General features: G+C 40.1%; 47 protein-coding genes (1 of these 47 only partly in view). 32 read left to right on the forward strand and 15 right to left on the reverse strand.

The window, feature by feature from the left end; translation table 11 throughout:
- Positions 1-54 precede the first annotated feature (54 nt).
- The 3 genes from B4U84_RS09145 to B4U84_RS09155 form a co-directional block, all read right to left on the reverse strand.
- Positions 55-1,383, reverse strand: coding sequence for a flotillin family protein (locus tag B4U84_RS09145; protein WP_131117147.1), 1,329 nt, complete (start codon positions 1,381-1,383; stop codon positions 55-57).
- Between the two features lie 163 nt (positions 1,384-1,546).
- Positions 1,547-1,879, reverse strand: coding sequence for an NfeD family protein (locus B4U84_RS09150; RefSeq protein WP_044447514.1), 333 nt, complete (start codon positions 1,877-1,879; stop codon positions 1,547-1,549).
- Between the two features lie 12 nt (positions 1,880-1,891).
- Positions 1,892-3,379, reverse strand: a complete 1,488-nt coding sequence (locus B4U84_RS09155; RefSeq protein WP_242677581.1) for a TIGR04222 domain-containing membrane protein — start codon at positions 3,377-3,379, stop codon at positions 1,892-1,894.
- A 440-nt stretch (positions 3,380-3,819) separates the two neighbouring features.
- On the opposite strand from B4U84_RS09155, the gene B4U84_RS09160 reads away from it, so the two are divergent.
- From B4U84_RS09160 to B4U84_RS09180, 5 genes are all read left to right on the forward strand, one after another.
- On the forward strand, positions 3,820-4,092 hold the full coding sequence (locus tag B4U84_RS09160; protein ID WP_131117150.1) for a prevent-host-death protein: 273 nt from the start codon (positions 3,820-3,822) through the stop codon (positions 4,090-4,092).
- 1 nt (position 4,093) lies between these two features.
- Positions 4,094-4,489 (forward strand): type II toxin-antitoxin system VapC family toxin, encoded by a 396-nt coding sequence (locus B4U84_RS09165; RefSeq protein ID WP_131117153.1) that lies wholly within the window; start codon positions 4,094-4,096, stop codon positions 4,487-4,489.
- Positions 4,490-4,625: 136 nt separating this feature from the next.
- On the forward strand, positions 4,626-5,051 hold the full coding sequence (locus B4U84_RS09170) for a putative toxin-antitoxin system toxin component, PIN family (protein ID WP_131117156.1): 426 nt from the start codon (positions 4,626-4,628) through the stop codon (positions 5,049-5,051).
- A gap of 6 nt (positions 5,052-5,057) precedes the next feature.
- Positions 5,058-5,276 carry a toxin-antitoxin system HicB family antitoxin gene (locus B4U84_RS09175; protein WP_044447505.1) on the forward strand — a complete coding sequence of 73 codons (219 nt, stop codon included), beginning with the start codon at positions 5,058-5,060 and terminating at the stop codon, positions 5,274-5,276.
- Positions 5,277-5,743: 467 nt separating this feature from the next.
- Positions 5,744-6,172, forward strand: coding sequence for a hypothetical protein (locus B4U84_RS09180; protein WP_131117159.1), 429 nt, complete (start codon positions 5,744-5,746; stop codon positions 6,170-6,172).
- Positions 6,173-6,363: 191 nt separating this feature from the next.
- Here the strand turns inward: B4U84_RS09180 and B4U84_RS09185 are convergent, their stop codons facing one another.
- Complete coding sequence (locus tag B4U84_RS09185; RefSeq protein ID WP_131117163.1) at positions 6,364-7,182, reverse strand: SDR family NAD(P)-dependent oxidoreductase; 819 nt, start codon at positions 7,180-7,182, stop codon at positions 6,364-6,366.
- A 358-nt stretch (positions 7,183-7,540) separates the two neighbouring features.
- Between B4U84_RS09185 and B4U84_RS09190 the strand changes: the two genes are divergently transcribed.
- Entirely contained in the window at positions 7,541-7,732 is a 192-nt protein-coding gene (locus tag B4U84_RS09190; RefSeq protein ID WP_016859136.1) for a chlorophyll a/b-binding protein, read from the forward strand.
- Positions 7,733-7,852: 120 nt separating this feature from the next.
- The gene (crtW, locus tag B4U84_RS09195; RefSeq protein ID WP_131117166.1) at positions 7,853-8,605 is read left to right on the forward strand and encodes a beta-carotene ketolase CrtW; all 753 of its coding nucleotides are present in this window, start codon (positions 7,853-7,855) and stop codon (positions 8,603-8,605) included.
- A 365-nt stretch (positions 8,606-8,970) separates the two neighbouring features.
- On the opposite strand, the gene B4U84_RS09200 is transcribed toward crtW, so the two are convergent.
- Complete coding sequence (locus tag B4U84_RS09200; RefSeq protein WP_242677582.1) at positions 8,971-9,663, reverse strand: DUF2834 domain-containing protein; 693 nt, start codon at positions 9,661-9,663, stop codon at positions 8,971-8,973.
- Between the two features lie 614 nt (positions 9,664-10,277).
- Here B4U84_RS09200 and B4U84_RS09205 point away from each other — a divergent pair.
- Entirely contained in the window at positions 10,278-11,153 is an 876-nt protein-coding gene (locus B4U84_RS09205) for a CHAT domain-containing protein (protein ID WP_131117169.1), read from the forward strand.
- 17 nt (positions 11,154-11,170) lie between these two features.
- On the forward strand, positions 11,171-12,127 hold the full coding sequence (locus tag B4U84_RS09210; protein WP_131117172.1) for a hypothetical protein: 957 nt from the start codon (positions 11,171-11,173) through the stop codon (positions 12,125-12,127).
- Positions 12,128-12,201: 74 nt separating this feature from the next.
- On the opposite strand, the gene hrcA is transcribed toward B4U84_RS09210, so the two are convergent.
- Positions 12,202-13,293, reverse strand: a complete 1,092-nt coding sequence (gene hrcA / locus B4U84_RS09215; RefSeq protein ID WP_131117175.1) for a heat-inducible transcriptional repressor HrcA — start codon at positions 13,291-13,293, stop codon at positions 12,202-12,204.
- Between the two features lie 336 nt (positions 13,294-13,629).
- Positions 13,630-13,977: a rhodanese-like domain-containing protein gene (locus B4U84_RS09220; RefSeq protein ID WP_131117178.1), complete on the reverse strand. Its 348-nt coding sequence runs from the start codon at positions 13,975-13,977 to the stop codon at positions 13,630-13,632.
- 176 nt (positions 13,978-14,153) lie between these two features.
- On the opposite strand from B4U84_RS09220, the gene B4U84_RS09225 reads away from it, so the two are divergent.
- The 9 genes from B4U84_RS09225 (at position 14,154) to B4U84_RS09265 (ending at position 28,126) form a co-directional block, all read left to right on the forward strand.
- The gene (locus B4U84_RS09225; RefSeq protein ID WP_131117181.1) at positions 14,154-15,824 is read left to right on the forward strand and encodes a DUF3352 domain-containing protein; all 1,671 of its coding nucleotides are present in this window, start codon (positions 14,154-14,156) and stop codon (positions 15,822-15,824) included.
- Positions 15,825-15,970: 146 nt separating this feature from the next.
- A complete protein-coding gene (locus B4U84_RS09230) occupies positions 15,971-16,459 on the forward strand; it encodes a hypothetical protein (protein WP_131117184.1) in 489 nt (162 codons plus the stop codon).
- Between the two features lie 98 nt (positions 16,460-16,557).
- Positions 16,558-17,325, forward strand: a complete 768-nt coding sequence (gene cysE, locus B4U84_RS09235; protein WP_131117186.1) for a serine O-acetyltransferase — start codon at positions 16,558-16,560, stop codon at positions 17,323-17,325.
- Between the two features lie 862 nt (positions 17,326-18,187).
- Positions 18,188-19,378: a response regulator gene (locus B4U84_RS09240; protein ID WP_131117189.1), complete on the forward strand. Its 1,191-nt coding sequence runs from the start codon at positions 18,188-18,190 to the stop codon at positions 19,376-19,378.
- A 301-nt stretch (positions 19,379-19,679) separates the two neighbouring features.
- A complete protein-coding gene (locus B4U84_RS09245; RefSeq protein ID WP_044447662.1) occupies positions 19,680-20,045 on the forward strand; it encodes a response regulator transcription factor in 366 nt (121 codons plus the stop codon).
- Between the two features lie 8 nt (positions 20,046-20,053).
- Positions 20,054-20,602, forward strand: a complete 549-nt coding sequence (locus B4U84_RS09250; RefSeq protein ID WP_242677583.1) for a chemotaxis protein CheW — start codon at positions 20,054-20,056, stop codon at positions 20,600-20,602.
- Positions 20,603-20,634: 32 nt separating this feature from the next.
- Positions 20,635-24,498 (forward strand): GAF domain-containing protein, encoded by a 3,864-nt coding sequence (locus B4U84_RS09255; protein ID WP_242677584.1) that lies wholly within the window; start codon positions 20,635-20,637, stop codon positions 24,496-24,498.
- Between the two features lie 143 nt (positions 24,499-24,641).
- The gene (locus tag B4U84_RS09260; protein ID WP_131117196.1) at positions 24,642-27,656 is read left to right on the forward strand and encodes a hybrid sensor histidine kinase/response regulator; all 3,015 of its coding nucleotides are present in this window, start codon (positions 24,642-24,644) and stop codon (positions 27,654-27,656) included.
- Positions 27,653-28,126 carry a chemotaxis protein CheW gene (locus B4U84_RS09265; RefSeq protein ID WP_131117200.1) on the forward strand — a complete coding sequence of 158 codons (474 nt, stop codon included), beginning with the start codon at positions 27,653-27,655 and terminating at the stop codon, positions 28,124-28,126. Before B4U84_RS09260 ends, B4U84_RS09265 begins: the two co-directional genes overlap by 4 nt.
- An 81-nt stretch (positions 28,127-28,207) precedes the next feature.
- Here B4U84_RS09265 and B4U84_RS09270 read toward each other — a convergent pair whose 3' ends face one another.
- A complete protein-coding gene (locus tag B4U84_RS09270) occupies positions 28,208-28,798 on the reverse strand; it encodes an Npun_F5749 family FMN-dependent PPOX-type flavoprotein (protein WP_131117203.1) in 591 nt (196 codons plus the stop codon).
- A gap of 3 nt (positions 28,799-28,801) precedes the next feature.
- Entirely contained in the window at positions 28,802-29,671 is an 870-nt protein-coding gene (locus B4U84_RS09275; RefSeq protein ID WP_131117206.1) for an alpha/beta fold hydrolase, read from the reverse strand.
- Positions 29,672-30,163: 492 nt separating this feature from the next.
- Between B4U84_RS09275 and B4U84_RS09280 the strand changes: the two genes are divergently transcribed.
- The 4 genes from B4U84_RS09280 (at position 30,164) to B4U84_RS09295 (ending at position 34,353) form a co-directional block, all read left to right on the forward strand.
- Positions 30,164-30,979, forward strand: coding sequence for a DUF1206 domain-containing protein (locus tag B4U84_RS09280; RefSeq protein WP_131117209.1), 816 nt, complete (start codon positions 30,164-30,166; stop codon positions 30,977-30,979).
- A 157-nt stretch (positions 30,980-31,136) separates the two neighbouring features.
- The gene (locus B4U84_RS09285; protein ID WP_131117212.1) at positions 31,137-32,291 is read left to right on the forward strand and encodes a glycoside hydrolase family 10-like protein; all 1,155 of its coding nucleotides are present in this window, start codon (positions 31,137-31,139) and stop codon (positions 32,289-32,291) included.
- 11 nt (positions 32,292-32,302) lie between these two features.
- Positions 32,303-32,734 (forward strand): C6orf136 family protein, encoded by a 432-nt coding sequence (locus tag B4U84_RS09290; protein WP_131117215.1) that lies wholly within the window; start codon positions 32,303-32,305, stop codon positions 32,732-32,734.
- Between the two features lie 302 nt (positions 32,735-33,036).
- On the forward strand, positions 33,037-34,353 hold the full coding sequence (locus tag B4U84_RS09295; protein ID WP_131117218.1) for a BamA/TamA family outer membrane protein: 1,317 nt from the start codon (positions 33,037-33,039) through the stop codon (positions 34,351-34,353).
- Positions 34,354-34,468: 115 nt separating this feature from the next.
- On the opposite strand, the gene B4U84_RS09300 is transcribed toward B4U84_RS09295, so the two are convergent.
- From B4U84_RS09300 to B4U84_RS09310, 3 genes are all read right to left on the reverse strand, one after another.
- The gene (locus tag B4U84_RS09300; protein WP_131117221.1) at positions 34,469-35,131 is read right to left on the reverse strand and encodes an ABC transporter ATP-binding protein; all 663 of its coding nucleotides are present in this window, start codon (positions 35,129-35,131) and stop codon (positions 34,469-34,471) included.
- A 114-nt stretch (positions 35,132-35,245) separates the two neighbouring features.
- Complete coding sequence (locus B4U84_RS09305) at positions 35,246-36,517, reverse strand: ABC transporter permease (RefSeq protein WP_131117224.1); 1,272 nt, start codon at positions 36,515-36,517, stop codon at positions 35,246-35,248.
- A gap of 214 nt (positions 36,518-36,731) precedes the next feature.
- A complete protein-coding gene (locus tag B4U84_RS09310; RefSeq protein WP_131117227.1) occupies positions 36,732-38,279 on the reverse strand; it encodes an HlyD family secretion protein in 1,548 nt (515 codons plus the stop codon).
- 769 nt (positions 38,280-39,048) lie between these two features.
- On the opposite strand from B4U84_RS09310, the gene B4U84_RS09315 reads away from it, so the two are divergent.
- Positions 39,049-39,237, forward strand: coding sequence for a hypothetical protein (locus tag B4U84_RS09315; RefSeq protein ID WP_165490262.1), 189 nt, complete (start codon positions 39,049-39,051; stop codon positions 39,235-39,237).
- Between the two features lie 250 nt (positions 39,238-39,487).
- The gene (locus B4U84_RS09320) at positions 39,488-40,372 is read left to right on the forward strand and encodes a tetratricopeptide repeat protein (RefSeq protein ID WP_131117233.1); all 885 of its coding nucleotides are present in this window, start codon (positions 39,488-39,490) and stop codon (positions 40,370-40,372) included.
- A 259-nt stretch (positions 40,373-40,631) separates the two neighbouring features.
- Here B4U84_RS09320 and B4U84_RS09325 read toward each other — a convergent pair whose 3' ends face one another.
- Complete coding sequence (locus B4U84_RS09325; RefSeq protein ID WP_017313635.1) at positions 40,632-41,036, reverse strand: response regulator; 405 nt, start codon at positions 41,034-41,036, stop codon at positions 40,632-40,634.
- A 341-nt stretch (positions 41,037-41,377) separates the two neighbouring features.
- On the opposite strand from B4U84_RS09325, the gene gyrA reads away from it, so the two are divergent.
- Both gyrA and B4U84_RS09335 read left to right on the forward strand, forming a co-directional pair.
- A complete protein-coding gene (gene gyrA, locus B4U84_RS09330) occupies positions 41,378-43,897 on the forward strand; it encodes a DNA gyrase subunit A (RefSeq protein WP_131117236.1) in 2,520 nt (839 codons plus the stop codon).
- 230 nt (positions 43,898-44,127) lie between these two features.
- On the forward strand, positions 44,128-44,307 hold the full coding sequence (locus B4U84_RS09335) for a CAB/ELIP/HLIP family chlorophyll-binding protein (RefSeq protein ID WP_016859114.1): 180 nt from the start codon (positions 44,128-44,130) through the stop codon (positions 44,305-44,307).
- Between the two features lie 150 nt (positions 44,308-44,457).
- Here B4U84_RS09335 and rpoD read toward each other — a convergent pair whose 3' ends face one another.
- Together rpoD and gyrB are read right to left on the reverse strand one after the other, a co-directional pair.
- A complete protein-coding gene (rpoD, locus tag B4U84_RS09340; RefSeq protein ID WP_017313633.1) occupies positions 44,458-45,636 on the reverse strand; it encodes an RNA polymerase sigma factor RpoD in 1,179 nt (392 codons plus the stop codon).
- Positions 45,637-47,426: 1,790 nt separating this feature from the next.
- A complete protein-coding gene (gene gyrB / locus B4U84_RS09345) occupies positions 47,427-49,364 on the reverse strand; it encodes a DNA topoisomerase (ATP-hydrolyzing) subunit B (RefSeq protein ID WP_131117239.1) in 1,938 nt (645 codons plus the stop codon).
- Positions 49,365-49,626: 262 nt separating this feature from the next.
- Between gyrB and miaA the strand changes: the two genes are divergently transcribed.
- The 6 genes from miaA to B4U84_RS09375 form a co-directional block, all read left to right on the forward strand.
- Positions 49,627-50,667, forward strand: coding sequence for a tRNA (adenosine(37)-N6)-dimethylallyltransferase MiaA (gene miaA / locus B4U84_RS09350; RefSeq protein ID WP_131117242.1), 1,041 nt, complete (start codon positions 49,627-49,629; stop codon positions 50,665-50,667).
- A 145-nt stretch (positions 50,668-50,812) separates the two neighbouring features.
- Entirely contained in the window at positions 50,813-52,300 is a 1,488-nt protein-coding gene (gene glcD, locus B4U84_RS09355; protein ID WP_131117245.1) for a glycolate oxidase subunit GlcD, read from the forward strand.
- A 565-nt stretch (positions 52,301-52,865) separates the two neighbouring features.
- Positions 52,866-54,692: a sensor histidine kinase gene (locus B4U84_RS09360; protein ID WP_131118836.1), complete on the forward strand. Its 1,827-nt coding sequence runs from the start codon at positions 52,866-52,868 to the stop codon at positions 54,690-54,692.
- A 362-nt stretch (positions 54,693-55,054) separates the two neighbouring features.
- Positions 55,055-56,371, forward strand: coding sequence for a peptidoglycan-binding domain-containing protein (locus tag B4U84_RS09365; RefSeq protein WP_131117248.1), 1,317 nt, complete (start codon positions 55,055-55,057; stop codon positions 56,369-56,371).
- Positions 56,372-56,527: 156 nt separating this feature from the next.
- The gene (locus tag B4U84_RS09370; RefSeq protein WP_017313626.1) at positions 56,528-57,400 is read left to right on the forward strand and encodes an S-methyl-5'-thioadenosine phosphorylase; all 873 of its coding nucleotides are present in this window, start codon (positions 56,528-56,530) and stop codon (positions 57,398-57,400) included.
- Positions 57,401-57,532: 132 nt separating this feature from the next.
- On the forward strand, positions 57,533-57,671 hold the 5' portion of the coding sequence (locus B4U84_RS09375; protein ID WP_017313625.1) for a DUF790 family protein. It continues 1,076 nt past the right edge of the window; 139 of the gene's 1,215 nt are visible here — the first part of the coding sequence; its start codon is at positions 57,533-57,535; its stop codon lies beyond the right edge, outside the window.

The raw sequence follows: 57,671 nt of genomic DNA on the forward strand, positions 1-57,671 counted from the left end.
CCCGATCCCCGATCCCCGATCCCCGATCCCCGATCCCCGATCCCCAATCCCCGATCACTCCTGATTAAGAGTTCCCGTTACATCAATACCTAATGTCCGATTAACATTTTCTAAAAATTGCAACACAATCTCTGGGTAAACATTAACTAAGCTAGCCAAAGATTTTCCATCGCCGTTGTCAATCACATTCACTTTATCGATTTGAATTCGCTGGGGAATTTGGACTGCTTCTTGTAATACCATTTCGATTTGTTGAATTAAAAATAATTTCCCAGCTTCTGTTCCTGTTTGCTGCCAAACTTGGGAAAGAATATCGTTGACTAATGCTGCTGCTTTCGCATTTTCTTCTAATACGGCGGCTTTACCTCTAGCATGGAGTTCTTGGGCTTGAGATTGGGCTAAAGCTGGTAAAACTGTATCTGCTTGTAAACGCAGACGTTCTAATTCAGCTCGTAATGCTTGTAGTGCTTGTTCGGCTTTGGCTTTCTTTTCTTGGGCTGCTGCTTTGGTAATTTCTTCTTCAGAACGGGCTGTTTGTTCTAATTTGGCTTTAATTTTACGTAGTTCGTTTTCTTTTTCTAAAACAATAATTCTGTCTTGAGTTTTAGCAACTTGGGCGTGTTCTTCACATTGGGCTTCTACTTGTTCTGCTTGGGCGATCGCATTTGATTCGGCAATTTCTGCATCTCTGAGAATTAAGGCTATTTGTTTACGTCCCAAGGATTTGAGATAATCAACATCATCAGAAACACTTTGAATTTTTAAAGTATCGAGTTGTAATCCCAGTTTCGCTAAATCACGACTGACATCAGAAGCGATGCGTTCTGCAAAACTTAGTCTATCTTCGTTGAGTTCTTCTGGTGTTAAAGTCGCCACAACACCCCGCAAATATCCTTCTAGAGTTTCACGAGAAACACGCGCCAACTCTGAACGATCGCGATCCAAAAAACGTTCGATCGCATTACCCACCACCCCCGGATCAGTGGAAATTTTCACATTGGCGATCGCTTGAATATTTAAAGGTGTCCCCCCTTTAGCATAGGCGTTCCGTACCTCCACGCGCACAGGCATTGTTGTTACATCCATGCGTTTAACAGTTTCCACAATCGGAATCCGCATCGCACGTCCACCCACCAAAACCCTGTAACCTAATTGTTGTCCATCCTTGTTTCGCCACTTACGTCCCGAAAGAATCAAAACTTCATTAGGCTTGCAAATACACAAAAACGACTTCAAAAACCAGACAATAACAATAGCGCCAAAAATAGAAGCAGCAATCGGGAGACTAGTAAACAGTAACCCTTCTACCCCATTATCTCGATTTGTGATCACAGGACGATCCGCTGGAATTTGCCCGACTTGTACAGTTGCGATATTTTTCATAGTTAGTTGTAGCTGGTTAGTGGTTAACCAATAATCTCGGAAGTTCTAGTTTTAACCCTGAAAGTTCTAGTTTTAACCCGAAAGTTCTAGTTTCATCCCCGCTCCCCGTACTCTACGAGAAGTCGCTTACGCGTCTACGCGAAGCGTCTCCTCTGGAGAATCCCTAATCCCCAATCCCCAATCCCACCACCCAAACCCTATTACCCTTCATCCTCACAACAACAACGCGATCGCCTGGAAAAAATTCTTGATTTTCATCGGTGAGGGCGACAAAATCTACTAGGGAACCTTTGATATTAACGCGGATTTTTCCTGGGCTATTGTGATTGAGAGGAATTTCCACAGTTCCGTAAGAACCGACGATATTATCTATGCGTACAAGACTGTCTATTGCGAGACGTCGGCGTTTTAAAAAAATTAATAAAACTATGAACGCACCAGCTAAAATTCCCAAGGCGATTGCGATACCAGTAATTACTAAAATTGAATTCTTCATAAATTTTCCAACTTAACCGCCACACCCGCCACACCCGCCACATCCACCACCACATCCACCACCACAGCCACTACCATCACCACCACCACCGATCTCAACACTACTACTACTACTACTACTAGTGGTTGGCGGTACGAAGGCTTGTTTTAAATCTGCTAAAGAACCTATTAAGACTGCACTACCGAATAAAGCAAAGGCAAATGCAATGTCAGATGACTGGGAGTAGGATGAACGATAGTAATTGAGAGTGCGATCGCCAGATTGAGTCCGGTGTGGTTTAGCCAAGAGCGAGAATCCAACAATCGCGATCACAATGCACATTCCTACCAAAAAACCGACAGGTTTATCGCGGGAAATTCCCACGATAATTTTGCTGATTCCCAACATTAATAATACTAAGACGGGTGTTGCAGTTGCAATATTAATTATTTTTGCTTGGCGATCGCTAACTAATAAACCTTGTTTTTCTAAGTTTCGCCTAATTGAATTCGTTGCTGATATTACCCTTGTGCGGATAGTTTCAATCGGAGCATAATTCGTACCACTAATGCTTTCCTCAATCATTGCTTCTGTGATTGATTTTTCCAAAGGGTGACTATTGGCAGATGGAGCCTTTTCTAAATATAAATTCCGGTTTTTCGCTGATACTTTCAGAACTTTCTCTTGAACAAGTTTAGCGATCGCAGCATCTACGGCTCGATATGCACCACCATTTAAATATGCTAATTCATAAGCATCTAGAGAGCTAGATTCACCTAGATAATTCTTCCCAGATGTTCGGAAAAACCAACGCAAGCTTATAGCGCACACAAAAGTAAAAATTGCTAGCAAAAAATAAAACCAGAGAAATTCCGAGCCATTTAAATCCAGTGGATTAGTAATCGTAGCTGCGAATAAAGGCTCATTGTTTGCTATTATTAATCCCAAGGAAAATGGGATTAATAAAACTGGTGATATATTTCCTAAAGCGCGTGGTCTCAAAAAATCTAAATTTATCTTTGGAAACTGGAATAATGATTTAGGTAAAATCCAGTTTTCTTGAAGATTCACCCGCACAAACTTGCTATCACGACCAAAACGAATATGTGGTGATGACCAAATATCTGTTGGTGGAATTTGCCCAAAAAAATGCTCGTAACTTGCCAAAGTTTGAATATACAAATCTTGGTATTTATGATGTTCAACGCTACCGCCACGAGTCGGGTTGTGATGCAGTGGTCTTTGTAAAACCTTTGAACAAAATTCGTTCCAATAAGATTGTGTATAAGTTAGGTGGAGATGCCAAACTTGATCTACTTGTTCTGATGGCGTTACCGTATGTCCTGCAATTATTGATAAAAAAGCAAACTTTTTATACTCCTCAATTGCCCGTTTTGTATACTCAGCACTCCAACCATTTTCTTTCGCTAATTTCTTGCTGAACGGAAAAACAGCATCCTTTTCGTCTAAAGAAAACTCTTGAATACGTGTATATAATTCTGCTTGTTGAAGATTCATCATTTTCCTATCATCCAGTATTCACAGAACTCTCCGAATTGGCGCCTTGGTTCTATAAGTTCTTCAGTTGAGACAGGAAAAATTTATTGTTTTGTTTACATAAATTTACAATCAAGCAATAATCAAGCCCATCCGAAAAGCAGCCACTTGAGTTTGTAGCTCTATATAGCAGTTCTACTATTTGATTAGTGAAATCATCATCAGGGTTGTCAATAGTCACTTTTGAATGGCTGGTGACGCCACATGCTTTATGCCGACGGACTTAACCCCATCGTAGAAGAAAATTATAGCTTAGAGATACCAGCACGAAGCGAACGCCCACATTAACCCCATCATCAAAAATGCGTTCGCGTAGCGGCTCCTTTGGAGCATCGCTTAGTAAAATAAGTTAACTTGAGAAAAGCCTTTATATCCAATACTTCCAAAACTTGGAGGTTTTTACCATGAAATGGACACTTGAAGAAGCCGAAAAACAGCTACCTTCAATCATTAACGCGACTAGTCAAGAACCTCAGCTAATTTATACTCAACAGGAATTAGTGGCTGCAATTGTAGATCCTGAGCTTTTTCAAGAATTTTTAAACTGGCGGCAAAAAACAGCGAAAACATCTCTAGCTCAAGTCTTTAAAGAACTTCAGCAGTTATGTACTGAAGAAAATTATACTTTAGAGATACCACGACGAAGCGATCGCGACAATCCTTTTACGGAAGAATAGGATGAGTCACCTTTGTGACACAAATATAATCAGTGAATTAACTCGCCCAATGCCAAATCCAGGGGTAATAGCATGGAGCGGGACTGTGACATGTATTAACTTAAGTGTCATTACAATTGAGGAAATTTATTATGGTTTAACAGCCAAACCTAATGCTAGAATCCAAAGTTGGTTTGAAAACTTTCTCTTCACTCACTGTCAAATTCTTCCCATCACCTCAGAAATTGCCCAGTATTCGGGTGAATTGAGAGGCTTTTTGAGAACCCAAGGTAAACCGCGCTCGCAAGCTGATATATTTATTGCGGCAACAGCTAAAATACATTCTTTAACACTTGTTACTAGAAATATTAAGGATTTTGAGGGTTGTGGTATATCCACATTGAACCCATTTAGTTGAATCTTTACAAAAAGTGCGTAGAAGCTCTGCTTCTTGTCGTCAGACATCGCTCATTTGACACAGTTGCTATAAATGCGATCGCTTTTGAGTCTTTTGATAATAAATCTTATGATAGCTTATATGATATCATAATTACATGGCGATTAAAATTGTAATTGATACTAGCGTTTTTATTAGTGCGCTGATTAGCTCTAAAGGATCTAGTCGAGAACTCATTCGACGCTGCTTGCAAGGAGAATATCAGCCTTTGATGGGAAATGCTTTATTTTCTGAGTATGAGTCAGTGATTCAGCGAGAAGAAGTTATTACTAAATGCCCTTTAACTAGTAAAGAAATTTCGGCTTTACTTGCATCATTAATGAGCGTAAGTCAATGGATTTATATCTACTATTTATGGCGACCGAATTTAAAAGACGAAGCTGACAATCACTTAATTGAATTAGCAGTTGCAGGCAATGCTCAAATTCTAGCCACTCACAATGTCAAAGATTTCCAAAATGCTGAATTGTTATTTCCTAACTTATCAATATTAAAACCTAAAGAAATTATTATTAGGAGTTAAACAAAGATGGCAACTTTAACTATTCGTTTACCAGACGATAAGCATAATAGATTGAAAGAACTTGCTCAAGCCAAAGGCATAAGTGTCAACAAGCTAATTGAAGAACTTTCTACCATAGCTTTAGCAGAATTTGATGCCTATACAAGATTTAAAGCAATGGCTGCGATTGGCGACCCAGAAGAAGGCTTAAAAATACTGGCTAAACTTGATGCTCTGACAGAATAGAGATGATAGCAAGATTATATAAACAATGACCAAAGCGATCGCCCATATCAACTTCATCATCAAAAGTGCGTAGGCGTAGCCCGTCGTAGACATCGCCCAAATCAACCCCATCCTTAAAAGTGCTGCCCGTTCCCTGTTCCTTCTTTAATGGTTATAGAGATAAGAATCATGAGATTTAGTAAGCAAACCGCAGTTTGTTTTCTCAATTAGCTTAAATGTTTTCTCCTAAAGGTGTTTTCAGCAAGCAAACCGCAGTTTGCTTTCTCCTAAAGGTGTTTTCAGCAAGCAAACCGCAGTTTGCTTTCTCAATTAGCTTAAATACTTTCTCATTTCAGTATATTCCGTATTTATCCCAACTATCGCTTGTAGCAAAAGTTGTTGCAGATTTGCCAAAATTCTCTCAGGCTGATCTATACGGGTATCATTTAAAGTAAATAATGTTACTATAGTTTTTACAAGGTGCGTATATGAGTCGTAGACAAAGAAGTTCTACAGTATTACAAAAAGCAGTGCGTCGTGCCGCTGGTATGAACTCAATTGATCCAAATCTAGATGTGGGCAGTGGACTCACCCTAACAGCCTTATCAACTCTCATTGAGACAATGCGAACTAAAGAGAACGCATACAACAGCGCCCTTGCCAACCTGGATAAATTGTACACTGACATGCTTCAAACAGAGCGTGAATTAGGAGATATGACAGAGCATATGCTGATGGGAGTTGGGGTTAAATATGGTAAAAGCAGTGTAGAGTATGGTATGGCGGGAGGAGTTCCAAAAAATCAACGCCGCAAAGGACTGCGAGGCGAGTCGCCAAAATCTAGTTCACAGCAACCGTCATTTGTTGCCAGTGTAGAGGGTAACGAAAATGGAAACCAACCAATAGCGACAAGCTAGGATGCACACATGACACAAATTTTGTAAAGTGCAAATCTTGCGTAGAAGCTTTGCTTCTTGTCGCCAGACATCGCTTTGATGAGAAACTGTAATCATGCACTTGGCGATCGCACCAAAAAATTATCTTCTTAACCTGTTCTCTGTTTCCGGTTTTCACGAGTAAGTTCACCGAATCAAACCGGATTCCTATATTATTTATCTTCATTTTTAAACACTTGTCGAGAAGCCCACTGAACTAAACCAGGAAATAAACGATTAATTGTCTGTGATAAATTCGCAGAACCAACAAACACTTCAGATTTATGGTTCTTAACAGCATCCCAAATGGTATTTGCTACATCTTCAGGTTTCTCTACCACCGGATTTTGGAAAAGATTTTCAATTTGTTGGCGACGTTTTTGCATATCTTGCTCATCTTTTCCTCTAAAAATAGCCCGTTCGAGGAAACTACTTTTAATTAAATTCGGATATATCCCACAAACAAAAATTCCTTTCGGTTGTAATTCTGCATGTAGCGATTCTGTTAAACCTGTGATGGCAAACTTAGTTGTACAATATGGCACTAAATAAGGATTAGGAACTTTACCACTAATAGAACTGACATTAACAATGGTTCCTTTTCCTCTAGAGAGAAAATGAGGCAAAAGTAAATTAATCGTGTGAATATATCCCCATAAATTTGTATCGATAACCTTGTGCCAATCTTCCAAAGAAAATTGCTCTACAGGCCCTTCTACAAATATACCTGCATTATTCACCAGCACATCAATATAACCATAATGATCCAATGCATTGTCTACCAATGCTTTTACCTGAGATGGATCTGTAACATCGCAAGTAACTGTCAATGGTGCTGTTCCACCAATACTTTGTATTTCTTGAGCTGTAGATTGCAAGCGATCGCCATGACGGGCTGCAAGTACAAGATCATATCCTTTACGGGCAAATAATAAAGCTGTTGCTTTACCAATACCTTCAGAACCGCCTGTAATTAATACTGTAGGAGCCATATTTTCTCACTAAAAAACTATTCGATGTTTTTTAGTTTGATGAAAATTTTATCTAAAAACTTCTGACTTTTGTTAGATTTTAATAATAAAATAAGACTTTACCATGATAATTTTGCGTAAATCTAACTTCTTAAGCAAATTATATGTAATTAATTGTTGATTTGAATACTTATCTTAAGATAAAACATCTCTAATTGTTAATTCATTCTCTATAGAATATAGTGATGCAAATAACTCCTCTTATTCTATAAAATCTCAGTCTTTAGACTTGTTTATAATTTGACACTATAGATAGATAGCACTACATGAATGGGTAAATACTATGAAAAAGTAATTTAATGCGTAAGGAAAATTAACAATGGGACTTTATCCTAGTGACGCAACAGAAAAAGCATACAACGGTAGCGATCGCAATGCAGTGAAGTTTGGTTTTACTCCTCAATCTGAACTTTGGCAAGGACGTCTAGCAATGATCGGTTTTATCGCATATTTACTTTGGGATCTCAAAGGTTATAGCGTCCTACGTGACTTACTCCAAATCATTCAATAAAGTGTCTTGCAAAACTAGTGTGGGTTAGTAGTGAGTGCTTAAGCGCTCACTATTAACCCTTCAAAGTTAAGTTAGAAGACCACTAGTCAAAAATTTAAGTATCTTTTGGAGTAAAACATAATGTATTCAAAACATATATCTCATAAAATAATTGATAGTATCATAGGGCTTTTAATTGCTATATTAATTATAAGTCTATGGACAACTAGTTTAATTTTCTTATTTTCAATCAATATTTCCGAATTGAATATCTTAGAATTAGTGCTTGCAATTTTCTTCCAGACTTTTTTGTTTACAGGATTATTTATCACTGCCCATGACGCGATGCATGGAGTCGCCTTTCCTCAAAATATCAAAATCAATCACCTGATGGGAACAATATCCCTGTTTATTTATGGTTTTTTATCTTACAAATTACTATTGAAAAAGCATTGGATGCATCACAATCATCCTGCTAGCCAATTAGACCCCGATTTTCATGATAGCAAGCATAAGAATTTCTTTGCTTGGTATTTTTATTTTATGAAAAATTACTGGGATTGGGGACAAATTCTCACTTGGATCATTGCTTTTAACGGAATTAATTATATACTGCACATACCAAAATCTAATCTCACATTATTTTGGGCATTACCTTCATTATTTAGTTCATTACAATTATTTTATTTTGGTACATTCCTGACACATCGCGAACCTATTGAAGGTTACAGTCAGCCTCATTATGCTGAAACTACTTCATTACCAATATGGTTGTCATTTATTACTTGTTATCACTTTGGCTACCACCAAGAACATCACGAATATCCTCATCTAGCTTGGTGGCAGCTACCAGAAATTTATAAAATTAGACGAGCAATCGATATGGAATTTTAGTAATATCAATTCAAAAAAAATGGGAGCATTCCATTTTTTAAAATGACCGCTAATACCATTTCACGTTAATCACGATACACATAAATTTTGTCCCAGACGCGATATATCGCGTCTTTACACCATTTGTATTTGTATCAGGGTTTTAGTGAAATGTTATAATACCGATTTCCCTTAAAAATGAAACATATTTTTTTGTAGAGACGCGATATATCGCGTCTGGTACATTATTTATGTGTATCGCGATTAACGTGAAATGGTATAAGGTTTTAAACCGTTAAAAGACGACTCAAATAAATCAAACAGCGATTTCAATTTCAGGCGGATTTTTGGAAAATTTGGAATGCTCCCAAAAACATTGGTAATCCCTATTGGGAAACTTCTGGCAAAGATGGACGTATGCACAAATATAGCAGAGAGCCAAATAATGGAATTAAGGCGAACAGCCAAAATATTCCAGAACTTTTCCAACCACGTCGTCGCGTCATATCATCTCTTAATAAAGTAGGAAATAACACACACAGCAGACAAAAATCACAGCTCATCACATTGATAAAACGGCTAGTTTGCCACTGGTGGACAAAATCACTCCAATCTCCTTGTCCAATACCATAGCCAACTAAAATTGCCGCCCCAATAGTCAGAATAATACCCGTCCAGCGAGAATCTAAGAATTTAATCAAGATATTTTTTTCGCCAGAAAACTGTGTATTTGGTTCTCTCAAAGCCAAATAGGGTAATAAAGCAAATGCGCCAACACCGAAAGAAGCAGCAGCAAATGGCCAAGCTGGAATTTTTTGTCCTTTACCGTCAACAAACAAAACTGCACTGTAGACAAGAGGCCAAATACCCATAAGATTGAACAGTCCAATTACCAAGGGATTAATCCCTTGCCATCTACCAGTAGAAAGATTTTTAATTAACTCAAAAGTATCAGGTTGATTGGGAGGAGCAAGTAAGAAAGCATAAGCAATTAATCCTAACCAAAGCAACCCAAAGGTAATTTTCAGTAATCCAAAATTTTTTTCTTCAAATAGCGCTCGTATAGGTAATTTGATCACTTTTTTCCCTTTAAAAAATTGTTTGATTACTCCTTGTTTCACCGTTTTGATAGCAGGGATAATAAATCAAATATCCAATACCTGTAACCAACGGATTATAGGAGCGTTAAAAAATACCGCATGTTCAATACCAATTTTAAAAAAGAATGCGACAGATAGACTTATAAAACTCTTATGCACAAAGAATTTGCCAATCTAAAATCTAAAATTTTATAAGTAACCTATAGTACCTTGGCTTACGCAAGTGTGATTAGCGATCGCCATGGGTGGAAAAACTTTTTGGTTTACTGTTGAGAGAATTTTTTCGGAATTGCCATGTTTACTTTTGTAGGTTTATGCATGTTGCAATTAAGCACATAAATATCAAAGCAACTAAATAAACAAATACACATTCCCATTACAAATGACTTAAAGAAACGGTTCCATTCTATCTGCATCATGTAGAGTAAAAATATGAGCCAAGTAGTCATTGAGCTAATCGAGCAATGGCTGGAAAGCAACGAATTTCGCCAATTTTGGGAGACAAAGAGGTAACAAACCCAAATCCCATGGTTTAGCTATTGATAAAAACCAGTTGAGTGAGAAATCTGATCAATTAGAACTGGAGTAAGCTCATGAAGCAAACAATCTTAATTTTGACAGCAAATCCTAAAGGTACAACACCGCTGCGTTTGGATGAGGAAGTGCGTGAAATTGATGCTGGATTGCAGCGATCCACACATCGCGATCAGTTTGTTTTAGAGCAGAAATGGGCAGTACGACCGAGGGACATCTCTAGAGCTATGCTCGATATCAATCCGCAAATTGTTCATTTTTCTGGCCATGGGACAGGAGATGAGGGTCTAGTCTTTGAAGATGAAACTGGACAGGTAACGCTAGTCGATGCAGAAGCCTTAGCGGGACTGTTTAAACTGTTTGCAGATAAAGTTAAGTGTGTTGTTCTTAACGGCTGTTACTCTCAGGTACAAGCTCAAGCGATCGCTCAACATATTAATTATGTAATTGGTATGAAAAAGGCGATCCCAGATAAAGCTGCAATAGAATTTGCTGTGGGTTTTTACGATGCTCTCGGATCTGGGCGACCCGTGGAATTTGCCTACGAATTTGGTTGCACTGCAATTCAGTTGGCTGGTGTTCCAGAGCAACTAACCCCGATTCTACAGAAAAAGCTAAATATTGATCAGGATGAATCTGACGAACCTGACGATTCTGACAGAGATATACTTACAGAACTATTAATACGTAGCGGACGGGCAGAATATTCAGCACGAAAAGCATTTTGTATAAAAATTGGAATTGAACCCAATCAACTTGGATTTCTCAGGCAATCTACTGACACTGACTTTGCCACAGAGCTAATTGACTATTTGCATAATATAGATGACAAACAAGCTCTTTGTAAAATCTGCAAGGAACTTGAAATTGTATTTAAAAGAGGCAAATACTCGGCTGATTTAGAAAATATTAAATCAAAAATAAATTGTAAATAGTCTAAGAAGTTAAAAATATGTCAGAAGAATTAAACCAAGATGATCTAGAGACATTAGTAGACTTATTACTCATTAGCTCGAAAGTAAAAACACGAGAAGCACTATGTATAAGACTTGGAATCAGCTACTACAGACAACTTGGATTTATAAACGACCTCTCAGAAGAGAGTTTTGCTATAAATCTCATTAACCATCTATATGAAGTAGGAAATACCAAGGCTATTTGTCAGCTCTGTTGTAAGGAACTAGAACCGATTTTTAAGGGAGGACAACGTGAATCAATTTTAAAAGAAATTGTAGTAAAACTTAATTGTACTCAAGATAATAAAAACGATTTCCAAAATAGTGATCAAGCTCAACAAGATTTCAATCCACCTAAAGTTTCAAGAAAATTTGGCACAGTTATAACACAATTTGGTAAAAAGGAACGTTTTGGGGCTATTGTAATTGCCTTGATCTCGTCATTTATAGGAATATTTATCTATAAAAATCTTGGAACGACGCAGCTATCCAGTTCTGATGATCGCAATCAACAAGAGGTAACCCAACCTGTAAAACCTACCCTACCTCAAGATAAAAATCAGTTAATAGAACTAGCTTGGTCTAGCTTGATAAAAGTGGAAGAAACTAAAAATATAGATGATGCTAATAAAGGTATTGAGTATACCAACGAATGTATAGACAGATTTCAACAAGATGCAGATAATATTCAAGCAAAGCTTAAAGAACAAAATGAGCCAATACCACCCGTAGGCATAGTTTCCAAAGAAGAAAATCAGATTATTAATGGAAGAGGTGCTTTAAACGATACAGCTACCTGCTTATGGATTCAAGGTGAACTATACAGACTAACTGATCAAACCTCAAAAGCCAGAGATGCATATAACAAAGTGACAAAGTATACTTATGCTCGTACTTGGGATCTACAAGGATGGTTTTGGTCGCCTGCTAACGAAGCAAAAAAATATTTGTAATCAAGTAGATTGGCACAAATGTAAAGACCCGGAATTTGGCGTCTCTACTCGTTACGAGCGTCATTTATCCTTTGTCATGATGGATTTAGATCACTCAAAGCTTCTGATAAATACTCAGCAGCAGCAGTAACTAAAGCGATCGCTCCTTCGTAATCTAGGCGTGTTGGTCCCAAAACTCCCACACTACCTACCTGTGCTGAACCACGACGATAGGTGGAAGAAATTAAACTACAATTGCGAATTGGTTCTAAAGGATTCTCTGCACCAATCCTGACTGTTACTCGTGGTTTACCCACTTCCTCAGTCTCATTTTCCTCAAATATTAATCGCCATAGTTGCTCTTGTTCTTCCTCTAATAGTTGGATGATAGTTTGCACCTGTTGTAGTTGCGAAAATTCTGGTTGTCGCAAAACTTCCGCCATTCCACGCACCATTATTTGTGTTACCCCTGGTGTCAAGCTACGACGACTAAATTCTGCTAAGGAATTTTTTAAATATTCGCCATAGTGCTGAAATTCTCGATCTAAATCACTCCAATTCAGGTTAGCGACTTCTACCAAACTGCGTCCCCGTAATTGGCTATTTAAAAAGTTAGAAACAATTTGCAATTCCCTATCTATTAGTTCTGGATCAGGTTGTGTATCTTTATCTTTTAGTGGTAAATCTAATAATACTGAGTCTGTCTCATAACTATCTGTAACTACAATCAACATTACTCGCCCAGGTTCAATTTGCACCAATTGTAAATGTCGCAACAGTGCGCTAACATTTTGTGGCAAAGTAATCAAACTGATGCATCCACTCAAGGTCGCTAAAATTTGAGCTGCACCTTGCAAAAGATTTTCTAAACCTCTATCTTCCCAATTCAGGCGTATTTGTAGTGTTTCTTCTACTTTTCTAGCTAAAGTATCAGAAGGTGTGATCAACTGATCAACATAAATCCGATAGCCAGAGTCAGAAGGTACTCGCCCAGCAGAAGTATGGGGTTGATAAAGTAGCCCAGCTTTTTCTAACACACCCATGGCGTTACGAATCGTTGCTGAACTCACACCCAGATTGTACTCTTCTAGCAGAGCTTTGGAGCCAACAGGCTCTGCTGTAGCGATGTAGTGACGTACTGTTGCCTTAAGAATGTGCTGTTGACGATTAGTTAGCTGGACTTCCATACCTAAAGTTTACCAAAGCAAAATTTTAATTAGTTTTTGAAAAACAAAAATTATTAAATTGGGAAGCAAAAAGCATTATTATTAGTTAAGCAAAATAGTAAATTATTGAAGTATCTAAAAATACGTTACAACAGTTCTATCTTGTTAAATTCACAAAATTATATTTATTCAGTGATCAGTTATCACTTTTATTGGTGGGTGTAAGTCCCTGCAAATAGAACTTTTATGCATTTGTGGTGCTTATCTGCCCCCATCATAGGGTTGATAACAGTTTACTTACTATTCATGAACTCTTGAGTTCAGAATAGCAAAATAACCTGACATCGTCATTCTTCCTTAATACACAGGAATCGAAGGGTCAACTAACATCGAGTAAGCATCAATACCACCAGAAATATTTTTCACATTTGTAAATCCCTGATTCACTAGCCACTGACACATCTGAGCCGAACGAATGCCATGATGACAAAGTACCAGGGTTTCAGCATGTGGATCTAAGTGGGTATGGATTTCATTTCCCCATTCAGCAAATTGACTGAGAGGAAAATTAACAAAACCCTCAATGTGAGCGATCGCGACTTCTTGGGGTTCACGCACATCCACAAGCTGAATATTAGACTCACCTTTTGACAAATGTTGGGCAAGTTCTTCTACACTAATTTGGGTAATGGGTTGACTTGTCATCCGATTTGAGATTTTGGATTTGAGATTTTGGATTAACCGAAGCAAGCTGTAATGAAGTTTTTACAAACAATCCCAGATATTTCTTGGATATTATTTATGTTTGCAGAAAATCCGCATCTTGACCAGGAATAAATGCTTAGAGGATTTGAAGCAATAGAAAATTAAGTGAACAAATTATGAAGCAAAGCTTATTCTTTCGTTCCCTAGCGACTATTTCACTGCTGCTGTTGATTACAATCTCTGGTTGTAGTGGTTTATCTAGTTCAAATTCTTTGGTGGGAATCAGTGGAACTAGAGAACAACCTGGTGCGGCTATTTTTGTGTCCCAACAAGCACCAGTGATGCTGTCAATGCTAGTCAATCCTGATAAATTACAAGCATTGGAGCCTGAAGGAGAACTATCTAAACTTAAAACCAGTTTATTAGCCAACACAGGTTTAGATTACAAACAAGACATTCAACCTTGGTTGGGAGATGAAATTACCCTAGCTGTTACTACCCAAGACATCGATCGCGATCCCAGCAACGGACAGCAACCAGGGTATCTAATGGCACTAGCAACCAAAAATCCAGAGAAAAGTCGCGAATTTGTGGACTTGTTGTTTTCCAAACGAGCTCTAGCTGGAGCAAATTTAACTACAGAAGAATACGAAGGTATCAAAGTAATATCTGACTCTCAACAAGTAGATACAAAATCTCAAATCCAAAATTCTTTGGCGGGTGCTGCTGTTGGTGATGATTTTGTCTTGTTTGCTAATGATCCCAAAATACTACGAGAAGCAATTAATAATGTCCAAGCTCCTGATCTCAATATAACTACCTCTAGTAAATATCAGAAAGTTGTTAAACAAATACCCAAAGGTGCATTAGCTACAGCCTTCCTCAATCTTCCTAATGTTGCTCAATGGCAAGGTTTACAACTGCCAGAATCAGCAATTTATGATACTGAAATAGTGTCTCTAGTTTTATCCAAAAAAGGATTATTAGCAGAAACTAGCTTACTCGCACAAGCCGAAACAGCACCTCCGCAAGAGCAAGTAACTCAACCTGTAGAAGCATTAAAATATATTCCAGCCTCAGCAGGTTTAGCGATCGCTGGCACAAATTTGAGTAGCTTACCTAACAGCAACTTAACCCAAGTCTGGCAACAAATTAAAGTAGCCATATCCGGCTCAAAAAAAGATGTTGTTTCTAATTTAGTAAAACCTGTGGTGGATGTACAAACAGGCTCAGATATCGACTTAAAAGCAGATATTTTTAGCTGGGTACAAGGAGAATACGCCATCGGATTCTTACCCCGTCCAGAACAAGCAAATCCTGATTTTGTGTTTGTAGTTAAAAAAACTGAAACCACACCAGGCGGAATTTCTCATTTAGATGAAATTGCATCCTCAAAGGGATTATCACTCAACACTTTTGATGTAGACCAACAAAAAATCTCTGCTTGGACACAATTAAAAGCCACAAAATTTACCGATCCTCAACAGCGAGAAAAATACGCCATTGAAGCGAAAGTTTCCGGAGTGCATATTAGCCAAGGAAATTACGAAATTTTTGCTTCCAACCTCGAAACAATGAATGAAGTTCTCAATGCTAAGAACAATTCCTTAATTAGCGATCGCCAATTTAAAAATAGTATTGCTGCTATTCCCCAAGAAAACCAAGGTTACGTGTATTTAGATTGGGCAAAAAGTCGAGAAATATTAGAAAATCAAATCCCAATTCTCAGACTAGCAGAAATACTCGCAAAACCCGTATTTGAGAATCTGCGATCGCTCACCATCAGCAGTTACGGTAGCAACACAGAAATTTTCAAAAGTGGCGTCTTCTTCCAATTAGCTAAATAGTTAGTCAAAAGTCAAGAGTCAATTGTCAACGCTAATTGAGCATAGGGAGAAATTTCTCCCTTTTCCTCCTTCTTCCTCTTCCCAATGCGTGAATTTTGAATTTTGAAGATAGAATATAACTACAATCCCTTCCTTAGAGGGCTTCTATGGATAAACGTTGCCCCCGACTTATTTTAAAAGGGGGTTGGATTTTAGCACTGCTGGCATTTATCACCCCGGCGTCTGTATCAGCAGATACTTCTTATTTTGGTGAAATTACTCTATCGCCTCACTTTGAACCAGCACAAGGAACAGTAACAGGTTATACAGGTGGCTCTTATTCTTTGTCAGCAATTAGTAATCGCGATCGCCATGAAAAAACCTGTATTGGCTTCGCTGATCCGACCCCAGACCACATCTTAATTTTGGAAAAAAACTTTTCCCAGTTGAAAGTAGTAGTAAACAGTGGTGGCTACGATACCACCTTACTCATTCAAGGCCCAGACGATAACACTATTCGCTGTGGTGATGATACAGGCGATAATAAAGATGCCAGCATCGACGACACAGACTGGAAAGCAGGAACTTACAAAGTTTGGGTAGCAACCTTTAACTCTCAGATCAAAAAGAACTACACACTTTTTGTCCAGGAATAGTTATTGATTGGGGTCGGGGGCCCATTGACCAACAAACAACACCCAAGGAGGTTAAAATAGAGTGTAGCTTGTTTGGCAAAACAGAGGGTTCTTAAAGCGTGCTGTCTACACTCCTTGCTGATTTTCGCATTATCTTTGAACGTGATCCAGCTGCTCGTAACTGGTTGGAAGTATTGTTTTGCTACCCTGGTTTACAAGTTCTGCTATTTCATAGGCTGGCTCATTGGTTGCATCATATTGGTATTCCCTTTATCCCCCGTTTGATTTCTCATCTTGCCCGATTTTTAACCGGAATTGAAATTCACCCTGGTGCTGTGATCGGTAAAAGTGTATTTATTGATCATGGGATGGGAGTTGTGATTGGTGAAACAGCGATTGTAGGAGACTACACACTGATTTACCAAGGTGTCACTTTGGGTGGTACTGGTAAGGAAAGTGGTAAACGCCACCCGACTTTAGGTGAAAATGTTGTGGTTGGTGCAGGTGCAAAAGTCTTAGGTAATATCCAAATTGGTAATAATGTTCGTATTGGTGCTGGCTCAGTTGTTTTGAGGGATGTACCTTCTAATTGCACCGTTGTTGGTATACCAGGTCGTATTATCTATCGTTCTGGCGTGCGCGTCGCCCCATTGGAACACAATAATCTACCAGACTCAGAAGCAGAAGTTATTCGTGCTTTGGTGGATCGCCTCGAATTGTTAGAAGAGCAAATACAAAGCCTACAACAAAACAAATCAGATAGCAAAACTCTTGTTTTCGTAAGTCAATTATCTACACAAAATGAAGGTGAAAAATTACAAGATGGTGTGTGTTGCAATCTCAGAGATAAAGCGATTCAAGAGTTTTTAGACGGAGCTGGAATTTAAAATTTTGATGATCAGCATTTAATTAGGACTTACGCAAAACATCACGCGCATTTGCGGTAATTCATGAATTACCGCTACGCAAGAATAAGGTTTTCGGTTACATCTTGCGTAAGTCCTGATTGGTTCAGAACACAAGTCCGTAGCGATCGCCGGAATTATACCAATTTCAAAAAAGAATGCGACAGATAGATTCATAGAACTCTTATGAAGTGTCAATCGTTACCTCATAATTTTGATTGAACAGTATATCAAGATGTCGGTAGGCGATCGCACCCGGAGATAATATAACTTTAAAAATCTCAAAAAATTTTATTTCGCCTACCTGCGGAATGTGAAAACAATAATTTGATATAAATGACACTAAATAAATTTATAATTGCTTGACAATCAACAGCCAATTAATATCAACCCACTAAAGATTTGCTTGGTAATTGATAATGTATAACTTTGGGTATATACTATGTATTCTGATATAGTTATCAGATTTTATTTTTGAAAAAAAAACTCAGTACCCTTGATATTATCAGTTCCCTATTCTTTGTTCCCTGTATTGATAATTAAGTTCATAAATCAAACCGGATTACCGTAGACTTATGTTTGTATTTAAAGGCTAGATTGCAGTTTACAACTGTTACAGTAAAGGGTCTGAGTAATTAAAATATAAGGGTGCCATACATCTATTCAATAATCATAGAGTTTTGATTAAGGTTATCTCCTGTCTGGGATAAGTACTGTTAATAGACATCTACAACTGAGTATAAACAGCATGGGATCACATCAATAATTCCATGGATAGTTTTCATGAAAAATATCTGGGGCTGCAACTAGACATAAGCTTAATTTCAACTATAAGATTTTTACAATGTTGACTCCTTTATCTGTCAGATCCATAGATCTGCCAATAGCTATTTACAAAATAGAAAATAGCAGTGATCTAGCAAAATGTATTCAAACTTTCAGTCGTGAGCAAATTTCCGGGCGACTGGATTTTACTTTTTCAGGCAACCAAGCAGCAATATGGAGTCTATTTTTTCACCAAGGTTGTTTAATTTGGAGCGCCGGTGAATTACATCCGTTGCGTCGTTGGAATCGACAACTACATCAACACTGTCCACATTTAGCTGCTGACTTGTGCCAACAAAAAACAGAGCGTCCTCACAATTGGGATTATGGTTCTTTAGTAAATCAGGTGAAACAGGGAAAAATATCGCCAGGAAAACTAGCAGCAATTATCGGAGGAAACATTTTAGAAATTCTGTTCGATATTATCCAGGCAGTAAACTTACCTCGCCAAAATGGAGAAATGCAAGTTACTTACAGCAAATTTCCACAAGATCTAGTTGACTCAAAATTGCTTTCACTCCAACTTGATCAAGCTTGGCAACATGCATTCAGAGCTTGGACAATCTGGCAAAAAGCTGGTTTAGCTGGCTTTTCTCCGAATCTGGCTCCGGTGATTTGGGATAATGAAGGACTGCAACAACAGACTTCACAGTCTGTTTACAAAAATCTGACGATGATGGCCAACGGCAATTGGACACTCAGAGATTTAGCTGCCAAGTTAAGACAACCTGTAGTACCCTTAACGCAGTCGATCATGCCTTATGTTAACCAAGGCATGATGGGATTAACCCACGTTGGAGATATCAACTTCTACGTGAAGCCCGTCATTGGTTCCCTAATTGCCTATATCGAAGATAGTCGATTTGATAGCGAGATGATGGGGCGTATTCTTGCACCTGCTGGCTATCGATTTATCAATATTAGAGACTCCATACAAGCACTACCAATGCTGCTAGAGCATAAACCTGATTTGATTTTTTTGGATTTACTTATGCCTGTAGCAAACGGCTATGAAGTGTGCGCTCAAATCCGCCGTATTTCATCATTTAAAAACATCCCCATAATTATTATTACCAGCAGTGATGGTATTGTTGATCGGGTGCGGGCAAAAATTGTTGGTTCTTCAGGGTTTTTAGCAAAGCCAATCGAACCGGGAAAGGTATTATCTGCTTTGCGGCAATATCTACCAGCTTCACCCTTATCTGCTTAATAGGAGTCAAACGATTTTGGATTTTGGATTACTCTGTCGAGAAGCCGCACTGCGTGCGTCTATGGATTTTGGATTGATCCCTAGTACTTTGTCACAGCAACTTTTAAGGGTAAAAAAAACTAACCACAGAGACGCAGAGAACGCAGAGGAGGAGAAAAGAGAGATTCTAAAACTTGGTTTACCAAGCAATGTTGATGTGACAAAGTACTAGTTCCTCCCCATGTTTAAAAAACAGGGGCTTTCCCCACGAGGAGGTTCAGTGAATTTGCAGGAATTTGGTATCACATATCACGATAAAAATATGATCACGGTTCTTTTAGTTGAAGATAGTTTGACAGAAACGAAAGTACTGACTCATTATCTTAGACAAGCTGGTCTATCAGTAGTCAGCGCCACAAATTGTGAAGAAGCTCGAATTAAGCTCAGTCAGCAAAAACCGGATCTGGTAATTGTCGATGTCATTTTACCTGGGCAAAGTGGCTTTGAACTTTGCCGCGAACTAAAGACTCATACTAGTACTTCCCAAATTCCGGTTGTGATTTGCTCGACAAAGGGAACAGAAGTTGACAAACTTTGGGGCGCTATGCTGGGTGCGGACGCTTATCTTCCCAAACCAGTAGACCAAAACGAATTGACAAACACTGTCTTGCGCTTAACTGCTGTATGAGGTATGCAATGATGCAATCATCTGAATCACAGCTAATAGCAACCAACAGTTTGGAAGCTTTGATATTAGATCCACTTCCCCCTGACACTAGAGTGCGTCTACTCCGCTTCCCTCTGGGAATCCAAGACAGTGCGCTGTTACCTTTAGAGCAAATCGCCGAAATTATCCAAATAGATGTAACAGAAATTTTGCCTATTCCGGATATGCCAGATTGCATCATCGGAATTTGCAACTGGCGGGGAGAAATGCTTTGGCTGTTGGATTTTAACAAATTTGTTGGTTATCCATCCCTATTGCAATTGCAGCCAATTTCAACTGCCATAACAATCATAGTAGTTCAAATTAATCATCAATCACTGGGACTAGCAGTACAACAAGTCAACGATATTGAATTACACGACTTAGAGCAACTCCAAGTAGTGCCATTTGGATTATTTCCCGCTGATCTTATACCACTGATCCAAGGAATTCTACCTGGGTGCAACGATGCTGTCTTAGACCTCCAAGCTATTATTCATTGCCCTCTATGGAAAAACCATCAGGAGAGAGAGCCTTAAATTCTCCAATTGCACGATTCATGAAGCAACTCATGAAAAGTGATACCCAAGACAACCAAGAAATTACTGAAGAAACTGAAGATTTAACCCTGGATGTCAATTCACCAGATTTGTATCAATTAGACGATGTCAATCAAAATGCAACTATGCAGAACTTAGAGCGATCAGAATCAAGATTCAACCCTGTTTCTTTTGGTAACTCATCATTCAGAAGCGGTAATAGTAGTGATTTGTCAGTCCGGAGCAGAGATTTGATCAGTCTGGATTGGTTATTTGCCATTGCCAAACAAATGCGCCAGATGGAAACAATTGATACTCTGTTCGCAACTGTAGTTACTCAAGTGCAGCAATATTTACAAACAGAAAGAGCATTATTATACCGGGTAAAAAGTCAAAGCCAAGGGGTTGTCTTAGCAGAGTCGATGGTCAATGGCTATACACCCACGTTGAAGGAATCTTTACCGATAATTGCCTTTGGAGCCACCCAGCCAGACGACTATCAGCAACAACCATTCATTGCAATTGACGATATTGCTAACAAAGGACTGACTTCTTACCAATACCAACTGTTCAACCAATTTCAGGTACAAGCTAGTCTTAGCTTGCCAATATTGGTAAAAGATAAATTATTTGGCTTGTTGGTGGTGCAGCAATGTTCCCATCCCCGCGAATGGGAAGCTCAGGAAATCAGCCTGCTCTACCAAATTGTGACAGAACTGAGGCTAAGTTTGCAGTCATTAATTTTTCGCAACGAACAGCAAGCATTAGCCCGCGTCAGCGAAAAGATTCGCCAGACAATGGATTCAAAAAATATTTTCCAGACTACAACTAGAGAGGTACAGCAACTGCTCAACGTCGAGCGAGTCGCTATTTACAAGTTCAACTCAGACTATTTTGGAGAATTTGTCTTTGAGTCTAAACCTGTAAATTTAGACTCAATAATTGGGCAGACTTGGAAAGATACTTATCTTCAGCAGCATCAAGGTGGTAAGTTTCGCGATAATCAACCCTACGTAGTAGATGACGTTGACCGTATTATTGGGGTTAGTAGTTGTTATTTAGAAGCCTTTAAAAATTTCAGTATAAAGGCTTGTGCGATCGCTCCGATTTTTGTTGAGCAAGAACTTTGGGGTTTGCTCTGTGCTTATGAACACAGCGATTCCAGACACTGGCTAGAGGATGAAATTAAACTCCTGACTCAGTTTAGTAGCCATTTGGGAGTAGCTTTACAACAGATAGAGTTGTTAGAAGAAAAGATTAAAACAACAAAGTATAAACAATCACTTCCTACTATCATCCAAAAGATGAACTCTGCCTCATACATAGACCGCACTTGCGAAATAGCCGTGCAAGAAGTGCGACAACTATTGGGTGTGGAGCGAGTCGCCATTTATAAATTTCGCCCAGACTATTTCGGTGACTTTATTTTCGAGTCCGAGTCTGGGGGCTGGCCTAAACTGGTGGGTAGTGCTTGGGAAGACACCTATATCCAAGAACACCGGGGTGGCAGATTTCGCAACAACGAACCATATGTGATTAATAACGTCTATACTGCTGGTTTGACTGATTGCCATTTAACAACCTTAGAGTACTTTGGCGTTAAATCCTGCCTGATTGTGGCTATTAAACAGGGCGAAAAACTCTGGGGTTTATTAAGTGCATTTCAACACAGCAAATTTAAGCATTGGCTAGAAATTGATGTCACCTTGCTTAGTGGGATTGCTCAACAGCTAGGCGAAACCCTGCAAAATCGAGAATACATTTTACAGCTAGAGACACAAGCCGCGCAGATGGCTAAAGCTGCTCAAATAGACCACGCAGTTGCCCAACTTATTCCTAAAATTCTCCAGTCCCAGAGCTTGAACACTATTTTTCGCATTACCAGCCAAGCAGTTAAGCTATTACTGAAATGCGATCGCGTCGCCATCTATCGTTATAATGCCGATGGCAGTAGCAACTTGGTTACAGAGTCAATCATCAAAGGCTTGGATACTTGGCCACAATCGTATACAGCAGATGTCTTTGCCAACCCAGAAGATTTGCATCGCGAGCGTGGAAGCTTAGTGGTGAATAACATTTACACTTCTGGTCATGCTCCAGATGCGATCGAATATTTGGAAGCAATGGAAGTTAAAGCTTATGTAATCACACCTATTTTCAAAGGTAACAACCTCTGGGGTCTACTCGGCGTTTATCAAAACAGTGAACCTCGTTCATGGTTAGATGTGGAAGTCAGAGCCTTGAAACAAATTTCCGTGCAGATAGATGTAGCAATGCGACAAATAGACTACATCGAAAAACTGCAAACTACATCACAACAACTGACCAAGACAGCCGAACGGGAACATTTGATTGGTAAGACAATTGATCGAATTCGGCAGTCCCTCGATTTGCAGAAAACCTTTGAGACCACGGCGAGAGAAATCCGTAATTTCATGGAAGTTGATCGCGTTGCCCTCTTCAAATTTGACACCGCAACTAACTACCGCGACGGAGAAACCATTGCCGAAGATGTCAGACCAGGTTATGTTTCAGCCTTAGCAGTCAAAGTCACAGATCATTGCTTCAGCAAACAGATGGCTGAACAATACAGAAAGGGACGCTTCTGTGTCATCGATGATATTTATCAAGCAGATATCCCAAATTGTTATATCGATGTTCTTTCTCAATTTCAGGTACGAGGCAACTTAGTTGTACCCTTACTCAAAGGGGAAGAACTTTGGGGATTGTTTTGTATTCACCAGTGTAGCGGGCCTCGCCATTGGCAGGAAACAGACGTCGAATTTGTCAAACAAATTGCTGCTCAACTCAACATTGCTATTCAGCAAGGAGAGTATGTAAAGCAACTACAACACCAATCACAGCAATTAGCAGAAGCTGCTTATCGAGACAAGAGTGCCAAAGAACAACTGCAACAGGAAGTAACTCAATTACTCACAGCAGTCCGACCTGCATTAGCAGGTAATCTCACCGTCCGCGCTCCGGTTACAGATACAGAGGTGGGTACTGTTGCCGATGCTTATAACAACACGATTAGCAGCTTACGGCAAATCGTCACCCAAATGCAAAGCGCTGCAAATCAAGTGACTCAAATCTCTAAAGGAAATGGCTTGGCGATTACTAAGCTTGCAGCCCAAGCCCAAGAGCAATTCCAAGCTCTCGAACAAGCTCTCGAACAAATTCAGATGATGGTTAGCTCAACCGCAGCAGTAAAAATGAACGCTCAGGAAGTTGAGGCCGCAGTCCAACAAGCAAACCAGACCGTAATCGCAGGAGATGCAGCCATCGATCGCACTGTTGATGAGATGGAAGAAATCCGAGAAACAGTGATCGAAACCAACCAGCGACTTCTACGCCTGTCGGAATCGTCTCAGAAAATTTCCAAAGTTGTCAACTTGATCAGTGGGTTTACAACCCAAACTCAACTGCTAGCTTTGAATGCATCAATCGAAGCTACTCGTGCTGGAGAATTTGGGCGTGGTTTTAGCGTCGTTGCTGACGAAGTGCGATCGCTCGCTCGTCAGTCCGCAAATGCAGCCACTGAAATTGAGGAACTAGTGCAGGAAATTCAACTGAACACAGCAGAAGTTTCGAGAGCCATGGAAATAGGTATTCAACAGGTAGCATCAGGAACTGATGTTGTGAACGAAGCTCGTCAGAATCTCAATGCGATCGTAAACGCCACAACTCAAATTAGCCAACGAGTCACGGGTATCACTCAGACAACTCAAGAACAGACCCAACAATGTCAATTAGTAACTCAAATCATGACAAAGGTTGCAGCCATTGCCAACAAAACCTCTAAAGATTCTGTAACAATTTCCGGATCTTTTAAAGAACTGCTAGCAACAGCCCAAGACCTCCAATCCAAAAGCGAACAATTCAAAGTCAATTAAGTCAATGACTTTTGTTTAGTTGGTTGTTAGTCATTGGTCATTGGGCATAATTAAGAAATTTTTGACTTTTGACTTTTGACTTGTTTTGTCCCCAATCCCCCAGATAGTAAATCCAAAATCCAAAATCCAAAATCTAAAATTGCATGTCCCTAGACCCGACTATTCGTGAGCAAACGTATCCATATTTTCTGCAAGAAGCACCAGAACTTTTACAAGCTTTGGAACAAGGTTTGTTGAACCTCAGAGAAAATTGTGGTATCAATCAAGTCAATGATTTAATGAGAGCTACCCACACTTTGAAAGGAGCAGCAACGAGCGTGGGATTAGAAACCATTGCTACTGTAGCTCACTCTCTAGAAGATATTTTCAAAGCTCTGTGTCAACCTAATGTAGTTATTGATCCAGAAGTTGAAGCTTTACTGTTTGAGGGATTTGAATGTTTACGACTACCTTTAGTTGCTGAACTTACTGGTGGTTCGGTTAATCAGGCTGAAATTTTAGATCGAACTGCTGCTATTTTTGCCCGATTACAAGAAAAATTAGGAGACTTTTTTGCTCAGGAAGCACACCTTCCGACTTCAGCCGAGTTAGGCTTTGATTTAACTCAGTCATTATTTGAAGTGGGGGTGACTCAGCGTTTAGAGCAAATTGCTACGATTTTAGACAATGGTCAGCCCGAAGAAATTGCTCGCCTATTGCGGACTCAAGCTGAAGTTTTTCTGGGTTTAGCTGAGTCTTTGAATCTATCGGGATTTGGAGCGATCGCCCAAGCAGTACTGAGTGCTTTGGACAACCACCCACACCAAGCAGTAGTCATCGCTGAACTTGCTCTGAAAGACTTACGAGCCGCCCAAGCAGCCGTACTAGCAGGCGATCGCGTCCAAGGTGGTGAACTTTCGAGTGAGTTACAACAACTTGCGATGCAAACCACTGAATCTGAGACACTTTTTTTTACCTCTATTTCTGAAGCCGACGAAGAGCAAGAAATTCCTTCTATAGAAAGCATCTGGGGACAACAGACAAGCTCAATTGAGCCAATTATTAATCAAGATTTAGAACATTTTACACAATTCAACTCGGATGTGAACTGGGAGCAATACCTCAGTCCTGTCTACAATTCCCCTGAACCGAAGCAATCGATTAGTCCTGTAAATCCTCTACCTTCCAAAGAGCAAATTTCACCTTCTCCCACAGTCCGGGTGAGTGTTAAGCATTTAGATGAACTTAATTACTCGATAGGAGAATTAGTCACTAACCAAAATCACCAGTCGCTTCAAATAGAACAGCTACAAGCTAACAATAAAACGCTTCTCAACCAGATAAAACAACATCAAAAACTTCTCATTCAACTCCAAGACCAGTATAAGCGTCAGATGAGTTTGCTAGAGCGATCGCAAACTACTGCCAAATCTTCTAGCAAAAAAGTCCGCAAAGCCTTTAAGAATATGCGATCGTCAGGTGTTGTAACTACTCAAAAGCACACTGACAGCGCTTACCTAATTCAGTCACTTCTGGATCATACGGTGCAACTAGCAGAAACTGCTGAAGCTATTGATCTGCTGAATCGATCTTCTCAGCAAACATCAGAAAAGCAGCAGCAACTGCTGAACATCACCAAGAGTGCTTTAATCGAAGCCCGGATGTTAACTCTCGGTGAGATATTTGGTCGCTTTCCCCAGATTCTGCAACAGCTAGAAACCCTCTACAATAAGCCGATCTCGTTGCAACTGTATGGAAATGAAGTTCTAGTCGATAAGGCTGTAGCAGAAAAGCTCTTTGATCCCTTACTACACCTAGTACGCAATGCCTTTGATCATGGTATTGAACCTGTAACAATGCGTCAACAGCGAGGTAAACCAGAAAAGGGTGACATCAAAATCTCCGCCTATCACCAAAGTAAATATCTGGTAATTGAAGTACAGGATGACGGAAATGGCTTAGATTTCGATCAGATCCGAAAACGAGCGGTAGAACGACAATTAATTTCCGTGGAACAGGTAAATCATCTGAATCAGACTCAGTTGACTAATTTACTGTTTGAGCCGGGGTTTTCCACAGCGTCCCAAGTCAATGACCTCTCTGGGCGTGGTATTGGACTTGATGTCGTGCGGAACCAGTTAAAATCTCTTCAGGGTACAATCACGGTTAATTCTGAACTACATCAGGGTACAAAATTCATCTTGCAGATTCCTTTAAGTTTGACGATCGCTCAGTTATTGATCTGTGGGGTTGGTTGCAGAAACTATGCTTTTGTCGATGATGCGATTGAACAAATTCTGATTCCTACACCTAGTCAAATTCAAGAGCGCAATGGTAACAAATTTCTCCGATGGGGTAAGGAGATGGATGAAAAACTGGTGTCAATTTACTCACTTGCGAGTATTCTAAATTACAATTTTCCGACTTTTCCCCTTTCTTATCCTCCTATCCCTGCTCCCCCACACCCCATACTTTTGATTCGCTGTCAAGATCAACTTTTGGGGTTGGAAGTTGAGCAACTCATTGGAGAGCAGGAGTTGGTGATTCGTCCTTTAGGAGCAATGATTGCAGCACCTAATTATGTTCACGGTGCTAGTATTCTGGCTAGCGGTGAGTTGGCGTTAGTGATCGATGGGGGAATATTACTACAAAAAGTTTTTGCTAAACAGCACGATGACCAAATCTCCAGAATTTGGGCAAAATCAGTACCCTCGTTGCTTCCACAAAATTCTCAACAACCATTGCTGTCTCAATCTCATACTGTCGTACCAACATTCTCTGCATCAGAATTTGATACCAAAGCAAGTGCAAGAATTTTAATCGTCGATGACTCGCTAACTACACGCCAATCTGTAGCGATCGCTCTTCAAAAAGCTGGCTACTATGTATTTCAAGCACAGGATGGTCACAAAGGAATCGAGCAATTCCAGCACCTCAGCGATATTCAACTGGTAATTTGTGATATCGAAATGCCTCGTATGAACGGATTTGAATTTCTTCGATCCCGGCAACAAATTCCTAGTTTAGCAGACATTCCCGTGTTAATTCTGTCATCTCAAAGTAGCGAAAAACACCGCTCCCTGGCTTTGCAATTAGGAGCTACTGCATATATGACCAAGCCCTACATGGAGCAAAAGCTATTAGCTATGGTGGCAAATTTGCTTGAGAAAGACACATGAAAATCATCCAAAATCAGTCCCAAGTGGAAAAGTTCATTACCTTTACAGTCGCAGATTACTGGTTGGCGCTACCAATCAAAGCTGTATTAAAGGTTGTGACTTGTCCTGTTGGAGATGATCAAAAACTCAATCAAATGGGACTAATCCAGATTGGTCGTCATCTAATTCAGGTTGTAGATTTACATCAATACTTAAGCAGAGAAGCTGTAAATCAATTAGCAAAAAGTCAAGCTTTTTTACTAATTACGCCTATTTCTCAAACAGAACTCTGCGGTATTCTCACATATGAACCACCCGATTTGATAGAGTTGTCTCTAGAAATGATGCAACCACTATCACAGTCTTACTATCAGTCTGGTTTGCTTGAGATTGTTAGTCATGCTGTTGTAGTTGCACAAGAGAAAGGTACAAAAACTATTTTTTTATTGGACTTGCAATTAGTACTCCATCACACAATTTCTGACGGGTAATAGATCCCCGACTTTTTCAAAAAGTTGGGGATCTGAACACCCACAGTTTCAACTCGCCCCCAAGCCCGCAAGTAAGCGATCTCATGGATTAATAGCCTGCATAGACCAATCTTGTTTCTGGTCATCGTAGCGATAGAGCCAGCGATTTTGTGGTTCGCCACGCAATTCTAAGTGATCTACTTTGAATGGGTCGAGTAGTAATAGACAAAAATTTGGTAATGGGTTTACTGGATCAGGTTGTGGTAGGATAAAAGCCTTTTGATCCTCAATTTTTCTGGGTTTACCAGGATGAGGCCAAGCAAACTGTATGCGTGCAGGATCACTCAGTTCTTGCCAAGTATTCATCCGGGCTTGTTGTAATATCGGGTCAAAATAATCACTTCTCACCAGAGTTAAACAGCCGCTTATCCGAAATTGTTCGCGTGTGTTAGGAAAATACCAACAAACTTCTGCCCAAGGTTTTAGTAAGATTTGAGTAGCTTTTTCACTACGGTCATCAGTAATAAATTTGAGCTGATTGGTATCTTCTAAAAAGCCACGAAATACCACAGTCCGATTAGCAGGACGACCATCATCTTTAACTGTTGCGAGTTGTAGGTAACGAGCGTAAACAAGACTGCGGTTACGATGAAGAGCGCGAGCGATCGCACTTCGCCAAGGAGCAATAGACATAAGTTACAGTCCCAGATACTCCTGTATATATTGATTGACTAATTCCGGTCGTTCCTGTTGTACCCAGTGGCTACAGTTAGGAATATATTTAATTTGCAAATCTCTCACATAAGCTTCTGTACCGTAAGTTAATTCTTTACCAAGTGCGGTATCGTTTTCACCCCAAATCATTAACGTTGGTACTTCTAAAACTCCCCAAGTTTTATTAAACATTTGGTCTTGAAAAATATTGCGATAATAATTCAACATTGCTGTCAATGAGCCGCGTTTAGCAGCAGCATCTTTATAAGCTTCAATATCAGCTTTGCTAAAAGCATTTTTATCAACAGCCATACCTTGAAAAGCATTTTCAATCAATTGATAATCCCATGATTGAATTAGGACTTCTGGTAGCCAAGGTAATTGAAATAAAAACATGTAAGAGCTTTTGAGCAATTGCCCAGGTGTACGTAAGCCTTCACTGAACTTAGCTGGATGAGGAATATTTAGTACAACTAATCGCTCTACCATTTCTGGATAAGCATAGGCAAAACACCAAGCGATCGCACCACCCCAATCATGACCAACCAAAACACACTTTTCATATCCTAATCCCTCAATCAAACCCTTAATATCTTGAATAAATTCATCCATTCTATAAGCAGATTGCTCTTTGGGTTTGTCGCTGTCATTGTACCCACGCAAATCTACAGCCACGACTTTAAAATACTTCGCAAATTCAGGAATTTGATGCCGCCACGAATACCAAAATTCAGGAAAGCCATGCAACATCAACATCAACATCAATGATCCTTCTCCCTGAGTCACATAATGCAGCTTAATTCCATTAGTAATTATATAATCGTGTTGCCAATTAGCGTCTATCACAGCCATGACTTATTCACCTCCATAAAAAATTTTATTATTTGAGGTAATTACTACTTATTAAAACTAATTAATAGAAAAATAATTACTATTCTAATTAACAAACAATAACTTTATTTTCTAATTTCATATTTAAGATAACACAATTTATTTTATTTAGTCAGAACTTACGCAAGATGTGACCGAAAACCTTATTTTTGCGTAGCGGTAATTCATGAATTACCGCAAATACGCGTTATGTTTTGCGTAAGTCCTGTTAGTAAATATCTAAAACAATAAAAGAATTTAAATTGCTTGCCTCCCTACTAGATGATTTTAGCGTCTTAGTAGTAGCCTTTGGTAAGCCGCTTTGCATATACGTTAAAAAGTAAAGAGATAAATTTTTCGCAACAAATTAAATTCATAAATCAGTCTCTTGAAAATATGGAATTCTCCTTAAGATGGATGAAAATCATCGCTTAACCTTGATAAAACCATAGCTATAATTATATTCAAACAACTATGACCCAGCAATTAATACACCATCCATCAAATTGGATTGAGCGCCTAGCTAGATTTGGTTATATATCTAAAGGAATAGTATACACTGTTGTCGGATTCCTCGCATTGCAAGCAGCAGTGGGGAGCGGAGGAAAAACTACAGATTCTCAGGGCGCACTCCAAGAAATCGTCAAACAGTCATTTGGTCAAATATTGCTCTCTTTAATAGCGATTGGCTTAATTGGATATGTCATTTGGCGTTTTGTAGAAGCGATAAAAGATCCAGAAAATAATGGAACAGATACCAAAGGAATAGCAAAAAGAATCGGTTATGCAATTAACGGCTTTATTTACGCTGGTTTAGCCTTGACTGCTATCAAACTTGCCCTTGGCACTGGTGGAAATAGTAATAGTAACTCTACACAAGATTGGACAGCACGTATACTTTCTCAACCCTTTGGTCAATGGCTCATTGGAACTATTGGAGCATTAATCATTGGTCTAGGATTTTATCAGTTTTATCAAGCTTTTAGTAATAAAATTCGTAAAAAACTCAACTTAACAGAATTAAGCAATACAGAACGTAAATGGGTAATGACAATTTGCAGATTTGGCGTAGCTGCACGGGGTATTGTATTCTGCATAATTGGCTGGTTTTTGATTCAAGCAGCAACCCAATATGATCCAACTCAAGCAGGAGGTTTAGACCAAGCATTACAAACCTTAGCGCAACAGCCTTATGGACCTTGGCTGTTGGGTATCGTGTCATTAGGTTTGATTGCTTATGGCATATATATGGTAGTGCAAGCGCGGTATAGTCAGCTAGCAACAAATTAAATCAAAATTCTTAGTGTCTTGGTGTCTTAGTGGTTCAATATTTCTTCAACACCAAGACACATAGACAAGGCAGTGCGGTGGACGGGTTTCCCGGCATAAAGCACCTGCCGTATGCTAGCGGCTTTCCGTAAAGGTAGACACTAAGTATATTAAAAATATGGCAATTATTGAAATTCGAGGTGTTTGGCTGACTACTACTGATAGCAAGGTTCTGCATTCTCAGGAACGCATTGCACAAGCGATGGACTTTCTCGCCGAGACAGGTTTTAATGTTGTCTTTCCTGTTGTCTGGGGTAAGGGAGCAACACTATATCCGAGTCAAGTAATGCAACAGACCTTCGGTACAGAAATTGATTCATCATTTCTGGGACGTGACCCGTTAGCAGAAGTAGTAACCGCCGCCCATCGAGTTGGTCTGAAAGTCATCCCTTGGTTTGAATATGGATTCGCTAGTTCCTACAAAATGAATGGCGGGCCAATGTTAGCGAAAAAACCAGAATGGGCTGGACGTGATTGTAATGGTAATTTACTCAAGAAAAATGGCTTCGAGTGGTTGAATTCTCTCAACCCAGAAGTCCAAAATTTCATGTTGAGTTTAATCCTAGAAGTTGTACAAAATTACGAAGTTGATGGTATTCAAGGTGACGATCGCCTACCTGCATTACCATGCGAAGGTGGTTATGACCAATTTACTGTAAAACTCTACAATCAGCAGTTTGGTAAAAATCCCCCACGAAATCCCAAAGATGATCAGTGGTTAAAGTGGCGTGCTGACATTTTGACAGAATTTCTTGCTCGTTTATATCAATCAGTCAAAGCAATAAATCCCAATTTAATAGTCTCAATGGCTCCTAGTATTCCTGGTTGGGGATTGAAAGAATATTTGCAAGATTCGCGGACTTGGTTAGAACGAGGGCTAGTTGATATCTTGCATCCACAAATATATAGGCGTGATATTTTTAGTTATCGATGTACACTTGAGCAGTTGATCAACAAGCAATTATCGAGGAGAGAATTAGCAAAATTAGCGCCAGGAATTTTAATGAAAATTGGTTCCTATGAAATCAGTGCTAAACAACTTTTACAGGTAATTGAATTTAATCGTAATTGCGGGATGGCAGGTGAGGTATTCTTTTTCTATGAAGGTTTGCGAGCAGATAATAATGCTCTGGCGAAGGTATTACGAAAAGGCCCTTATGCTCAATTAGCGACTTTTCCTTCTGTTGCGGATTTAAATAGACCGAGTGCGGATAGAATAGAATTGTCTTCTCTGTGGCAAAGATTACTAAGACTTTTCAAAGCTATTTTTTAGAGGCAATAGTTGTGGATTATCAATCGCAAGTTGATCAAAATATAGAGACTCTACGACAGGATTTACCGACATTATTTGAAAAAGATATTTCCTACGATATTTATACACAAAATATATATTTTCAAGACCCAGTTAATAAATTCAAAGGTAAAATAAATTACCGCATTATCTTCTGGACTTTACGTTTTCATGCTCGCTTATTTTTCACAGAGATTTATTTTGACTTACATGATATATCTCAGTCAGCCAAAGATATTATCCTAGCAACATGGACTGTGCGTGGTGTGTTACGTGTTCCTTGGAAAGCACACATATTTTTCAATGGCTATTCTACTTATAAACTCAATCAAGATGCTTTAATTTACGAGCATATCGATACTTGGGATAGAAAACCAGGAGAAATTTTACAGCAGTTTTTTCGTAAAGGGAAAGATCATAAATAATGGGTTCGTAGTAAGCACTAAAGTGCTTATTTAAGCGCTGTACGCGCAGCGTTCCCGCAGGGTAGCGCTGACTACGAACGGAACGGAACACATCCTTGGTTCAAGACGCGATGAATCGCGGGTTCAAGACGCGATGAATCGCGTCTCTACAATTTGGTCTGTCACATTATTTTTTCAAATTTGTATTACTTCTGTTTTATCCGTAAGCAATCCCGGAGGACTGGTAGTTAGTATTATTGCCATTGCTTATTCTCTTATAAACAAAAACAAGCTAACTTCCTGTCAATCAGGCTTTATTAATTATGCGAATTTCTTCTGCTGCAATTTTTACTTTAGCCACTTTAGCCACTAACAATGTGACTCAGCAAGCAACTGCTGCACCTACTAATGATTCCCCACAGAATCAAACAACTACAAATACAAATTTAGTAGTGCAAGCAACCGAAGTCACCTCTACACAAACAGATGCGATCGCATCACCAGAAACAGTTGTAGTTTCCGAGTTCTCCCAAAACAATAATTTAGCTGTGACAGCTACGGATATACAAATTGTTGGTGCGACACCAGAATTACAGCAGATCATTAGCAAAATCATTAAAACTCAAGTTGGCAGCGAAACTAGCCAAACTCAATTACAACAAGATGTAGCGGCAATTTTAGATACTGGTTTATTCGCCAATGTTAGCGTTAATAGCCAAAGTACCAAGACTGGTTTAAATGTAGTTTATCAAGTGCAACCAATTATAGTGCGATCGCTCCTATTTTCTGGTGCAAAAGCTCTTAACTATCAACAAGCTTTAAAACCATTTCAATCTCTAGTCGGTAAACCAATTAGTCCTGCTAACTTACAGCAAGCAGTCCAGCAGATCAATCAATGGTACGCTGACAACGGTGACAAAGTAGCGCGGGTATCAATCACACCCAATCTTGAAGGAGTTTTGAGTGTCAGTATCGCAGATTCGGAAGATCGCAATGGCAAAATAACCTCTTTCGATGCTCAAGATAATCCTTTATCTTTTAGTGGTATAGGCATCGACGATTTGAAAACTGTATCTTTTACAGCCAACAAAGACAACCGCGATCATCCCACTAACCCAACTCAAGGATCTGTTTTACGTTTGCAAACAGAACAATCAATTTCCATCGGTAAGGGTGAAATTTCCATCAATCGCCTAGAGGCAAATTATAGTCGATTTGTGCCAATCAAATTATTTGATTCGCAACAGCCACAAGTATTTGCTGTCAACCTGCAAGCAGGAACTGTGATTAGTAATTCAGCGTCCGATAAAAAATTTAATTTGGGCGGAACAAATTCTGTACGTGGTTATGATTCTGGTCAACTTGGTAATAGTCGGAGTTACGTATTAGCTTCCGCAGAATACCGCTTTCCTGTGTGGCAAAATTTCGGTGGCGTTTTGTTTGGTGACTTCGCCTCTAATTTAGGTTCTGGTGACACTGTATTAGGGAACCCAGCAGGAGTACATGGTAAACCAGGAATTGGTTTTGGTTACGGCGCAGGTATACGCTTCAATTCACCCTTGGGCTTACTTCGCGCCGACTACGGAATCAATGACCGAGGTGAAAGCAAATTTCACTTTGGTATCGGTCAGCGTTTTTGATTTTTTGGGGATCGGGATAAGACGCGGTTCGGTGGAGAGTCGCAGACGCGGAGATTGATTTACCCGTGTCTCCCTTGTCCCCGATCCCTGATCCCCTTTCCCCGATCTTCTCAAATCAACCTACAACCAAACCATCCTGAACCCGAATAATCCTTTTTGTTTGCGCTGCGACATCTGGTTCGTGGGTGACAATCACAATCGTGATTCCTTGGTCATTTAATTCTGTCAGTAATTCCATCACTTCTTCAGAAGTCTTAGTGTCCAATGCTCCCGTTGGCTCATCTGCTAAAACCAAAGCAGGTCGATTTACTAAAGCACGAGCGATCGCGACTCGTTGCTGTTGTCCTCCAGAAAGTTGGTTGGGACGGTTGAAAATCCGGTCTTCCAAACCGACTCTAGTCAAAGCTGCGATCGCTTTTTGACGGCGTGTTGATTTTGGTATATTAGCGTAAACCATCGGCAGCATAACATTTTCTAACGCCGTCGCCCGTGGTAACAAATTAAATTGTTGGAAAACAAAACCAATCCGTTGATTACGAATATACGCCAATTCATCATCACCAAAAGTTGTCAAATTTCTGCCTTCCAAAACATATTGTCCACTTGTAGGGCGATCCAAACAGCCGATAATATTCATCAACGTCGATTTCCCAGAACCAGACATACCCATAATCGCGACATATTCCCCTTCCTCAATAGCCAGATTAATACCCTTGAGTACTGGCACATGCACATCCCCAAGTTGGTAAGCTTTAATAATAGATTCCATCCAAATCATTTTTTTAATCGTTGTTTGTTAGTGATTTAGGTTTAGAACTCCAATCCCCAATCCCCAATCCCCGTTACCCCTTCGCCCCTAATCCCCACTCCCTTGGGGGGAGTGGGGGCCCACCTAATCACTCCTCAAAGCAGCAATCGGATCTAACTTAGCCGCGTTGCGTGCTGGTATGACTCCGGCTAATAACCCGACTGTAAACGAGAGTCCAAAGCCAGCGATGATTGATAAAGGCGAGACAACAAAAGGAAATTTAAAAATAGCTGCTGCTGCTGCTGCAATGACCACACCTCCTGCAATCCCGATACCTCCTCCTAAAGCAGATATAACGATCGCTTCCGTTAAAAATTGGTTGAGGATAGCAGAATTGGTTGCACCTAGTGCTTTGCGAATCCCAATTTCTCGTGTGCGTTCAACGACGGAAACGAGCATAATATTGGCAATTCCAATTCCTCCAACAAATAAAGAAATACCAGCGATCGCTACCACCATGACAGTGAATAAACCCACAACATTTGTAAAAGTATTAGCAATATCAGCTTGGTTGGTAATCCGAAAATCATCTGTTTGTGGTGGAAAAATGTTGTGGCGCAGACGCAAAATATTAGTGACTTGAAATTGAGCCGCTTCTAGTTGCTCTTCATTACTGGCTTTAAGTAAAATTACACTTACAGAAATACCATTTAAAGCGTTATTGCCAACAACTCTTGCTGACATACTCGTCAGAGGAATAAAAATTTGATCATCCCGATCCATTGGGCCTTGAGAACCTTTAGGTTCCATCACTCCAATCACTTCATAAGCTTCTCCTTGAATACGGATTCTTTCACCGATGGGATCGACACCTTCGCCAAATAGGGTTCTTTGGACTGTGGGGCCTAAAATAGCAACCTGCTTGGCGGTATCAAGTTCCTCTTGGTTAAAAAATCTCCCTGATTGCGGGTGAGTGTTTCTGACTTCTGGATAATTTAAATCTGTGCCATAAATCGTCGTGGATGTGTTCTGTCCTGCATAGACAACCTGGGCGCTGCGTTGTAAATAAGCAGAAACAAGTTGAGCAGATGGTGCTTGTTGAGCGATCGCTTTTGCATCTTCCCAAGTTAAAGTACTGCTAGAACCCAGCCCTTGACGAACATTTCCACTTCTAGCAGAACCAGCAAAAACTTGCAGAATATCTGTACCTAACGCCTGAATTTGTTGCTCAGTAGCCTTCTGCACACCCTGACCCACAGAAGTAATAGCAATTACTGAGGAAATCCCGATAATTACGCCCAGCATGGTTAACCCAGTGCGTAATTTATTACTCCACAAAGCTTCTGTCGCCATTGACAATATTTCCGTCATTGGCAATTGATAAGCACTTCTACCCTTATAAAAAACCTTAAACATGCTCGTTATATTTAATACTGATCGAAACTGAAAATAAAAATAAATTAGGACTTACCCACACTCTACAAATCCTTGGCGTTCTTGGCGTCTACCGTTCCGGTAGGCGCGTAGCGACTTCTGCAAGTAGCCGCTTGCGCGTCTATGGCGGTTTAATAAACTAGCTTTTTGGTAATTTTCGCGTAAGTTCTGTACTTATCTAAACCGTAGAGATTCTCTACATCCGCTGAGGATTTCCGCCACCACTATTTCTACCACCACCAGGCATCCCCGGAAACATACCTCTAGGTGTTGATTGGGGTCGTGAACCCGCCGGAAAACTCAGCAACACCCTCTCATTACCTTTCAAACCAGATTTAACTTCGGTAAAGTTATTGACAGTGACACCAGTTTGAATAGCAGTAAACTTAGGCTTGTTATCTGCTCCAGTCACAAATACACCTGTAGCATTTTGTTGGCGTACCACAGCAGCAGTCGGTACAACCACTGCATTTTGTAATTGACCAACTTGAAACTCTGTTTCTACATTCATCCCAGACCGCAATAAATTTTGCGAGTCTGAGGTAATAGTTATTTTCACTTCAAAACTAGTAACATTTTGTTCTACTGTGGCTTGGGCAGCAATTTGACTAACTCGACCCTCAAAGGTTTTACCGGGATAAGCATCTGCTGTAATTGTGACTTTTTGACCAAGACGAATTTGAGCAATATTAGTCTCAGCGATATTCGCCACAACCTGGTTCGTAGAAGCCAAGGACAAAATTGAAGAAGACACTGCTGAGGAAACAGAACTGGCTGAGGTTGTAGGAGTCACAAAAGCACCAGGGTCAGCATACTTCTTAGTGACAACAGCATCAAAAGGTGATTTGATAATCGTGTCATTAATTTGGGCTTGGATATTTTGCAGCGAACCACTAGCAGAAGTTACTTCAGCACGCGCAGCTTTAATATCTTCTTGGCGTGACCCTGCTTTTAATAATGCCAAAGCTTCTTGTCTTTGCTTCACCACAGCTTGTAATTGCTGAATGTCTTCGGGACGCGCTCCCGCTTTTTGTAACGCCAAAGCCTGTTGAGCTTCGTTGACTTGGGCTTGGGCGCTGTCACGATCTGCACGTTTTTGATTTACAGTTTGTAGAGAAATAGCCCCATCCGTGTAGAGTTTCTGGTTGCGGCGTAGGTCATCATCAGCCTTACTCAAAGTAGCTTGAGCCTGTTTTAAACGTGCTTCTGCTTGGGCAATATCCTGAGTACGATTTCCTGCTTGAGCTTTACGTAGATTTGCTAGTGCTTCATCTAGTTGCGCTTGTGATTGACCAATATCCTGGGGACGATTACCTGCTTCTGCCTTTTGTAGATTTGCCTGGGCTTGTGCCAATTGTCCTTGGGCTTGGATGAGTTGTCCTTGGAGATTTGAGTCATCCATGTAAGCAAGTATTTGTCCCTGTTTGACTGTATCTCCTTCCTTAACTAAAAGTTTTTTCAGTATGCCTGAGTTTTTAGGACTAATGTTGATTGATCTTTCCGGTTTCACGGTTCCATTTGCAGAAACCTTAATTGGTAAAGTCTGCCTTTCTACAGGAAGTGTAAAAGTTTTGCGTCTAGCTTCCTGAGTCGGAACAACAACTACTTGGCGATAGACTAGCAAACTAATAGCACCTATTAGTAAGAAAACAGCTAGCCACGGAAACCAACTAAATTTAACTTTTTTTTTAATCTTTGGCAGCGAAGGTAAGGAATCTACAGGGTTAGATGTATTAGAAGCCATTTCTATAATTTTTTGTGTAAAAAGAACAGGAAACAGGGAGTGGGGAATTCAAAAAACCTGTCTGCGATTTCAATCGCAGTCTCTTAAGCAGACTGTTTGATTTATTTAAGTCGTCTTCAGACGACTTGCGCTATTAGCTAAGGGTTTAAACCCTTAGGTATATTGAAAAAATCGCGATGCTCCCCCCCACTCTCCCCGATTTTCATTCCCTGTTCCCCGTTTACTCTAAGTGTTTACTAACAATTGGGAAACGGTTCAAGGGTAAACCAAGAAGGGAAAAAGTAAAGGGTTAATAGGTAAAGGTTTTAAATTTTATATCTATCTTCAATTTCCCATTTTCCCTTACTTTGCCTCATTGTTTCCCCTTGCTCCGGCCTCTGCAAGAAGGATAATAAATTTATCGTATAAATTTCTTTCAGCAATTACATGATGCAAAGGTCACAAATTAGTATGTGACCAAAGTCATGGATGGGTATAAATCAGTTAAAAGGGAACTCTTAACTCTTAACAGGGAACAGAGTGGTTTGGGATGGGGATTTAACCCCAACCCAAACAAACAACTTATAAAAGATGGGGTTTTAAACCCCGATGGGGAATAGATAAAAAAACCTGCGATTGAAATTGCAGTCTCATAGTGAAAGTCAGCTTAAGCAGACCACTTGATTTTATGAAGTCGTCTTTAGACGACTTGTGCTATTAGCTAAGGGTTTAAACCCTTAGGTATATTGAAAAAATTCGGATGCTCCCAGTATTTGTATTTCGCTGACGAGTGTTTGATACTCGACGACGAGTGTTTGATACTCGACGACGAGTGTTTGATACTCGACGACGAGTGTTTGATACTCGACGACGAGTGTTTGATACTCAACGACGAGTGTTTGATACTCAACGACGAGTGTTTGATACTCGACGACGAGTGTTTGATACTCAACAACGAGTGTTTGATACTCGGCATTAGACTTCTTGCAGGAATAAACTAACCCTCATCCCCCAGCCCCTTCTCCCAATATTGGGCAAAGCAAAAAGTCTATTGTTTGTCTGTTCCCTATTCCCCGTACTCTATGAGAAGCCGCTGACGCGTCTACAAAGTAGCATCTCCTCTGGAGAATCCCCATTCCCTTTCTTTGTAAACTTTTCTTGCACACACACGAGCGGAGATCGTTTAAGCTATCTGAAAGATTCATTCATCGTGGCAGAGAGGCGGTAGTGTGCCTAAAAGAATTGGTTTAATTTCTCTGATTGTTGTCTGTAGTTTGTGGAGTATGCCTAAAGCTGCTCATGCACAGGCATTAATACCCCATACATTGCAACTCGATACAGCCAAATTGGAACAACAAGGGTTGGGTTTAGCACAAGAAGCAGCACAACTAGCACAGTTTCAACAATACGAAATGGCTATGCCCAGAGCGCGGCTAGCATCTCAATTGGCTCCTAAAAGTGATAAAGTTTGGTTTCTCTTAGGTGGTTTATATTTACAAACCAAAGAATTAGAGCCTGCGATCGCAGCTTTAAAAAAAGCCCAGTCTCTGAATCCAAAAAATGGTGATGTTCTGTTTGCTTTGGGTTCAGCTAACTTTCAACAAAAAAAATACGATGTTGCTGTTGACTATTTCCAGCAGGGTCTAAAGTTAAAACCCAATGACCCAGAAGGGTTATTTGATTTGGGTAATGCTTACTATATGCAGCGTCGATATCCAGATGCGATCGCTCAGTATAATCAAGCTGTCTCCCAAGATAAAAAATTCTGGCCTGCAATTAACAATATTGGTTTAATTAAGTACGAACAAGGTGATGTGGCAGGAGCTATCCAGCAATGGCAATCTGCTGTCACAATCGAAAAGCAAGCCGCAGAACCTTTATTGGCTCTAGCTGTGGCACTATACAATAAAGGCGAACGCCAAAAAGGTCTAGCGATGGGTGAAACTGCACTCCGCGTTGATGATCGATATGGTGATCTTGATTTTCTCAAAGAAAATCTTTGGGGCGATCGCTTACTTGCGGATACCAAAAAATTCTTAGAATTACCCCGTATTCAAGCAGCCTTACAGCAGAGAGGGGAAAATACAACTCCCAAACCACAGCCGATGCAGTAGGGAAAGGGGATTGGGGATTGGGGATTGGGGATTGGGCATGGGGCATTGGGAACAGACTTGTTAAATAATTCCCCCCACACTTCCCACACTTCCAGACGCGATGAATCGCGTCTCTACATTACTCCCCACACTCCCCACATTTCCTTGTTCCCTGCCACTTGCTCAAAAGTGCTATCTAATAGTACATATATATTAAATGTAAAAAAACGGTAGCCCAATAAACTAAATGGGCAACCGTCTTAGTTTAAGGGGTGTATCATTACAAATTATCTTTAGGCAGGAGTGCAATGATCTGGTCAACAAAAAGTTGATGATCAACAACAGGCTTAGAGATGTAACCATCAGCACCGCTTTGCTTGAGAAAATTTTCGCGATCGCCCTCCATTGCGTGTGCTGTCACGAGAATAATCGGTAAAGTAGCAGTTTGCGGATCGGATTTTAGCAGTTGTGTAATTTTGATCCCATCAACGGACTTACCTTGGTAAACACTTCTTGATAGAGAAACATCCATTAAAATAATGTCTGCCTCTCCCGCTTGGGCAATTCTCATTACCTCTTCCACATTTTCAGTATGTTTTACTTCCAGTCCACCGCGTTTGGTCAAAATTTTGGAAAAAACGCGAGCGTTAATCAGATCGTCTTCGACAATCAAAACAGTTTTCATGAGAATTTGACTTTGAGAGGTGAGGGGATAACAGAAATTTTAGATTTGGGATTTGGGATTTTGGATGATTAACTTGGATTTTATGCTCATCCATGATGAAAGTGGATTCCTTTTGAGCAATCTAAAATCTAAAATCTAAAATCCAAAATCTAAAATCCAAAATTGTATGTGTCTCCTTGTGAGTAATCAATGTATATCCTGGACATCAAGGATAATATAACTGCTTTTGATCGTATAACTATCAAGATTTTGTAATGATGAGCATTACATCCGCTATGCTGTGGTTGCTGTAATCTTCAGTAACGGCATATTTTGTGTAGTGAAAACTTAGGGACAAACTCATGGCAAAACAGTTAAACCTTCTCTCTACGGGACAGGTCATCACCACGGCCTTGCATACCGAAATGCAACGGTCTTACCTTGAATATGCCATGAGTGTGATAGTCGGGCGGGCCTTACCAGATGTGCGTGATGGTTTAAAACCAGTACATCGACGGATTTTATACGCGATGCATGAACTTGGTTTAACACCTGATCGCCCTTATCGAAAATGCGCTCGTGTCGTGGGGGATGTCTTAGGTAAATATCATCCCCACGGGGATCAAGCTGTTTATGATGCTTTGGTGAGGTTGGTACAGGAATTTACCAGCCGCTATCCCTTACTGGCAGGACATGGTAACTTCGGCAGTGTAGATAATGACCCAGCAGCAGCAATGCGCTACACAGAAACGCGCCTCGCACCAATTAGCTACGAGGGGATGCTAGCCGAAATTGGCGAAGAAACGGTAGAATTTGCTGGTAACTTCGATAATTCTCAGCAAGAGCCGACTGTATTACCAGCGCAGTTACCGTTTTTGTTGCTCAATGGTTGTGCAGGTATTGCTGTGGGTATGGCAACTAATATCCCACCGCATAATTTAGGGGAAGTTGTAGATGGGTTAATTGCTTTAATTGATAACCCCGATTTATCGGATGACAAATTATTTGAGTTAATTCCTGGGCCTGATTTTCCGACAGGTGGGGAAATTGTTGGTGATGTGGGAATCCGGGAGGCTTACACCACAGGTAAAGGTGGTATTGTGCTGCGGGGAGTGGTGCAGATTGAGGAAGTTGTTGGCGGGCGAGGAAACAAACGGCGAACAGCAATTGTAGTAACAGAATTACCTTTTCAGGTTAACAAAGCCGGTTGGATTGAAAAAGTTGCAGACCTAGTAAATCAAGGCCGCTTGCAGGGAATTTCTGATATCCGGGATGAAAGCGATCGCCAAGGGATGCGCGTTGTCATAGAACTCAAACGAGATACCAACCCCCAAGAGCTTCTCCAGCAACTCTATCACCAAACAGCGTTGCAAACGAATTTTGGGGCGATTTTATTGGCTTTGGTAGATGGACAGCCACGCCAGCTATCTTTACGCCAATTGTTACAAGAGTTTTTACATTTCCGCGAACAGACCCTTTCACGCCGCTACACCTACGAGTTAAGTAAGGCAGAAAACCGTTCGCATTTGCTAGAAGGTTTATTGAAAGCCTTGTCTCGCCTTGATGAATTAATTGAGATTTTGCGACGGGCTGTTGATGGTAGTACCGCGAAAATCAACTTGCAAGCTCGCTTAGATTTGACTGAGGTACAAGCAGATGCAATTTTAGCAATGCCACTCAGACGCCTGACAAGCTTGGAACAACAGAATTTACAGAAAGAATACGAGCAGTTACAAGAGGAAATTACAACGTTACGAAAGTTACTGAGTGATCGTCGGGAATTACTCAAAAGTCTGAAAAAAGACTTGCGTACCCAAAAGCGCAAATATGGTGATGAACGTCGCACCAAAATCATCAGTGTGAGTGAGCTACGCCAAAAAGCCACGGCAACGCGGGGACGTGGGGATGGAAGGACAGAGGAAGAAGATCCCAAATTGAGCATTCAAAATCTCAAACCTGAACAACCTGTCGAAGAAGTGGTATTAGAATTGACTCAACGGGGATATGTGCGTCGTATTCAGCCGAATGGGAAAAAGTCGAAGATTGATAATGGTATGGCTGATAATGACTTTGTCATGCAAACAGCCTTGACTGATACAGACAAAGATTTACTGGTACTAACTAGCAATGGCAAAGTTTATCCGGTGAAAGTAGGAGATATTCCTCCGACCACTGGGCGATCGCCGCGAGGGACACCATTAATTACCTTGCTGACGAATACTGCTCAAGAAGCTTCTGAAGCTGTTGTCAGCCGCTTTTTGCTACCAGAAAAGCCAGAAGACGGCCAGATGATTTTGTTGACAAAGCAAGGAAGGATTAAACGCCTATCTTTAACAGAATTTACTAGTTTGACACGTCGCGGCATTACTATTTTGAAGCTCAAAGACGATGATGAATTATTATTAACTCAACTCACCACTACAGGAGAACAAATCATTCTAGCTAGTTCTGGTGGACGATTGTTGCGGTTTAAAGTTAACGACGAACAGCTACCTATTATGGGTCGTACCGCGATGGGTTTACAAGCTATGCGCTTGCGTCAGCGAGAAACTATGGTTGGTGGTGTAACTTTTAATACTGAAGAAAATATTTTGCTGGTAACGCAACTAGGATATGCTAAACGTCTGCCAACTAGTGGTTTGCGATTAACTAATCGGGGTGATATTGGGACTCAAACTTTCAAATTTACCAGTAAAACCGATTACTTAGCAGGTATGCTACTAGCCAAGCCAGGATCTGAGGTGGTATTAATAACTAATCATCAAAGGATGGTGCGTCTACAAGTAGACACAGTCACAAATTTGCCTAAAGATTCCACTGGTGAAAGTGTATTTCAACTCAACAGAGATGAAAAAATTATCACTGTTACCGAATTGGTTTAGAGTAGACCTTTTGCTGAAGTTGGGAAAGGGATCGGGGATCGGGGATTGGGGATCGCCTTTCCCCTTTCCCCGATCCCTCATTTTACGTTTTGAATAAGTTATTACATCGATAGATATCATAAGTCAATCTAATACAACTAATACTCATAAAAGTTGCATTTCTTAAAATACTTGTTATATTAGTTAACAAAGGCTATAAACTTTTGTAAATTCAGTTTGGAGTACTAGTCATGCAAGATACAACAAAAATCACAGCTCCTGTAATCGAAGATCGTAACGCTTGGCGTTGGGGCTTTACTCCTCAAGCAGAAATTTGGAACGGTCGCTTGGCGATGATCGGCTTTTTAGCTGCTGCTCTGATTGAATTATTTTCTGGTCAAGGCTTTTTACACTTTTGGGGTATTCTGTAAATTTTAAAACCAGAAGTTTTTATAGGACATCACTAAATAGATAGATAAATAAAAACCTGGGGTGAAGTCACACTCCCAGGTTTTTTATTTTTTGTCATCAGTTATTAGTCAGTTGTCATTTGTGTAAGGTTGATGACCAATGACCAATGATTATCGGATATACTCTTTGAGAACGCTGTTACGGTTGGGGTGGCGTAATTTACGAAGTGCTTTCGCTTCAATTTGCCGAATACGTTCGCGGGTGACATTGAAAATTTGTCCAATTTCTTCGAGAGTCTTCATCCGACCATCGTCTAAACCATAGCGCAGTCGCAGAACATCGCGTTCACGGGGACTAAGGCTATCAAGGACTTTTTCTAAGTCTTCGCGCAGGAGGTTCTTAGAAACTTGGTCTTCTGGAGTTTCGCCGTCAGATTCAATAAAATCGCCGAGTCGAGAATCTTCTTCTTTACCAATGGGTGTTTCCAAAGAGATTGGTAGCTGGGCTGATTTTGCAATAAATCTCAGCTTCTCAATAGTCATCTCCATCCTTGTAGCAATTTCTTCCTCAGTTGGTTTACGACCCATTTCTTGAGAAAGCAGCTTGGTAGTCTTTTTGATGCGAGAGATAGTTTCGTAGAGGTGGACAGGTAAGCGAATTGTCCGGGATTGGTCAGCGATCGCTCTGGTGATCGCCTGACGAATCCACCATGTAGCGTATGTAGAAAACTTATAACCTTTTTCGTGGTCAAACTTTTCAGCAGCACGAATCAAACCAAGGCTACCTTCCTGAATCAAATCTTGGAAAGACAAACCGCGATTCATGTACTTCTTGGCAATTGAGACTACAAGACGCAGGTTAGATTGTACCATTTTGTCTTTTGCCCGCCGACCAACATGCAGACGATGACGGAATTGTGGTAGGGGTATTTGTACTGCTTCTGCCCATTCGCTGTATTGAGGTTCGCGTTCCAACTGCTGTTGTAAGCGATCGCGAACTCGCTCTAATTCTAGTAAATCTGCAATCTTACGTGCCAATTCGATTTCTTCGTCAGCCCGGAGCAGCCGAATTCGTCCTATTTCTTGTAGGTAAAGACGAATCGAATCCTCGGTATAATGCTTTTTCTTGCTTTGTGACCGACGACGCGATTTTGCGGCTTTCCCAGACTTTGCGTCGTCCTCATCAGACTGAGGTTCTAAAAATTCTTCGTCGAGCTCGCCATCATCATTGATCAGCAAGTCCTCTTCGTCTTCCAACAAGAGTTCTAACTCCAGTTCAGGCTGATTCATCTCAATTTCTAGGTCAGGCTGATAATCAATGGTATCGAGTACGTTGTTAGCCTGGTTCATGCCGCGTTCCTCATGCTCCTTGCAGAATCAATTACTCAAGTGTTATTACCACTCTTAATTTAGTAAGCTATGTTGCCTTTTGATTAAGAGGGTTGTTAGCTAATTTGGCTAATATAGATATGTTCGGAACTTTTAACTTTTGTTGAGACAACCGTGGTATGGCTCTCCAATACAAGTAGTAAGTTCTAAACTCTGTATTTGTTTCTACCACAGCAGTACTCCAAAAGGTAAATTTCCTCATTCCTAGTAAACTTGATATGTGTCGCCGGGCAACACAAGTGTTTACTGAACTGGTCTAAAAAAGACTCATGTTGCTAAAAAAATTTACCACTCCATACAAAAAAGTTATGACTGTTGGAAGATTTTTTTTGAAAAGACTGTTCCGATTGTAGCCTGTTTCACAGAAATTGCACTCTCTTTATGTGGCATTCATGAACTAATTAAGTCAGGTCAAGGGAGGTAATGTAAAGCCTGTTTTACCAAAAAGACGTTGAAAATGACACCCATACACTGGAATTTTCTCTAAAACTTTTTGGAATTTTTGTAGCATCATCATTACCTTAAAAATTAGGTAAACTCACTTGTATCCGATTCAATGTGTAACCGACAACATTTATGGAAACAGTAAACTTTTGCTTAATTCCATTAAAACGCTAAAGTGCATCCATTTTTACACTTCCTTCATAAATTACTAATTTGGGATTTACATTTGTCTTTTAGTAACAGCCACTCTCATGCTTGTTAGAGTAGGCATGAGACCACAGACTCAATTCCCAATTTAGAGTCATGGCGCTTTCATGAAAGCACTCGACCTGTCGAGGAGCCAAATAACCTAACTGAGGAGTTGAGGCTTTGGCAGAATCAGCCGAAAGACCGAAGATTTCTAGATATGGCTAATTCGATCTTAATCACAGGTTAGCGCATTATTAAAAATTCAACCCTTTGCAACTTGACAAACTCTTTTTATTGTATACACCGAATATTTTAATCAATTCAGAAAAGATTTGACAGCAAGATTAACGATATTAGCTCACGCATAACAAAATTGCATAGTACGAATGCAAATTATACAGTCGTAGATTCTCTGATGATAGGTATCAATCTTGAAACCGTCTCTTAGCATGATGTTATGCCAACTATCAGGACAATAAATTTCAGTTTGTAACTCAAAGCAAAAATCATATCGTTTGAATCTAGGTGTCGAAACACATGTGTTTCGTTATATTGTTGAGCTTACTCAAAACTAAAAAACCTTTTGTTGATTCATCTCACAGGCGTACATCCTAATAACCATCTAAGTTGTTACTCTAACCAAAGTTGTAGCTTATCAGACGCCTTTTGACTATATAAATCTTGATGTTTTTTGAAATTTTCGTATATTTTGTGCGATCGCTTTGACAATTTGTCATATAAACACGTAAATTTGTGGGCTATAAGTTTGTATCACTTCTATCTCAACACTCCGGGAAGTCTGTTGAGTACAACTTATCCTGTAAAAATTTTTAACAAGATAGTGAAGTCGGTGATTTAAAAATTTGATATTAAACCCACTTTTAAAAAAACAATCTTTATTTTTGGTTTGACACAATTGTTAAAATATGTTTAATTTCTCTAATATATAGCAAATTGGAATCAATAGACTTAATGACACACCTGAAATACCAGATAAGTTCAAATCCCCAACTTCTTTAAAAAGTCGGGGATCTTGTCTGGAGCGAATGATTTAGGAATGCTAAATCAAAAATATTCTTCCTTGTCTTCCTTATCTCCCTTATCTTCGTCGCATTTAGTTAGATATCTAAATCCGTGAGGTTGAGCTTAGAACCATAGGTTTCAATAAATTCACGGCGAGGTGCAACGCGATCGCCCATTAAAATAGTAAAAATGCGATCAGCCTCCGCCGCATCCTCAATTTCCACTTGTTTAAGGGTACGTGTTTCTGGGTTCATTGTAGTTGACCAAAGTTGTTCGGGCATCATTTCACCCAAACCTTTAAACCTTTGGATGGTATAGTTAGCATTTTCCGGGAACTGACTAATGTATTGGTCTTTTTCGCGGTCGCTGTAGCAATATCTATAATTTTTTCCTCGCTCTATTTTATAAAGTGGAGGACAAGCAATATAGATGTAACCCTCCTCGATTAGCGCCCGTTGATAACGATAGAAGAAAGTTAATAACAGTGTACGAATGTGTGCGCCATCGACATCCGCGTCAGTCATAATCACAATCCGGTGATACCGCAGCTGGGAAGCATCAAATTCTTCACCTTTAACTCCTAAACCAAGGGCAGTAATTAACGATTGAATTTCGTTATTTTTATAGATTTTGGCGTCGTCGGTTTTTTCAATGTTCAGGATTTTTCCGCGTAGGGGTAGAATTGCTTGGAAGCGGCGATCGCGTCCTTGTTTTGCGGAACCACCTGCGGAGTCCCCTTCTACCAAATAGATTTCCGATTCTTTGGGATCACGAGAAGAACAGTCTGCTAGTTTACCAGGTAAGGGCGAAGATTCCAAAACCGACTTGCGGCGTACCAATTCCCGTGCATGACGAGCTGCTTCGGCTGCTTTAAAAGCTTGGATGGCTTTATCTAAAACCGCATCCGCAACGCTGGGGTGAAATTCTAAATATTCTGTGAGGGTTTCTCCTACCAAAGAATCAACGATTCCGCGAACTTCAGTGTTACCAAGTTTAGTTTTTGTTTGTCCTTCAAATTCTGGATCGGGGACTTTGACAGAAATTACGCCTGTCAAACCTTCGCGGACATGTTCTCCACTGAGATTGGGTTCATTATCTTTGATTTTATTACGTTTGCGAGCGATCGCATTCAGTGTCCTGGTGAGAACTGCCTTTAAACCTTCTAAATGTGTACCACCATCAACAGTCCGAATATTGTTGGCGAAGCCCAAGACATTATCTGTATAAGCATCGGTACACCATTGCAATGCTACCTCTACTTGGACATTATTTCGTTCTCCCTGCACGAAGATCACTTCTTCATGTAGTGGTTGTTTGTCAGCGTTTATGTAGCTAATATACTCACGAATACCACCCTTGTACTCATAAGTTTCTACCTTGGGCTGATCGCTTTTGAGTAATTCCAAACGGTGGTCGGTAAAAGTAATTTTTACGCCCGCATTTAAGTATGCTAACTCCCGTAGGCGACTTGCCAAAGTCGTATAATCAAACTCTGTACCAGTAGTAAAGATTTGTGAATCTGGCTGAAAGCTGACGGAGGTGCCGGTGCGATGATCTTTGTAAGGCTTGACCTTCAGTTCAGTGACAGGAATACCCCGTTCATAACGCTGGGTATGAACATTTTTATCTCGCCAAACCGTCACTTCCACCCACTCAGATAAAGCATTAACAACAGAAACACCGACTCCGTGTAGTCCTCCAGAAACTTTGTAACCGCCGCCGCCAAATTTTCCGCCGGCGTGTAGTACTGTCAACACAGTTTCCAAACCCGATTTTCCTGTTTTGGCAACAATTCCCGTAGGAATACCGCGACCATCATCTGTTACAGTAACAGAACCATCGGCGTTAAGATCCACCTCCACATGGGTGCAGTAGCCTGCTAAAGCCTCATCAATCGAGTTGTCCACCACCTCATAAACTAAATGGTGAAGTCCTCGCGGACCAGTGGAACCGATGTACATCCCCGGTCGCTTGCGGACGGCTTCCAGACCTTCCAGAACTTGAATCTGTTCGGCACTGTAACTGCTCGTCATGAAAGTTCTCCTGATTTGTGGGGGTGAAGTCGCCAAAAGGCGAAAAATTTAAAAACACTCCAAGATTCTAACACAAAAGCCTTATAGGCGACTGTAGGGCAATTTGCTGCTAAATTCAAATAGGGATTCCAATCCTCTGATTTAAGTAGGTGTCAGGTGTGAGGAGAAAGGGGACAGGGGACAGGGGACAGGGGAAAGGGGAAAGGAGAATTCTTAACAACTAACTTTTGACAAATGACCATTGACTATTGACAAATGACCAATGACTAAATTAATTGTGATTTGTGGTGCGACGGCAACGGGTAAATCAGGTTTAGCATTAGCTTTAGCTATGCGATTAGATACTGTAATTCTGAGTGCAGACTCCCGTCAAGTATACAGGGAATTTAATATTGGTACAGCAAAACCAACTCTAGATGAACAGAAATTAGTTCCGCACTATTTGATAGATATATGCAATCCCACAGAAGTGATGACTGTAGCAGATTATCAGGTGCAAGCGCAAGCCTTAATTCTGGGACAAGGGGGTGGGGAAGAGAAGGGGGGCAAGGGGGAGAGGGGGGAGAGGGGGGACAGGGGGAACGAGGAAGAAATTTCTCCGTTGTCKCCCCCTTCTCCTTTGTCTCCCCCCTCTCCCCCCTCTTACTTGTCTTCTCATTCCCCGCTATTACTCGTAGGTGGTACTGGTTTATACATTCGTTCCATCACTCAAGGGATGAAGATTCCCAGGGTAGCACCACAACAGGAGTTGCGATCGCAGCTGGAATTTATTGGTCAAATGCAACTCTACGCTATGCTACAACAAGTTGATCCAGTTGCAGCAGCAAAAATTCATCCCAACGATTCTGTACGGACTTTAAGAGCATTAGAGGTATTTTACGTCACTGGTCGTCCGATTTCTGAGCAACAGGGAGAAAATCCTCCAAGTTATCCGATTTTACAAATAGGTTTAGATTGTGATCCTGCTCATCTTGGCGATCGCATTACTCAGCGCACTAAGAAAATGATTGCAGATGGTTTAGTCACGGAGGTGGAGTATCTTTGTGAAAAATATGGTGTTGACTTGCCTTTACTAAATACTTTAGGGTATCAAGAGATTAAGCAATATTTATCTGGCAATATCTCTTTAGATCAAGCAAAAGAATTAACTATTTTACACACTCGACAGTTTGCTAAACGTCAACGCACTTGGTTTCGTGCTGATTCTCAAATTGAATGGTTTGATGTAGGAAGTCCAGATTTGTTAGAAAAGGTATGGCAGAGAGTCCTAAGTTTTCTCACTACTTCTGAAGATAATAGTTGAACTATCACTTAATTGTGCAGCGAGTTGTTCAGCTTGAGAGGTGCGTTGTTAGGCGACTACACCCTTACAGCCTTAGTTTTTGTAACAATATTAATTAGACCAACTCACACAAGCGATCGCATCTTTCCTTTTTCCTTAAAAATCTATGCTCACCCAAGATAAACAACAACGCAACTGGCAACCTATTATCAAAGAATTTGAAGCAACAGTTGGTAAAAATGGTGTAGTGCAACGCCGTGAAGAACTGATCACCTATGAATGCGATGGACTTACTAGCTATCGCCAACGCCCAGCGGTGGTAGTGCTACCGCGAACTACTCAACAGGTGGCAATGGTAGTGAAGATATGCAATAAATATTCTGTCCCCTTTATTGCTCGTGGTTCTGGTACTGGTTTATCAGGTGGGGCTTTGCCCATTGAAAATAGTGTTTTGATTGTTACTTCTTTGATGCGGCAAATTCTGAATATAGATTTAGAAAATCAGCGTGTTGTTGTTCAACCAGGAGTAATTAATAACTGGGTAACGCAAACTGTTAGCGGTGCTGGTTTTTACTATGCTCCCGATCCCTCTAGTCAAATTATCTGCTCTATTGGTGGTAACGTTGCGGAAAATTCTGGGGGTGTGCATTGTCTCAAGTATGGTGTGACAACTAACCATGTTTTGGGATTAAAAATAGTCACTCCTGAAGGCGAAATCCTAGATTTGGGTGGAGAAATTCCCGAAATGCCTGGTTATGATTTAACAGGGATATTTGTTGGTTCGGAAGGGACACTGGGTATCGCTACAGAAATTACGCTGCGAATCCTCAAAAGTGCAGAATCAATCTGTGTGTTGTTGGCAGATTTTACGAGTATTGAAGCGGCGGGAGCGAGTGTTTCTGATATTATCAGCGCGGGGATTATTCCTGGTGGTATGGAAATTATGGATAATCTCAGCATCAATGCTGTGGAAGATGTGACAGCATTAAATGTTTATCCTCGTGATGCTGTAGCAATTCTATTAATAGAAATTGATGGTTTGGCTGTAGAAGTTGCAACAAATAAACAAAGAATCGCGGAAATTTGTCAACAAAATGGAGCGCGTAATGTTACTTCTGCCAGTGATCCAGATACGCGATTAAAATTATGGAAAGGACGCAAAGCTGCGTTTGCTGCGGCTGGACATTTGAGTCCAGATTATTATGTACAAGATGGGGTGATTCCCCGGACTCAGTTAGCTTATGTGTTGCAAGAAATTGAAGCATTGAGCCAAAAATATGGTTATCAGATTGCTAATGTTTTTCATGCTGGTGATGGAAATCTTCACCCATTAATTTTGTTTGATAATTCTGTTCCGGGTGCATTAGAAATAGTGGAAGAAGTGGGCGGAGAAATTCTCAAGTTATGTGTAAGAGTTGGTGGTAGTATTTCTGGTGAACACGGGATTGGAGCAGATAAAAAATGTTACATGCCAGAGATGTTTACGGAAACTGATTTAGAAACTATGCAATGGGTACGCCAAGTTTTTAATCCTCAAGGTTTAGCGAATCCAGAGAAGATTTTTCCAACCCCACGCACTTGTGGAGAAGCTGCAAAAGCTATGGGTGAGAGTAGTAAGAAGTTTGAAGTAATTGATGGGGTAGATCGTTTTTAACAGTTAACAGTTATCAGTTATCAGTTATCAGTTAGGGGAATAGCAATAAATTTAAGTAAATTGGTACAAATAAAGCTAAGTACAGACGCAAGGAACATCGCGTCTGTACAATAGTCATTTGTCAAAAGTCATTGGTCATTTGTAAGGGTTTGGTGCATATTTACTTTTCATAACTCCCGCCGACTTACTTATTAATCTAATATTTCATAGGGTGCGTTACTTTGTTAACGCACTAATATTAAGATTTGTAAAATTTATTCACATAGCAATTTCTTGTAAAATGAATTTATGCAAGAATGCTAAAAAAGATACAGTAAATAAACTTAAACTATTTGCAATTATCCTGCAATATATATTTAAAGCTCTATAATTAAGTTAAAAGTTAACTAGGTTGAGCAACTATAAGCTTGACTAGGTTTTTCATCAGCAGTGCATAGAATAGAATTTTCATCAACAAAGGCTTCTTAGTCTTAGTCTAAGGTGCTTAAAGGCATTTACTACAATTAGATATTATTTTATGGAGAGAAGGCCTAGTAGAGTCAGTAAACCAACCAGGGACTCTCGCATGAATGTCAATCCATCAGAATCTACCGCAGAATTAACACAAGCTATCTGTCAAAAATTTCAAATTGATATAGATCTAGAAGACAGTAATTCTAATCAAATATTGAGTGCGATCGCTCAACTAATTTGTCAATCGATTGATTTAAATACGATTCTAAATTTTACAGTTAAAGAATTACGAAGGCTATTACTAAGCGATCGCGTCCTCATTTACCATCTAGATTCTGGTGATAGCGGGACTATAGTTGCAGAATCTACTATTGCTGCGGGTAGTCCACTCTTAGGAATGAAGATCACAGACTCTTGCTTTAGCGAAAAACATGCAGAACGCTACAAGCGTGGTTGTATGCAGATTGTAGAAGATATTTATGCGGCTGGATTGCATCCTTATCAGATAGATTTTCTCTCCTCTTTGCAAGTCAGAGCTAATCTGGTAGTACCGATTATATTTCAGCAGGATCTTTGGGGATTGTTAATAGCACAGCATTGTTGTGAACCACGACAATGGTTACAAACAGAAATTGATTTGCTCAAACAATTAGCAACCCAAATTAGTATTGCTATCCAAAACTCAGAACTACGTCAACAAGTACAACATCTGCAAACTAAAAAAAAGTTACAGGAGTCTGAGCAATTAGTACAAAATATTACTGAAAAAATCCGTGATTCGATAGAGGTAGATGATATTTTAGAGACTGCTATTGCTGAATTAGCAAAGCTATTAGAGATCGAGCATTGCCACATCGAATTCTATGATCCCAGTTATACTTTTGCTACTATCGCCCACAAATACAGTACTATTCCTCCCGTCTATCAAGGAATGAAACGACAGGTTGCAGATTTTCCCAAACTGTATCAACCACTATTACAAAAACAGTCGTTGCAATTTAGTGAAGTTTTAAGAGATTGGAATCCTAATTTAGTGATAGTGACACAACTAGCTTGTCCCATTTTTGACGCTGAAACAGTGATGGGAAATATTTGGCTAACAAAAGTCACCCAAGAACCGTTTGCAGAATCCCACATCAAGCTGATACAACAAGTAGCAAATCAATGTGCGATCGCAATTCGCCAAGCTAAACTTTATCAACTAGCCCAGACACAGGTAAACCAACTTGAAAAACTGGACAATGTCAAACACGAATTTCTCAGATCCCTTTCCCATGAATTGCGAACACCAATCACTAGTATTAGCCTAGCTGTACAAACCTTAGAAACAATCATCAAGCAAGAAACATTATTAAACGCAGATGTCTTATCACAATTGTTGCACATTTTACAGAACGAATGTCAGCGAGAAAGCAAACTGATTAATGATCTGCTTTCACTCACATATTTAGAAGCAGAAGCCGAAGTTTTGACCGTAATCGTGATTGATCTCAACAGTTGGCTCCCTCCGATTGTGGAATCTTTTCGAGAAGTTACTATTTGTCAGCAGCAACAGTTATTTTTGGATTTGGCTGGGGAACTCCCACCTTTAGAAACAGATATCACGGACTTGGAACGTATTGTTACAGAATTACTCAGTAACGCCTGTAAATATACACCTGCGGGTGAATCCATTACCGTTGCTGCATCTGCAACACAGGAAAACGTAGAGATCAAGGTCAGTAATTCTGGTGTAACAATTGAAACTAGTAACCTTGCACGTATTTTCGACCCCTTTTACCGCCTTCCCCAACATCATCCTTTGCAGTACGGTGGAACTGGATTAGGATTAGCACTAGTGCAGAAACTGGCAAAACATTTAAAAGGTTCTATTAGGGTTGAAAGTACAGCAGTTTCTACTACCTTTACTCTTATTTTACCAAGAGCGATCGCTGTTTAGTAGGGGTGGAAGGGTGTGAGAGTCTCAAGTATATTTATATACATGCTTTGTTAAAGTATATTTTTAGAGAAAATATACTTTGGTACTAAAAAATACTAAATTCTTATGTAATTTTTATGGAGAATGTTATATTTCTGTGTAAATACAACTTTAAATTCTATCTGAGCAAATAAAAATATTTGAGTAGCAAAAAATACGGAGTCATCCGTGACGAAAACTCTAAATATTTGCTTTTTAATAACATGACTAATAATTCCTTGATGCTACAAATCTGTGTAGCCAATCCAAAATCCAAAATCCTCAAGCTCTCGGATAAATCCTGGGGGTCAATCCAAAATCCAAAATCCAAAATCCAAAATCGGATGACTAACTGGAATTGGCACAAATTATCTAGTGGTGCAGCAATGCGGCTTTTATCTGTAGCATTGACTTTAGCAGTGACCAGTTTCGCAGAACAAGCATTAGCACTAGGAAGAGGTGATAGTGGATCTCAAGTCACAAATGTCCAGAGATGTTTGCAAAAATTAGGATACTACAACGGGCCGATCAACGGTAATTTTGGTCCCTTAACTGAAAATGCTGTCAAAAAATTCCAGCAAGCCAAGAAAATTTCTGTGATTGGCCAGGTGGGACCCCAAACTCAGCGATCGCTACAAGCTGCGTGTCAATCTCAACAATCGAGGGGTAATACTAGCAGCAGTAACGTCCTCAAAGTAGGAACCAGGGGTTCAGCAGTCACACAACTGCAAAAATCTTTGCGGACATTGGGTTACTTTAATGGCCCAGTTACAGGTTACTTTGGTCAAGAAACACAACAAGCTGTCATTAGATTCCAGCAATCCCAAAGATTGCAGGCTGATGGTGTTGCTGGTGGAAACACTTTGCAAGTAATACGTACTAATTTAGCATCAAGATCAAATAATGCTGTCGGTGGTGGAGTTGATAACTATCCCAATGCTTGGAATGAAGGTGATGCTGGATCGCAAGTATTACAATTACAAAGAAACTTGGCAAAACTAGGTTATTTCCAAGCGACTCCTACTGGTAATTTTGGTTCTGTCACCAAAAATGCTGTCGTGCGTTTTCAGCGCGATAATGGACTCACTGCTAACGGGATTGTTGACGGACAAACTTGGACAGCAATAGCAACAAACGCTAATTATGTAAATCCCGTAAATCCGAACAACTCAAATGTCAACTACTCCAATCTCAATAACTCTGGTTGTTCACCAACAAGTGGTTTTATCTGTTTGGGTGAAAACAGTCCACGCGTTGTCGCTGTACAACAAAGTTTGCGTCAACAAGGATTATTTAACCGGGATATTACGGGTTACTATGGCACAGAAACCAGAGATGCTGTCGCCCAATTTCAGCAAACAGCGAAACTCAATCCCACGGGAGTTGTAGATTTTCAAACTTGGCAAGCATTAGGATTGACCAATAGCAACCCTACTGGAGTACAGAATTCAAAAGTTGAGAATCGCTATGTGGTAATTGTACCAATTCGTGATGCCAATACTCTTGATCAAGTTCGTCAGTTTGTACCTCAAGCTTTTACGATGCGGTCAAATTTGGGAGAATATGTGAATGCAGGTGCATTTCGCGATCGCTCCGAAGCTGAAAAACGTTCTAGCCAATTACGCGATCGCGGTTTTGATGCACGGGTAGAATATTTTTGAGGGGAGCGGGGACAGGGGATCGGGGATTCTCCAGAGGAGAATCCCTGATCCCTGATCCCCTTTAATTAATCCCTTCCCATCCAAAAAATAGAGCTGTGGAGTGCATAGGTAGTTCATAATAGCTTGGCACTGCAAAAAGCTAGAGGCTTAAAAATCATGACTGAAGCTCGGATTGGGATTATTGGTGGTAGTGGTTTATACAAAATGAATGCTCTGAAAGATGTAGAAGAGGTGAAAGTAAATACGCCTTTTGGATCACCTTCTGATGCTGTCATTTTAGGAACTTTGGATGGAACACGAGTAGCTTTTTTAGCTCGGCATGATCGTAATCATACGCTCTTACCTTCAGAACTGCCATTTCGTGCCAATATTTATGCAATGAAGCAGTTGGGTGTGGAGTATTTGATTTCAGCGAGTGCGGTAGGTTCTTTGAAAGCAGAAGCAAAACCATTAGATATGGTAGTTCCTGATCAATTTATTGATCGAACTAAAAATCGGATTTCTACATTTTTTGGTGAAGGAATAGTTGCTCACATTGCTTTTGGAGATCCAGTTTGTCATAATTTAGCTGGAGTTGTTGCAGATGCGATCGCTTCTCTGAATCTCCCAGATGTTACCCTACATCGTGGCGGTACTTATGTATGTATGGAAGGACCAGCATTTTCTACCAAAGCAGAATCTAATCTGTACCGCAGTTGGGATGCAACAATCATTGGAATGACAAATTTACCAGAAGCAAAGTTAGCACGGGAAGCTGAAATCGCCTATGCAACTTTGGCGCTAGTCACCGATTATGATTGTTGGCATCCAGATCATGATAGTGTCACAGTAGAAATGGTGGTGAATAATTTACAACGCAATGCTGTCAATGCACAAAAAGTTATTCAAGAAACAGTGCGACGTTTGAGTGAAAACCCACCACCCAGCGCTGCTCATTCCGCATTAAAATATGCAATCTTGACACCATTAGATAAAGTACCAACAGCAACAAAAGAAAAATTAGGTTTGTTGCTGAAAAAATATATTTAATTAGTCAATGGTCAATTGTCAATAGTCAATTGTCAAAAAATTACTGACACTTGACTCTGGACACTTGACACTTGTACAGACGCGATTCATCGCGTCTGTACTAACGACACTGGACACTGGACAAATACCTAAATGTTACCAACAGATTTACTCCATCATCGTCAGAATGGAGAAGAAATTATTCCCAAGAGATTAAAACTTGACTCTAAACATATAGACTTAGCTAACGAATTAATTAGTTCTTTTCAAGAATCAGTGGGAAAGACTCAAG

Source organism: Westiellopsis prolifica IICB1 (assembly GCF_004323185.1).
GTDB classification, from domain to species: Bacteria; Cyanobacteriota; Cyanobacteriia; order Cyanobacteriales; family Nostocaceae; genus Pelatocladus; species Pelatocladus prolificus_A.

Bases quoted from the DNA above. Each gene is read 5' to 3' on its own strand.
- B4U84_RS09230 (WP_131117184.1), top strand. From the start codon at position 15,971: ATGGATAAACGTTGCCCCCGACTTATTTTAAAAGGGGGTTGGATTTTA.
- B4U84_RS09335 (WP_016859114.1), top strand. From the start codon at position 44,128: ATGCAAGATACAACAAAAATCACAGCTCCTGTAATCGAAGATCGTAAC.
- B4U84_RS09275 (WP_131117206.1), bottom strand. From the start codon at position 29,671: ATGGCTGTGATAGACGCTAATTGGCAACACGATTATATAATTACTAAT.
- B4U84_RS09220 (WP_131117178.1), bottom strand. From the start codon at position 13,977: ATGACAAGTCAACCCATTACCCAAATTAGTGTAGAAGAACTTGCCCAA.
- B4U84_RS09160 (WP_131117150.1), top strand. From the start codon at position 3,820: ATGAAATGGACACTTGAAGAAGCCGAAAAACAGCTACCTTCAATCATT.
- B4U84_RS09285 (WP_131117212.1), top strand. From the start codon at position 31,137: ATGGCAATTATTGAAATTCGAGGTGTTTGGCTGACTACTACTGATAGC.
- B4U84_RS09180 (WP_131117159.1), top strand. From the start codon at position 5,744: ATGAGTCGTAGACAAAGAAGTTCTACAGTATTACAAAAAGCAGTGCGT.
- rpoD (WP_017313633.1), bottom strand. From the start codon at position 45,636: ATGAACCAGGCTAACAACGTACTCGATACCATTGATTATCAGCCTGAC.
- B4U84_RS09360 (WP_131118836.1), top strand. From the start codon at position 52,866: ATGAATGTCAATCCATCAGAATCTACCGCAGAATTAACACAAGCTATC.
- B4U84_RS09270 (WP_131117203.1), bottom strand. From the start codon at position 28,798: ATGTCTATTGCTCCTTGGCGAAGTGCGATCGCTCGCGCTCTTCATCGT.
- B4U84_RS09165 (WP_131117153.1), top strand. From the start codon at position 4,094: ATGAGTCACCTTTGTGACACAAATATAATCAGTGAATTAACTCGCCCA.
- B4U84_RS09240 (WP_131117189.1), top strand. From the start codon at position 18,188: ATGTTGACTCCTTTATCTGTCAGATCCATAGATCTGCCAATAGCTATT.
- B4U84_RS09175 (WP_044447505.1), top strand. From the start codon at position 5,058: ATGGCAACTTTAACTATTCGTTTACCAGACGATAAGCATAATAGATTG.
- B4U84_RS09150 (WP_044447514.1), bottom strand. From the start codon at position 1,879: ATGAAGAATTCAATTTTAGTAATTACTGGTATCGCAATCGCCTTGGGA.
- B4U84_RS09295 (WP_131117218.1), top strand. From the start codon at position 33,037: ATGCGAATTTCTTCTGCTGCAATTTTTACTTTAGCCACTTTAGCCACT.
- B4U84_RS09250 (WP_242677583.1), top strand. From the start codon at position 20,054: ATGATGCAATCATCTGAATCACAGCTAATAGCAACCAACAGTTTGGAA.
- B4U84_RS09245 (WP_044447662.1), top strand. From the start codon at position 19,680: ATGATCACGGTTCTTTTAGTTGAAGATAGTTTGACAGAAACGAAAGTA.
- B4U84_RS09280 (WP_131117209.1), top strand. From the start codon at position 30,164: ATGACCCAGCAATTAATACACCATCCATCAAATTGGATTGAGCGCCTA.
- B4U84_RS09205 (WP_131117169.1), top strand. From the start codon at position 10,278: ATGAAGCAAACAATCTTAATTTTGACAGCAAATCCTAAAGGTACAACA.
- B4U84_RS09170 (WP_131117156.1), top strand. From the start codon at position 4,626: ATGGCGATTAAAATTGTAATTGATACTAGCGTTTTTATTAGTGCGCTG.
- B4U84_RS09185 (WP_131117163.1), bottom strand. From the start codon at position 7,182: ATGGCTCCTACAGTATTAATTACAGGCGGTTCTGAAGGTATTGGTAAA.
- B4U84_RS09145 (WP_131117147.1), bottom strand. From the start codon at position 1,383: ATGAAAAATATCGCAACTGTACAAGTCGGGCAAATTCCAGCGGATCGT.
- B4U84_RS09155 (WP_242677581.1), bottom strand. From the start codon at position 3,379: ATGATGAATCTTCAACAAGCAGAATTATATACACGTATTCAAGAGTTT.
- B4U84_RS09255 (WP_242677584.1), top strand. From the start codon at position 20,635: ATGAAAAGTGATACCCAAGACAACCAAGAAATTACTGAAGAAACTGAA.
- B4U84_RS09310 (WP_131117227.1), bottom strand. From the start codon at position 38,279: ATGGCTTCTAATACATCTAACCCTGTAGATTCCTTACCTTCGCTGCCA.
- B4U84_RS09325 (WP_017313635.1), bottom strand. From the start codon at position 41,036: ATGAAAACTGTTTTGATTGTCGAAGACGATCTGATTAACGCTCGCGTT.
- gyrB (WP_131117239.1), bottom strand. From the start codon at position 49,364: ATGACGAGCAGTTACAGTGCCGAACAGATTCAAGTTCTGGAAGGTCTG.
- B4U84_RS09190 (WP_016859136.1), top strand. From the start codon at position 7,541: ATGGGACTTTATCCTAGTGACGCAACAGAAAAAGCATACAACGGTAGC.
- hrcA (WP_131117175.1), bottom strand. From the start codon at position 13,293: ATGGAAGTCCAGCTAACTAATCGTCAACAGCACATTCTTAAGGCAACA.
- B4U84_RS09210 (WP_131117172.1), top strand. From the start codon at position 11,171: ATGTCAGAAGAATTAAACCAAGATGATCTAGAGACATTAGTAGACTTA.
- B4U84_RS09305 (WP_131117224.1), bottom strand. From the start codon at position 36,517: ATGTTTAAGGTTTTTTATAAGGGTAGAAGTGCTTATCAATTGCCAATG.
- B4U84_RS09225 (WP_131117181.1), top strand. From the start codon at position 14,154: ATGAAGCAAAGCTTATTCTTTCGTTCCCTAGCGACTATTTCACTGCTG.
- crtW (WP_131117166.1), top strand. From the start codon at position 7,853: ATGTATTCAAAACATATATCTCATAAAATAATTGATAGTATCATAGGG.
- B4U84_RS09365 (WP_131117248.1), top strand. From the start codon at position 55,055: ATGACTAACTGGAATTGGCACAAATTATCTAGTGGTGCAGCAATGCGG.
- B4U84_RS09260 (WP_131117196.1), top strand. From the start codon at position 24,642: ATGTCCCTAGACCCGACTATTCGTGAGCAAACGTATCCATATTTTCTG.
- B4U84_RS09300 (WP_131117221.1), bottom strand. From the start codon at position 35,131: ATGATTTGGATGGAATCTATTATTAAAGCTTACCAACTTGGGGATGTG.
- gyrA (WP_131117236.1), top strand. From the start codon at position 41,378: ATGGCAAAACAGTTAAACCTTCTCTCTACGGGACAGGTCATCACCACG.
- B4U84_RS09370 (WP_017313626.1), top strand. From the start codon at position 56,528: ATGACTGAAGCTCGGATTGGGATTATTGGTGGTAGTGGTTTATACAAA.
- glcD (WP_131117245.1), top strand. From the start codon at position 50,813: ATGCTCACCCAAGATAAACAACAACGCAACTGGCAACCTATTATCAAA.
- B4U84_RS09265 (WP_131117200.1), top strand. From the start codon at position 27,653: ATGAAAATCATCCAAAATCAGTCCCAAGTGGAAAAGTTCATTACCTTT.